General features: G+C 71.4%; 48 protein-coding genes, 1 tRNA gene and 2 pseudogenes (2 of these 51 running past the window's edge). 17 read left to right on the top strand and 34 right to left on the bottom strand.

Annotated elements, in window-relative coordinates; genetic code table 11:
• The 8 genes from ACWIGU_RS29660 to ACWIGU_RS29625 all read left to right on the top strand — a co-directional run.
• Positions 1–1127, top strand: the 3' portion of a protein-coding gene (locus tag ACWIGU_RS29660; protein ID WP_454404762.1) for an ROK family transcriptional regulator. The gene continues 25 nt to the left of window position 1, outside the view; the window shows 1127 of its 1152 coding nt (coding positions 26–1152); the start codon falls outside the window, past its left edge; it ends in the stop codon at positions 1125–1127.
• Positions 1128–1164: 37 nt separating this feature from the next.
• On the top strand, positions 1165–2436 hold the full coding sequence (locus ACWIGU_RS29655; protein WP_454404761.1) for an ABC transporter substrate-binding protein: 1272 nt from the start codon (positions 1165–1167) through the stop codon (positions 2434–2436).
• Positions 2436–3404: a carbohydrate ABC transporter permease gene (locus ACWIGU_RS29650; protein WP_454404760.1), complete on the top strand. Its 969-nt coding sequence runs from the start codon at positions 2436–2438 to the stop codon at positions 3402–3404. The genes ACWIGU_RS29655 and ACWIGU_RS29650 overlap by 1 nt, the downstream gene beginning before the upstream one ends.
• A complete protein-coding gene (locus tag ACWIGU_RS29645; RefSeq protein ID WP_454404759.1) occupies positions 3397–4230 on the top strand; it encodes a carbohydrate ABC transporter permease in 834 nt (277 codons plus the stop codon). The genes ACWIGU_RS29650 and ACWIGU_RS29645 overlap by 8 nt, the downstream gene beginning before the upstream one ends.
• Before the next feature lie 36 nt (positions 4231–4266).
• Positions 4267–5283 carry a Gfo/Idh/MocA family protein gene (locus ACWIGU_RS29640; RefSeq protein ID WP_454404758.1) on the top strand — a complete coding sequence of 339 codons (1017 nt, stop codon included), beginning with the start codon at positions 4267–4269 and terminating at the stop codon, positions 5281–5283.
• The gene (locus ACWIGU_RS29635; protein WP_454404757.1) at positions 5280–6290 is read left to right on the top strand and encodes a Gfo/Idh/MocA family protein; all 1011 of its coding nucleotides are present in this window, start codon (positions 5280–5282) and stop codon (positions 6288–6290) included. The genes ACWIGU_RS29640 and ACWIGU_RS29635 overlap by 4 nt, the downstream gene beginning before the upstream one ends.
• A gap of 29 nt (positions 6291–6319) precedes the next feature.
• On the top strand, positions 6320–6835 hold the full coding sequence (locus ACWIGU_RS29630; RefSeq protein WP_454404756.1) for an NUDIX hydrolase: 516 nt from the start codon (positions 6320–6322) through the stop codon (positions 6833–6835).
• 225 nt (positions 6836–7060) lie between these two features.
• On the top strand, positions 7061–8134 hold the full coding sequence (locus ACWIGU_RS29625) for a mechanosensitive ion channel family protein (protein ID WP_454404755.1): 1074 nt from the start codon (positions 7061–7063) through the stop codon (positions 8132–8134).
• A gap of 77 nt (positions 8135–8211) precedes the next feature.
• Here ACWIGU_RS29625 and ACWIGU_RS29620 read toward each other — a convergent pair whose 3' ends face one another.
• The 5 genes from ACWIGU_RS29620 to ACWIGU_RS29600 form a co-directional block, all read right to left on the bottom strand.
• The gene (locus ACWIGU_RS29620; protein ID WP_454404754.1) at positions 8212–10335 is read right to left on the bottom strand and encodes a PQQ-dependent sugar dehydrogenase; all 2124 of its coding nucleotides are present in this window, start codon (positions 10333–10335) and stop codon (positions 8212–8214) included.
• 53 nt (positions 10336–10388) lie between these two features.
• Entirely contained in the window at positions 10389–11462 is a 1074-nt protein-coding gene (locus ACWIGU_RS29615; protein WP_454404753.1) for a LamG-like jellyroll fold domain-containing protein, read from the bottom strand.
• A gap of 210 nt (positions 11463–11672) precedes the next feature.
• A complete protein-coding gene (locus ACWIGU_RS29610) occupies positions 11673–12935 on the bottom strand; it encodes an NAD(P)/FAD-dependent oxidoreductase (protein WP_454404752.1) in 1263 nt (420 codons plus the stop codon).
• Positions 12932–14374, bottom strand: a complete 1443-nt coding sequence (locus ACWIGU_RS29605; RefSeq protein ID WP_454404751.1) for an FAD-dependent oxidoreductase — start codon at positions 14372–14374, stop codon at positions 12932–12934. The genes ACWIGU_RS29610 and ACWIGU_RS29605 overlap by 4 nt, the downstream gene beginning before the upstream one ends.
• Before the next feature lie 74 nt (positions 14375–14448).
• Entirely contained in the window at positions 14449–15921 is a 1473-nt protein-coding gene (locus ACWIGU_RS29600) for an FGGY family carbohydrate kinase (RefSeq protein WP_454404750.1), read from the bottom strand.
• 129 nt (positions 15922–16050) lie between these two features.
• Here ACWIGU_RS29600 and ACWIGU_RS29595 point away from each other — a divergent pair, with 129 nt between their 5' ends.
• Positions 16051–17589, top strand: a complete 1539-nt coding sequence (locus tag ACWIGU_RS29595) for an amino acid permease (RefSeq protein WP_454404749.1) — start codon at positions 16051–16053, stop codon at positions 17587–17589.
• 50 nt (positions 17590–17639) lie between these two features.
• On the opposite strand, the gene ACWIGU_RS29590 is transcribed toward ACWIGU_RS29595, so the two are convergent.
• Positions 17640–18302, bottom strand: a complete 663-nt coding sequence (locus tag ACWIGU_RS29590; protein WP_454404748.1) for a TetR/AcrR family transcriptional regulator — start codon at positions 18300–18302, stop codon at positions 17640–17642.
• A gap of 164 nt (positions 18303–18466) precedes the next feature.
• Here ACWIGU_RS29590 and ACWIGU_RS29585 point away from each other — a divergent pair, with 164 nt between their 5' ends.
• The 3 genes from ACWIGU_RS29585 (at position 18467) to ACWIGU_RS29575 (ending at position 21545) form a co-directional block, all read left to right on the top strand.
• Positions 18467–19672: an acyl-CoA dehydrogenase family protein gene (locus ACWIGU_RS29585; protein ID WP_454404747.1), complete on the top strand. Its 1206-nt coding sequence runs from the start codon at positions 18467–18469 to the stop codon at positions 19670–19672.
• Entirely contained in the window at positions 19669–20697 is a 1029-nt protein-coding gene (locus ACWIGU_RS29580) for a phosphotransferase family protein (RefSeq protein ID WP_454404746.1), read from the top strand. The genes ACWIGU_RS29585 and ACWIGU_RS29580 overlap by 4 nt, the downstream gene beginning before the upstream one ends.
• Positions 20698–20786: 89 nt before the next feature.
• Complete coding sequence (locus tag ACWIGU_RS29575) at positions 20787–21545, top strand: SDR family NAD(P)-dependent oxidoreductase (RefSeq protein WP_454404865.1); 759 nt, start codon at positions 20787–20789, stop codon at positions 21543–21545.
• A 63-nt stretch (positions 21546–21608) separates the two neighbouring features.
• Here ACWIGU_RS29575 and ACWIGU_RS29570 read toward each other — a convergent pair whose 3' ends face one another.
• The 18 genes from ACWIGU_RS29570 to ACWIGU_RS29485 form a co-directional block, all read right to left on the bottom strand.
• Positions 21609–22649: an MBL fold metallo-hydrolase gene (locus ACWIGU_RS29570; RefSeq protein ID WP_454404745.1), complete on the bottom strand. Its 1041-nt coding sequence runs from the start codon at positions 22647–22649 to the stop codon at positions 21609–21611.
• 73 nt (positions 22650–22722) lie between these two features.
• Positions 22723–24210, bottom strand: a complete 1488-nt coding sequence (locus tag ACWIGU_RS29565; RefSeq protein WP_454404744.1) for a class I adenylate-forming enzyme family protein — start codon at positions 24208–24210, stop codon at positions 22723–22725.
• A gap of 67 nt (positions 24211–24277) precedes the next feature.
• The gene (locus ACWIGU_RS29560; protein ID WP_454404743.1) at positions 24278–24598 is read right to left on the bottom strand and encodes an EthD family reductase; all 321 of its coding nucleotides are present in this window, start codon (positions 24596–24598) and stop codon (positions 24278–24280) included.
• A 45-nt stretch (positions 24599–24643) separates the two neighbouring features.
• Positions 24644–25042 carry a hypothetical protein gene (locus ACWIGU_RS29555; protein ID WP_454404742.1) on the bottom strand — a complete coding sequence of 133 codons (399 nt, stop codon included), beginning with the start codon at positions 25040–25042 and terminating at the stop codon, positions 24644–24646.
• A 24-nt stretch (positions 25043–25066) separates the two neighbouring features.
• On the bottom strand, positions 25067–25426 hold the full coding sequence (locus ACWIGU_RS29550) for a nuclear transport factor 2 family protein (protein WP_454404741.1): 360 nt from the start codon (positions 25424–25426) through the stop codon (positions 25067–25069).
• 55 nt (positions 25427–25481) lie between these two features.
• On the bottom strand, positions 25482–26672 hold the full coding sequence (locus tag ACWIGU_RS29545) for an ABC transporter substrate-binding protein (RefSeq protein ID WP_454404740.1): 1191 nt from the start codon (positions 26670–26672) through the stop codon (positions 25482–25484).
• A gap of 177 nt (positions 26673–26849) precedes the next feature.
• The gene (locus ACWIGU_RS29540) at positions 26850–27470 is read right to left on the bottom strand and encodes a TetR/AcrR family transcriptional regulator (RefSeq protein ID WP_454404739.1); all 621 of its coding nucleotides are present in this window, start codon (positions 27468–27470) and stop codon (positions 26850–26852) included.
• A 78-nt stretch (positions 27471–27548) separates the two neighbouring features.
• Positions 27549–28697: an acetyl-CoA C-acetyltransferase gene (locus ACWIGU_RS29535; protein WP_454404738.1), complete on the bottom strand. Its 1149-nt coding sequence runs from the start codon at positions 28695–28697 to the stop codon at positions 27549–27551.
• 29 nt (positions 28698–28726) lie between these two features.
• Positions 28727–29533 (bottom strand): enoyl-CoA hydratase/isomerase family protein, encoded by an 807-nt coding sequence (locus ACWIGU_RS29530; protein WP_454404737.1) that lies wholly within the window; start codon positions 29531–29533, stop codon positions 28727–28729.
• On the bottom strand, positions 29530–30300 hold the full coding sequence (locus ACWIGU_RS29525) for an SDR family NAD(P)-dependent oxidoreductase (RefSeq protein ID WP_454404736.1): 771 nt from the start codon (positions 30298–30300) through the stop codon (positions 29530–29532). The genes ACWIGU_RS29530 and ACWIGU_RS29525 overlap by 4 nt, the downstream gene beginning before the upstream one ends.
• Positions 30297–31073 (bottom strand): SDR family oxidoreductase, encoded by a 777-nt coding sequence (locus ACWIGU_RS29520; protein ID WP_454404735.1) that lies wholly within the window; start codon positions 31071–31073, stop codon positions 30297–30299. The genes ACWIGU_RS29525 and ACWIGU_RS29520 overlap by 4 nt, the downstream gene beginning before the upstream one ends.
• The gene (locus tag ACWIGU_RS29515; protein WP_454404734.1) at positions 31070–32323 is read right to left on the bottom strand and encodes an acyl-CoA dehydrogenase family protein; all 1254 of its coding nucleotides are present in this window, start codon (positions 32321–32323) and stop codon (positions 31070–31072) included. Before ACWIGU_RS29515 ends, ACWIGU_RS29520 begins: the two co-directional genes overlap by 4 nt.
• 11 nt (positions 32324–32334) lie before the next feature.
• Positions 32335–33294: a phosphotransferase family protein gene (locus ACWIGU_RS29510; protein WP_454404733.1), complete on the bottom strand. Its 960-nt coding sequence runs from the start codon at positions 33292–33294 to the stop codon at positions 32335–32337.
• Positions 33291–34517 carry an acyl-CoA dehydrogenase family protein gene (locus tag ACWIGU_RS29505; RefSeq protein WP_454404732.1) on the bottom strand — a complete coding sequence of 409 codons (1227 nt, stop codon included), beginning with the start codon at positions 34515–34517 and terminating at the stop codon, positions 33291–33293. Before ACWIGU_RS29505 ends, ACWIGU_RS29510 begins: the two co-directional genes overlap by 4 nt.
• 18 nt (positions 34518–34535) lie before the next feature.
• A complete protein-coding gene (locus ACWIGU_RS29500; protein WP_454404731.1) occupies positions 34536–35681 on the bottom strand; it encodes a thiolase family protein in 1146 nt (381 codons plus the stop codon).
• Positions 35678–36058 (bottom strand): Zn-ribbon domain-containing OB-fold protein, encoded by a 381-nt coding sequence (locus ACWIGU_RS29495; protein WP_454404730.1) that lies wholly within the window; start codon positions 36056–36058, stop codon positions 35678–35680. Before ACWIGU_RS29495 ends, ACWIGU_RS29500 begins: the two co-directional genes overlap by 4 nt.
• Before the next feature lie 5 nt (positions 36059–36063).
• The gene (locus tag ACWIGU_RS29490) at positions 36064–36852 is read right to left on the bottom strand and encodes an enoyl-CoA hydratase/isomerase family protein (protein ID WP_329566893.1); all 789 of its coding nucleotides are present in this window, start codon (positions 36850–36852) and stop codon (positions 36064–36066) included.
• Positions 36853–36950: 98 nt separating this feature from the next.
• Complete coding sequence (locus tag ACWIGU_RS29485; protein WP_454404729.1) at positions 36951–38003, bottom strand: alcohol dehydrogenase catalytic domain-containing protein; 1053 nt, start codon at positions 38001–38003, stop codon at positions 36951–36953.
• 179 nt (positions 38004–38182) lie between these two features.
• Here ACWIGU_RS29485 and icmF point away from each other — a divergent pair, with 179 nt between their 5' ends.
• From icmF to ACWIGU_RS29470, 3 genes are all read left to right on the top strand, one after another.
• On the top strand, positions 38183–41410 hold the full coding sequence (gene icmF / locus ACWIGU_RS29480; protein WP_454404728.1) for a fused isobutyryl-CoA mutase/GTPase IcmF: 3228 nt from the start codon (positions 38183–38185) through the stop codon (positions 41408–41410).
• A 56-nt stretch (positions 41411–41466) separates the two neighbouring features.
• Positions 41467–41718, top strand: a complete 252-nt coding sequence (locus ACWIGU_RS29475) for a hypothetical protein (RefSeq protein ID WP_454404727.1) — start codon at positions 41467–41469, stop codon at positions 41716–41718.
• Between the two features lie 63 nt (positions 41719–41781).
• A complete protein-coding gene (locus tag ACWIGU_RS29470) occupies positions 41782–42645 on the top strand; it encodes a 3-hydroxybutyryl-CoA dehydrogenase (protein ID WP_454404726.1) in 864 nt (287 codons plus the stop codon).
• Between the two features lie 194 nt (positions 42646–42839).
• Here ACWIGU_RS29470 and ACWIGU_RS29465 read toward each other — a convergent pair whose 3' ends face one another.
• From ACWIGU_RS29465 to ACWIGU_RS29425, 9 genes and pseudogenes are all read right to left on the bottom strand, one after another.
• Positions 42840–44387, bottom strand: coding sequence for a GMC family oxidoreductase (locus ACWIGU_RS29465; protein ID WP_454404725.1), 1548 nt, complete (start codon positions 44385–44387; stop codon positions 42840–42842).
• 63 nt (positions 44388–44450) lie between these two features.
• Positions 44451–46403: an FAD-dependent oxidoreductase gene (locus ACWIGU_RS29460; RefSeq protein WP_454404724.1), complete on the bottom strand. Its 1953-nt coding sequence runs from the start codon at positions 46401–46403 to the stop codon at positions 44451–44453.
• 17 nt (positions 46404–46420) lie between these two features.
• Positions 46421–47569 carry an acyl-CoA dehydrogenase family protein gene (locus ACWIGU_RS29455; RefSeq protein ID WP_454404723.1) on the bottom strand — a complete coding sequence of 383 codons (1149 nt, stop codon included), beginning with the start codon at positions 47567–47569 and terminating at the stop codon, positions 46421–46423.
• A 36-nt stretch (positions 47570–47605) separates the two neighbouring features.
• Positions 47606–48079, bottom strand: a pseudogene (locus ACWIGU_RS29450) (aldehyde dehydrogenase family protein); the annotation flags it as partial.
• 25 nt (positions 48080–48104) lie between these two features.
• Positions 48105–48377, bottom strand: a pseudogene (locus ACWIGU_RS29445) (aldehyde dehydrogenase family protein); the annotation flags it as partial.
• Between the two features lie 25 nt (positions 48378–48402).
• Positions 48403–49746: an FAD-dependent oxidoreductase gene (locus ACWIGU_RS29440; protein WP_454404722.1), complete on the bottom strand. Its 1344-nt coding sequence runs from the start codon at positions 49744–49746 to the stop codon at positions 48403–48405.
• A gap of 75 nt (positions 49747–49821) precedes the next feature.
• A complete protein-coding gene (locus tag ACWIGU_RS29435) occupies positions 49822–52323 on the bottom strand; it encodes an ATP-binding cassette domain-containing protein (RefSeq protein ID WP_454404721.1) in 2502 nt (833 codons plus the stop codon).
• Positions 52324–52334: 11 nt separating this feature from the next.
• On the bottom strand, positions 52335–53204 hold the full coding sequence (locus tag ACWIGU_RS29430; RefSeq protein ID WP_454404720.1) for a branched-chain amino acid ABC transporter permease: 870 nt from the start codon (positions 53202–53204) through the stop codon (positions 52335–52337).
• A 204-nt stretch (positions 53205–53408) separates the two neighbouring features.
• The gene (locus ACWIGU_RS29425; protein ID WP_454404719.1) at positions 53409–54224 is read right to left on the bottom strand and encodes an SDR family NAD(P)-dependent oxidoreductase; all 816 of its coding nucleotides are present in this window, start codon (positions 54222–54224) and stop codon (positions 53409–53411) included.
• Positions 54225–54331: 107 nt separating this feature from the next.
• Between ACWIGU_RS29425 and ACWIGU_RS29420 the strand changes: the two genes are divergently transcribed.
• Positions 54332–55378: an NAD(P)-dependent alcohol dehydrogenase gene (locus tag ACWIGU_RS29420; protein ID WP_454404864.1), complete on the top strand. Its 1047-nt coding sequence runs from the start codon at positions 54332–54334 to the stop codon at positions 55376–55378.
• A gap of 131 nt (positions 55379–55509) precedes the next feature.
• Here ACWIGU_RS29420 and ACWIGU_RS29415 read toward each other — a convergent pair.
• A tRNA-Pro gene (locus tag ACWIGU_RS29415) sits at positions 55510–55583 on the bottom strand.
• 145 nt (positions 55584–55728) lie between these two features.
• Between ACWIGU_RS29415 and ACWIGU_RS29410 the strand changes: the two genes are divergently transcribed.
• A protein-coding gene (locus ACWIGU_RS29410; protein ID WP_454404718.1) for a DUF309 domain-containing protein crosses the window boundary here: on the top strand, positions 55729–56122 show its 5' portion. The gene runs 113 nt beyond the window's last position; the window shows 394 of its 507 coding nt (coding positions 1–394); it begins with the start codon at positions 55729–55731; its stop codon lies beyond the right edge, outside the window.

The following is a 56122-nucleotide window of genomic DNA, read 5'->3' as shown; positions in this document are numbered from 1 at the left end:
TTGCGGCGTTGCGCGGGCTCAACACGGGCGTTGTCCTGCGGGCGCTGCGCAGGGAGAGTCCGCAGACCGTCAGCCAGCTGACGGGTGCGACCGGCCTGTCGCGGCCGACGGTCGAGGCGCTGGTCGACGAGCTCGTCTCGCAGGGCTGGATCGCCGAGGCCGATGCTTCGCCCGCCGGGCGCACCCCCGGCCGTCCGGCCCGTCGGCTGCGCTTCCGGTCCGAGGCCGGGCACGTGGTCGGCGTCGACATCGGACTGCGCAAGATCGTGCTGGTGCTCGCCCGGCTCGACGGCGAGGTCGTCGCGTGTGAACGCGAGGACATCGCCGAGGAGTTGAGCGGCACGGAGCGCATCGAGCTGCTGCGCGGGCGGCTGCGGCGCTTCCTCGTCGAGCAGAATCTGCGGGCCGATGCCGTCTGGGCCATCGGCATCGGGGTGCCGGGCATGGTCGACGACACGGGCCGGATCCGGTCGGTGATCGTCCCGGAGTGGACCGACCTGGATCTCGCGCGCTGGCTCGCCGACGACTTCCCGTGCCGGATCCTCGTCGAGAACGACGTGAATCTGGCGGTGCTTGCCGAGCACTGGCAGGGCGCGGCGACGCTCGCGGACGACGTGGCCTGTGTGCTCGTCGGGCGGCGCATCTCCTGCGGCCTGATGATCAACGGCAAGCTGCACCGCGGCCGCCGCGGCGGCGCGGGCGAGCTCGGCATCCTGCCCCAACTCGGCCTGGACGCCGCGGAGAAATGGCTGGCGTGGGACGGTGAGCGGCTCCCGGGCGAGTCCGAGACGGACGCCCTCGCGCGGGCCGTGCGGGCCGGGGACATCGGGGCCCGGGCCGTGCTGGACGGCTATCTCGCCGGGGTCGCCCCGGGCATCGCCGCGCTCGTCCTGGCTCTGGACCCCGAGCTCCTCGTCCTGTCCGGCGCGCTCGCCCCGGTCGGTGAGCCGCTCGGGCCCCTGCTCACGGAGCATCTGCGGCCGCTGACGCTGCACGTGCCGCGCATCGCGGTCAGCGCGCTCGGCCGTGAGGGCGTGGCACTCGGTGCCGTACGCCGCGCCCTGGACGCTCTCGACTCCCAACTCCCATACGGGACAGGCCCGTTGCGCCCGTCCCCCGCCCCCTGACTTCACCACCATCCCCCCTCATCCTCCGGAGGCGCGTATGCGCAGGAGAACGCTTCTCGCGGGTGCGCTCGCGGCCACGCCCCTCGTGGCCGCGTGCGACAGCGGCGGCGGGGCTTCCGGTTCCACCTCGTCGGGCGGCGGCCGCCGCACCACCATCTCGTACGGCATCTGGGACCCGGCCCAGCTCGCGGGCATGCAGCAGATCGTGAAGGCGTTCGAGGCCAAGAACCCCGACGTCTCCGTGGACATCCAGGTCACGCCCTGGTCCTCGTACTGGACGACGCTCAGGACGTCGATGCGCGGCGGGACCGCGCCCGACGTGTTCTGGATGAACGCCGTGAACATCCAGCTGTACGCGGCGAACGGCGTCCTGGAGCCACTCGGCCCGTACGCGGCCCGCGACGGCACCCCGCTCGGCCGGCACCCCGAGGCGCTGGTCAAGCTGTACGCGTACGGCGGCAGGCAGTACGGGATTCCGAAGGACTTCGACACGGTCGGGCTCTGGTACAACAAGGCTCTGTTCGACAAGGCCGGCGTCGGCTACCCGGACGCCTCCTGGACCTGGGACGACCTGCGGGACGCGGCACGCGAGCTGACCGACCCGCGGACCCGCGTGTACGGGATCGCCGCCGAGATGGACCGGCAGAAGAACTTCTACCCGTCGGTCTTCGGCGCGGGCGGCTACGTCCTGCGCGAGGGCCGCTCCGGCTTCGGCGACGAGCGCTCCGTCGAGGGGCTGCGCCTGTGGACCGATCTCGTCGACCGCGGCTGGTCGCCGCCGCAGAGCGCGATGGCGGATGTGAAGGGCCGCAATCTGTTCCTGTCCGAGCAGGTCGCCATGAACTACGACCTGTCGGCGATGGCGTCCTTCATGCACGCCACGCCCGCGATCAAGGACCACGGCGGTGTCGCTGTGCTCCCCAAGGGCCGGGAGCGGGCCACCGTCATCCACGGTCTCGCGAACGTGGTGAGCGCCAAGTCCCGTAAGAAGCAGGCCGCTTGGAAGTTCGTGGACTTCCTGGCGCGGCGCGAGGCGGCCGAGATCCAGTCGAAGGGCGGCGTCACCATCTCCTCGTACACGGGGACACAGGACGCCTGGCTCGAGTCGATGCCCGAGTTCGACCTCAAGGTCTTCATCGACATGCTCGACTACGCGGTCCCGTACCCGAGTTCCAGGAACACGGCCGTGTGGGAGGACCTCGAATATCTGCTGCTCGGCGCGCCGTTCAGCGGCAAGGGCGGCATCGAGTCGGCCGCGCGCACGCTCGGCCGGCAGATGGACCGGGCGCTCGACGAGGAGGACAAGTGATGGCCGTTTTCCCGTCGACCGCCGCCGCGGAGGCGGAGGGCCGGATCAGGAAGCCCCGCACGAAGGCGGGCCGTGACGGCACCGCGCGGGACCCCAACTCCCGCACACAGAAGGCCGCGTACGCGTTCGTCGCGCCGATCGCCGTCGGGTTCCTCGTCTTCTACATCTGGCCGGTGATCCAGACCTTCGGCTACAGCTTCACGTCCTTCGGGCCCTTCGGCGGCAACTCCTGGGTGGGCGGCGACAATTACGCGCGTGTCGTCCGCGACGTGACGGTGTGGCGTGCGCTCGGCAACACACTCCTGTACGGGGCGATCGGCCTGGTCACGCTGCCGGTCTCGATCACTGTCGCCGCCCTGCTCAACCGGCGCGGGCTACGGGGAGTCGGCGTCTACCGCGCCCTGTACTTCATCCCCTTCGTCACGCTGCCCGTGGCCGTCGGCCTGGTCTGGAACTGGCTGTACAACGGCAACTTCGGCCTCCTGAACGAGATGCTGTCGTGGTTCGGCGTCCCCCGGCACTTCTGGGCGTCCGACCCGTCGTCCGCGCTGTGGGCCATCGGGCTCGTCCTCGTGTGGCAGAGCGTCGGCTACTACTTGATCATCTTCATCGCGGGCATCAAGGCCATCCCACAGGACTACTACGAGGCCGCCGAGCTCGACGGCGCGGGCCCGGTACGCCGCTTCTTCCGGATCACGCTGCCGCTCCTGAGCCCCAGCATCTTTTTCGCCGCGGTCATCTGCGTGATCAACTCACTGCAGCTCTTCGACCTCATCTACGTGATGATGAGCCCCACGAACCCGGCCCTCGGCTCCACGCAGTCCGTGGTGAGCCTCTTCTACCAGTGGGCCTTCCAGCAGAACAACCAGGGCGCGGCGGCCGCCCTCGCGTTCGTCCTGATGCTGCTCACGGCGGCGCTGACCTACGTCCAGTTCCGGCTCCAGAAGAAGTGGGTGCACTATGCCTGAGCGCTCCCGGGTCCGGCCCGGCTCCCTCGCCACGCACGCACTGCTGTCGCTGGGCGCCCTGGTGATGGTCTTCCCGTTCCTGTGGCAGCTCCTTACGGCGCTGAAGACCCTGCCGGAGGCGGTGCACGTCCCGGTGACGTTCTTCCCCGAGCGCGCCAACTGGGCGTCGTTCAAAGAGGTCTTCACCGCGATGCCGTACGGCGAGATGCTCGGCAACAGCGTCGTGAACACCGTGGCGCGTACGGCGGGACAGCTCGTCTTCTGCTCGCTCGCCGCGTACGCCTTCGCCCGCATGCGGTTCCGCGGCAAGAACGTGCTGTTCGCGCTGTTCCTGTCGGTGCTGCTCGTGCCGTCGTCGCTGCTGATCCTGCCGCAGTACGACATCATCCAGCGGCTCGGCCTGCTCAACACGACGCCGGCGCTGTTCCTGCCCGGCATGTTCAGCGCCTTCGGGACCTTCCTCCTGCGGCAGTTCTTCATGGCGCTGCCGAAGGAGCTGGAGGAGGCGGCCCGCATCGACGGGGCCGGGCCCTTCCGGATCTTCTGGTCGGTCATGCTGCCGCTGATCCGCCCGGCGCTCGCCGCGCTCGCGGTCATCACGGCGATGTGGTCGTGGAACGACCTCCTGTGGCCGCTGGTCGTGAACACCGATCCGGCGAAGATGCCGATCAGCGCGGGCCTGACGTCCCTGGAGGGCCAGTTCGAGACGAACTACCCCGTGATGATGGCGGGTTCGCTCATCGCGAGCCTGCCCATGATCGTCCTCTACCTCTTCCTCCAGCGGCACTTCGTACAGGGCATCGCCCAGAGCGGCACGAAGGGCTGAGTCGCCGGCTGAACCCCGTCTCCAGAAGGGAACGACATGACACGCCTCGATGTGGGTCTGATCGGCGCGGGCGGTATCGCCCGGGCGCATCTGCCCGCGTGGATCGAGCTGGGCGCACGCGTCACCATCCTGTCCACGGACGGGAACGCGGAGAAACTCGCCGCGAAATACGCCGAGTCCGGCGTGACGGCCACGCACAGCCTGGCCGGTCTCCTGGACCGCTCCACGGTCGTCGACATCTGTACACCCACGTTCACGCACCGGGAACTCGCCCTCGACGCGATCGCCGCCGGCAAGCACGTCATCTGCGAGAAGCCCCTCGCACTCACCGTGTCCGAGGCCGCCGAGATGGCGGACGCGGCCGAGGCGGCCGGCGTCCTGCTGTTCCCGGCGCACGTGGTCCGCTACTTCCCCGCGTACGCGGGGATGGCCGGGTCCGTCGCCGAGGGCGCCATCGGGACCCCTGCCGTACTGCGCTTCACCCGCTCGGGCGCCTATCCGGTGTGGGCCCCGTGGTTCTCCGACCCGGCGCTGTCCGGCGGCATCCTGATGGACCAGATGATCCACGACCTCGACTTCGCGCGCCTGCTCGCGGGCGACGTCGTACGCGTCCACGCCCGGCTGCGCGGGCGCCAGGAGCCGGGCGCGAAGCCCGGTGACGTCGCGGCCGGCACGGCGGTGCTGACGCACGCGTCGGGCGCGATCAGCCACGTTCTCGGCGTGTGGGGCCTGCCCGATCTCCAGTTCCGTACGACGTTCCGCGTCGCGGGGCCCGACGGGATCCTGGAGCACGATTCGACGGCGCTGCCCGGGTTCCGCATCCTCGCGCAGGGCACGCGCCCGCCCGGCGAGGGCATTCCCGGCAGCCCGATGACGGAGAGCCCGTACCTGACGGAGCTGCGCGAGTTCGCCGGTGCCGTGGAAGGCGGGCCCGCTCCCCGCGTGACGGCCCGCGACGGCGTCGAGGCGGTGCGGATCGCGGAAGCGGCGGCGGCCTCGGCCCGTACCGGCGAGTCCGTGGAACTCAAGATCTCCGAGGAGGCGGCCCGATGAAGGTCGGAGTGCTGTCGTTCGCGCATGTCCACGCGGGCGGGTTCGCCCGCCTGCTCGAAGAGATGGAAGGCGTCGAGGTCCTCGCGGCCGACCCGGACACGGATCTGGCGGCACCCGGCGAGGTCCGCGGCCGGGAGTTCGCCGACCGGCTCGGGGTGGCCTACGCGGACTCGTACGAGGAGCTGTTCGCCTGGGGCCCCGACAAGGTCGTCGTCTGCTCGGAGAACGTCCGCCACCGTCCCCTCGTCGAGCTGGCGGCGGCGCACGGCGCGGACGTGCTGTGCGAGAAACCCCTCGCGACCACGCAGGAGGACGGCGCGGCGATGGTCGAGGCGTGCCGCGCGGCGGGCGTGCGGCTCGCGGTGGCGCACCCCGTCCGTTTCAGCCCGGCGTACACGGCGGTCCGCGCCGCCGTGCGGTCGGGCACGGCGGGCGGTGTCCTCGCGGTGTCCGGCGCCAACAACGGCTATCTGCCGGCGGCCCGGCGCCGCTGGTTCGCCGACCCTCAACTCGCGGGCGGCGGGGCCCTGATGGACCACACCGTGCACATCGCGGACCTCCTGGACGACCTCTTCGAGGCGTCCCCGGCGACCACGGTGTACGCGCAGGTCAACAACGTGCTCCACGAGGGTGAGGTGGACGCGGACACCTCGGGGCTCGTCACCGTCGAGTACGCGAACGGCGCGGTCGCGACGATCGACTGCAGCTGGAGCCAGCCCCAGCACCACCCGGCCTGGGGCGGATTGCAGATGCAGGTCATCGGCGACCGGGCGACCCTGGAGATGGACGCCTTCGACCAGAAGGTCCACGGCTTCAGCGAGTCGTCCCGAGCGCCCTTCGAACTGCCCTACGGCGTCAACCTGGACGCCCTGATGCTGCACTCGTTCCTGTACGGGAGCGGCGGCGCGACGAGCGTGACGGACGGCGAATCCGGTCTGCGTTCCCTGCGGATCGTCACGGCGGCGTACCGGTCCGCGGCCGAGGGGAGGGCAGTGCCGGTGCGGTGACGTCCGGCCGCGTCTGCCATCGTGGCCGTATGAGCGAACTGGTGGACCGCGTGGACGAACAGGACCGCGTACTCGGCACGGTGGACCGGGGCGCGGCCATCCGCGAGGGGTGGCTGCACCGGGTGGCGACGGTCGTGTGCCGCGACCCGGCGGGGCGGATCCTCGTGCATCGCCGGGCGCCGCACGTCTCGCGGTTCCCCGGGCGGTACAACTGGCTGATCGGCGGGGGTGTCGACGCGGGCGAGTCGTACGAGGCCGCGGCGGCCCGCGAGCTGTCGGAGGAACTCGGGGTCACGGCGCCGGTCCGCTTCGTCTTCAAGTACCTGTGCCGCGGGGAGATCAGCCCGTACTGGCTCGGGGTGCACGAGGTCACCGTCGACGGTCCGGTCGCGCCGCTCCCCTCCGAGATCGTCTGGCACGACTGGCTCACCGAGGCCGGCCTGACGAACGCGATGCGCCAGTACCCGTTCGTGTCGGACTCCGTCGAGGCGCACGCGCGGTACGTCGCGCTGGGCCGCGAGGGCGGGGCGGGGACGGCGCGCTGACGGGTGGCGGCGCGTAAGCCCAGGCGGGGCGTCTGGGCTGTTGGCGCAGGTGAGCGTCATCCCCCGCGCGCGTGCGCCTCGACGCGTGCGGCAGGATGTCCCGGCGCGTCGGTGCAGGCGCGGCAGCACCACTTACGGACAAGCAGGTAGCAAGGTGACGACTCATCACATACCGCCGCTCCCGGCGGCGTACGACGACCTCGGTCACGGCGCGGGAGGCGGCCGGTGAACCGTGCGATGACGCCCGACGATCTGATCGTGGCCGGGATCGCGGTCGCCGCGGGGCTCGCGGCCGGGCTCCTCCTGCGCATGATGCTGCGCTGGCTGGGCGTGCGGGCCGACCGGACGCGCTGGGGCGGCGACGACGTCATCGTGGACGCGCTGCGCTCCCTCGTGCCGTGGGCGGCGGTCGCCGCCGGCGTCGCTGTGGCCGCGTCCGCGCTGCCTCTCACCACACGGACCCGGCACAACGTCACCGTGACGCTGACGGCGCTGCTGATCCTCGTCGCGACGTTCACCGCGGGCCGGGTGATCTCCGGACTCGTCCGGTCGGTGGCGCAGTCGCGATCCGCGGTCGCCGGGTCGGCCACCATCTTCGTGAACATCACGCGGGTCGTGGTGCTCGCGGTGGGCTTCCTCGTGGTCCTGCAGACCCTGGGCATCTCCATCGCACCGCTTCTGACCGCCCTCGGCGTCGGCGGTCTCGCGGTGGCGCTCGCGCTCCAGGACACCCTCGCGAACCTCTTCGCGGGCGTGCACATCCTGGCCTCCAAGACCGTTCAGCCCGGCGACTACATCCGGCTGAGCAGCGGCGAGGAGGGTTACGTCGTCGACATCAACTGGCGGAACACCGTGGTGCGCCAGCTCTCCAACAACCTGGTCATCATCCCGAACGCCAAGCTGGCCTCCACCAACATGACCAACTACAGCCGCCCGGAACAGCAGATGACCCTGCTCGTCCAGGTCGGCGTCGGCTACGACAGCGACCTGGAGCATGTCGAGCGCGTCACGGCCGAGGTCGTGGAGAGCGTCATGGCCGACATCACCGGCGCCGTCCCCGACCATGAACCGGCCATCCGCTTCCACACGTTCGGCGACTCCAGGATCAGTTTCACGGTGATCCTGGGCGTCGGCGAGTTCAGCGACCAGTACCGGATCAAGCACGAGTTCATCAAGCGCCTGCACGCCCGGTACCGGGACGAGGGCATCCGGATACCGGCGCCCACGCGGACGGTGGCACTCCAGCAGGGCGCGGTGGCCATCCCGCACCAGCGCGAGGCCGCACCGCCGATGCCGTAACGACGGCACGGTCAGGGGGAGCCGGTCCGTCCGGACAGCGGACCGGCTCCCCCACACGTGCTTCCGACCCCGAGGGGTCAGTCGCGCGCGACCGTCCCCGTGACCTTCAGGTTCCGGATCCGGCCGTTGTTGTCGAACGAGCCGAAGCCCACGCGGCCCGAGGAGAACACCGGGTCCGTGCCCGTAATGAGCGGCGTGCGGCTGCCGTCCATGTAGACGGCCGTCTCGCCGGTGTCCGCGCAGTGCGTGAGGCGGACCTTGTGCCAGGCGACGTCCTTGATCGCCGGGGGCGCGCCGTAGGTGCCGTTCCACTGGTCGTCGATGCGGAGCCGGTCCGCGTTGTTGACGGTGAACAGGCCGTTGTGCGGGTAGATCCTGTTGTCGCTGGACAGGTGCGCGTACTGGAACTGGGTGTCCGAGTTGTAGTCCCAGACGACGATGACGTCCCGGTTGGTGATGTCGACCGGGGTGTCGATGCGTACCTCGGCCTCGACCGTCACGTTCGAGTAGCGCGGGCCCGCGGTGAGGACGGCGTACTCGAAGGGGCGGCGCGGGCCGGGGCGGGAGACGCCCGGCTCGGTGAGGACGGTCTCGCGCGGGGTGAACTCCCACTTGGCGGGGGTGACCGGCGCCCAGTTGTCCGCGCCGGTGGTGTGCGTGGTGGGGGTGTTGCCCACCTCGCAGTCGGCGAAGGTGCGGGTGCCGGTGACCTTCCAGACCTTGCCGTTCGCCTTGGAGACGATGTACAGGTCACCGGCGAGGTCGGTGCCGAAGCGCAGGTCGACGCGCTGGTCCCCGGCGAGGTCGCGCATGGTGACCTTCTTGCCGGTGGCCTGGTCGTACAGCATCAGCGACTTGAGGGGCGCGAGACCGGCGCCGCGGCGCATGTCGTGCGTGTCGGCGGCCAGGATCCGCCCGTCGACGAGGTCCCCGAAGATGTATGTGCCGCGCAGCTCGGGCGCGTCCTTGCCGCGGTACACGAAGCCTCCGGCGATCGCGCGGCCCACGTCGGAGCGGCAGTTCCAGCCGGCTCCGGGGTCGTGGTCGTACGCCGCGACGGGGTATGTGTACCCGTACTTGGCGTCGTCGACGGGCAGGGGCTGGATGCGGGCGCACGGGTCGGTGGTCTTCTTGTCGAAGAGGAACGGGCCCTCCCGTTCGCTCCAGCCGAAGTTGTCGCCGGCCTTGACCTCGTACACCGACTCGATGGCGTGCTCGCCGATGTGGCCGAGGTACATGCGGTGGCTGCCGCCGGTGTCCCAGCTGAAGCGGTGCGGGTCGCGCATGCCGACGGCGTAGATCTCGCCGAGGGCGCCCGGCGTGGAGACGAACGGGTTGCCGGCCGGGATGCCGTACTTGCCGTTGGCGCTGTCGCGGCCCGCCGGGTCGATGCGCAGGAGCTTGCCGTGCGGGAGCGCCATGTTCTGCGGTTCGTCGTTGCCGACGCCCTGGCCGCCGTCGCCGACGGCGAGGTAGAGCAGCCCGTAGTCCTTGTCGTGGGGCTTGGCGGTCGGATTGAAGTCGATCTGCTGGATGCCGTGCACCTGGCCGGTGAAGCCGATGCGCAGGACCTCGCGGTGGGTGCCGTGGAAGACGGCGGCCGTCGGGTCGTCGGCCGTCCACTCGGTGATGACACCGTGGTACGTGGTGGTGCCCGCCTGCTTGAAGTCGGGTGCCTGCGTGACCTGCGAGGCGAGCTCGGTGTGGATCGTGTAGAAGCGTCCGTTCTTCGCGAACTGCGGGTGGAACGCGGCGTATCCGAAGCCCTGGCCGAGGCCTCGGCCCGAGAAGAAGTTCGGGAAGGTGCCCTTGACGTCCAGGTACGGGTGCGGGGTGCCGCCTGTGTCCTTGCCGGCCGTGCCGGGGTCGGTGAGATAGAGCGTCCCGTTGAGGTCCGGGGTCGCCATCCGGCCCGAACCGTCGGGGAGTTCGTTGATGGTGTTGATCCTGGCGTGCCGCATCAGACGCGGGTCCGTCGGGGCCGGGACGGGCTCCGACTTGGGGAACTGGGCGTACTCGGTGAGGACCAGGCCGGTCCTCGACTGGGCGGGCTTCTCCGGGATCGGGTCGCTGAGACCCGCGGTCGCGGCGGGGGGAGCGGGCTCGTCGGCGTGCGAGGGCGCGGCGAGCCCGCCGAGGGCCAAGGTGGCGGTGACGGCGAACGCCGCCCAGAGTCTGGGGTTCTTGCGACGTGCTGCCATGCGGGTCCCTTCGGATGGCGAGTACGGCTGGGAGGAAGTCGGGGTACGAGGCGTCAGTGGCCCCTCGTCATGCGGCGGTACTCGGCACCCACTTGACCTGCCGTCACTTCACGGTCCAGGAAGAGAAGATCGTCCATGCGGCAGTCGCAGGCGTTGTTCTCCCGCGTGTTCTGCGGGAAGCTGCCGCCGATCTTGATGCCGCGCGGGTCGGTCGGCGAGGCGCGGTGCGGCGCCGGTGTGCTGGTGAGCTCCCAGGGGTCGCCCGGCGTGACATAGAAGCCGTCGAGAGGCTCGCCGTCGCGGTACAGGGCCATCGTGCCGTCACGGAAGTCGAACGTGGCGGCCAGATGGACCCACTCGCCGCGGGGCAGGACCTTCTGCCAGTCGGCGGAGGCGGCGAAGGTCTGGGAGGCGCCGCTGTCGAGGCGGCGGCCGAGCGCGACGAGCTTCAACTCGCCGTTCACCTGGATGAGTTCGAGCAGCGCGCGTACGGCGTGCCCGTCGCTGGTACCGGAGAGAACCCCGGCGAGGCCGATCGCTCCGTAGCGGTCGGTGGGGTTGGCGGTGTTGGAGTTGAGGGTGGGGTTGTCACCCGTCATCTTGAACCAGCCCATGACGGTGGCGGCCTTGGCGCTGTTGAAGGCACCGAGGGAGCCGACCCCGCCCTCGTCCCAAGTACCCGCTTTCCAGTCGTCGTTGCCCGCTGTCGCGGGATTCTGCTGACGCACCTGGAGGGCGGGCGAGCTGCCGGGGTAGGCCTCGTCGGCGACGCGCATCGCGGATCCGCCGTTGATGAGCGTGAGCGGGGTGCCGGAGCGTCCGATGTCCCGCTCCCTCGCGGGATCGGCGGGATCGGGGTGCCCGAAGTCGTAGGCGGCCACTGCGCGGGAGCGCAACGAGTCATGCCCCGCAGGGCCGTTGGCCTGCGCGGGGACCCCGGTGGCGGGGTCGCTCGCCTGCGCGGGCAGCGCTGCGGCGGCGAGGACGGCGGCCGAGGCGAGCGCCACGGCGGCGAATGCGGTACGTCGTGCGCCTCGGGCGGATCGGGTGCGCCGGGCGCGTGGTTCGAGCCCGGCGCGGACGGCGGTCCGGGCGATCGCGGTACGTCTGGTGCGGGGCAGTCTCATACGGCCTCCGAACGGCAACGAACGGGCTGCCGACCGGGATTCCCCGACCGGCAGAAAGCGCTTTCGTCATGTGCGGGCACCATGTAACTCCCTCACCGCAACCCTGACAATGGGCGTGTCCGAGCCATTTTTCCCAGGCGCACTCCTGGGCAGCCGGGGCGGGCCGGTGTACGGCGCGGGGAGGGCACATGCGTCAGCAAGGGGCGCGCGTCACTCCGTGGACGCTCCGAAGATTCCGGTCCCGGGCCCGCCGCCGACCGCGATCCGGACCGGCCCGCCCATGGCGTCGACCTGGGCCGTCCAGTGGCCCGCCACATGCAGGGTCCGATGGGGGAGCGCACCGCGCGCCACGTACTGGCGGTGCAGTCTGCGGCCGTCCTGGGTGACGACGAGGACGGGACGCACCAGTACCTCCGCGGTCCGCAGGACGAAGCGGTCCACCGGCACCTGCGGAGCCACCCGGTTCGGCGCCACCCAGCGCAGAGGCGCCGCGACCTCGATCGCGGGTCCGCCCGGCGCCGGGCCCGCACCCTCCAGGAACTCACGTACGGCGTCGGCCGCGAGAGTGCCCTCGCGGGCCGCCCACAGCGCCGGCTCCACCGCGTGCAGCACGTTCCCCACGGCGAAGACGCCCGTGACGCCGGTGCGGAACGCGCCGTCGACAGCGGGCCCCCGCGTCCCCGCGTCGAGTGCCACTCCCCCGCGCCGCGCCAGCTCGTGGTCCGGCACGAAGTCCCCGGTGAACACCACGGTGTCGCAGCCGACGGTCGTCAGCCGACCGTCACGATGCCGCAGCCGGACCCCCGATACCCGCCCCTTTCCCAGGAGTTCGGCCACGGTCGCGCCGGTGAGTACGGGGACGCCGTGACCGATACGGGCCGCCGCCGCCCGCGCCCGGCCCAGCTGGTGGCGCGGCTCCTCGGTGGTGAGCGCGGCGACGGTGACATCGGCGCGGCGCAGGGCGGACAGGGCCGCGTAACTGACCGGTTCGGCGCCGACGACGACCGCGCGGCTGCCGACCGGCTGTCCGTACAGGTGGACGGCCTGCTGGAGCTCGCCGGTGGTGAGCACTCCGGCGGGCCGTGTGCCGGGTACGAGGCGTGCGCTGCGCGGGCGTTCGCGCGCGCCGGTGGCGAGGACGACGGCGCGTGCGGTGATGCGTTCGAGCCCGTGCGGGCCGGTGGTGTCCAGGGTGAGCGGCCCCGCCCAGCCGGTGGCGGTGACGCCGGTCCGCACGCGTGCGCCGGAGCCGAGCGCGGCCTCGACGGTCCTGGCCGCGTACTGAGGCCCGGTCACGCCCCACCGCCCGAACCCACGGTGCCGGCAGTGCCGCGGCACGCCGCCCGCCGCCTCCTCCCGCTCCAGCACCTCGACCACGCTCACGCCGTCCCCGGCAAGACCGCGGGCGACAGCGAGCCCGGCGGGCCCCGCGCCGACGACGACCACGTCGACGCTCCGCTGCCGCCGCGTCATTCCGGCCCCCACTCGCCCCGCCCCTCATGAAGTGCGCGCACGGCCGCCCCGCAGTAGAACCCCTGGCACCGGCCGCCCCGCGCCCGGGTCCTGCGGCGCAGGCCCTCCAGGGACGCGGGCGGGACCGTGCTGATCAGGGCGTCCCTGATCTCGCCCCGGGTCACGCGCTCACAGTGGCAGACGATGGTGCCGTACGCGGGGTCGGTCGCGATGAGATCGGCGCGCTGGTAGGGGCGGGGGAAGGCCTCGCCCAGGTTGGGCATGCGGACGGGCGTCAGGTCGACCGGATCCTTGAGGCCGAGACCGGGATCCGCCTCGGCGATCAGGCCCGCGACATGCGCCGCGATCGCCATCGACGCGGTGAGCCCGGTCGAGCGGATGCCGCCCACGGTGACATAGCGCCGCTCCTCGTGGCAGCGGATGCGGTAGTCGTCGTGTTCGGTGGCGGCGCGCAGGCCCGCGTAGGCGGCGGTGACCTCCTCCTCGACCAGGGCCGGAAGGATGCGGCGCCCCTTCGCGAGGAGCCCGTCGAGTCCGTCCGCCGTCGTGCCGGTGGCCGTCTTGTCGTCGAGGTCCTCGGCGGTCGGTCCGAGCAGTACGTTGCCGTAGACCGTCGGCGCCACGAGGACGCCCTTGCCGAGCACGGTCGGCACCGGAAGCAGGATGTGCCGGACCAAATCACGGGCGAGCTTGTCGAAGACGATGAGCTGGCCGCGGCGCGGGGTGACGCTGAAGTCTCCGCGCCCAAGGACGAGCCGGTCGAGCACGTCGGCGTGGAGCCCGGCGGCGTTGACGAGGAACCGCGCCCGGAGCTCGCCGCGCGACGTGGACAGAATATGATCAGCTCCGACCGAACTGACCGCCTCCACCCTTGAGTTGAGGTGCAGGTCGACACCGGAGCGCACCGCTTGGGTGGCGTACGCCAGTGTGGTCGTCCAGGGGCAGATGATGCCCTCGCCCGGGACGTCCAGGGCGCCGAGCGCGCCGGGGCCGAGGTGCGGTTCGCGGGCCCGCGTCTCGTCGGCGCCGATGATCCGCGCCGCGTCGTATCCATTGCGCCCGGCCTTCTCCAACAGGCCGGGCAGCGCGGCGAGTTGCTCTTCGTCCCAGGCGACGAGCAGGGCGCCCACGGGCTCGACGGGGATTCCGGACTCGGCCGCGTAGGCGGAGAGGAGCCGCTGACCCTCCCTCACGAGGCGGGACTCCAGGGAGCCGGGCACGGCGTCGAAACCGGTGTGCAGGATCGCCGTGTTGGCCTTGGAGGTGCCGTCGCCGACATCGCCGGACGCCTCCACGAGAGCGATGCGCAGCTGTGGGTGGCGCGCCAGTTCGCGGGCGATGGCGGTACCGACGACGCCGGCGCCGACGACTGCGACGCCGTACGGCCGGGACGACATCTGTCCTCGGGACGACAGCGGCCCCTTGGCGGTGACGGTCATGGCGTCCCCTTGGCGGTGACGGTCATAGCGTCTCCTTGGCGGTGACGGTCATAGCGTCTCCTTGGCGGTGACGGTCATGGGGACACCGTCGGCGCGCGGTCGAGGAGTGTGGCCACCGCCGAGCGGAACCCGTCGAGGCGTTCGGCGGCGTGCGCGGCGTCGATGCGCGGCTCGTACACGGCGGCGGGCCGCCCGCGCGGGACCGCGTCCCGCACGGTGAGCGCCGGATCGAGCCCGAGCCGGGCGACGACGCCCACGCCGAGCGCGGTCGCGTCGGGCAACTCCGCCACTTCCACGGGATGTTGGAGAAGGTCCGCCTGGGTCTGCATCAGCAGGGCCGACCGGGTCAGTCCGCCGTCGACGCGGAGGGTACGCAGCGGCTCGCCGAGGTCGGCGGCGACGGCGTCCGCGAGCGAGACGACCTGCGCGGCGATCCCTTCGCACAGGGCGCGGACGACATGACCCGAGGTCGTGTCCAGACCGAGGCCCGTCAGGGAGCCGCGCAGGTCACCGCGCCACCAGGGCGCCGCGAGACCGGCGAGGGCGGGCACGAAGGTGACGCCGCCCGTGTCGGGCACGGCCGATCCGACCGGGTCGATGTCCTCGGCCCCCGCGATCACCCCGAGGTCGGTGAGCCAGCGGACGGCGGAGGCGGCGGTGTAAACCTGCCCGTCGAGGCAGTAACTGCTCCGCCCCCCAAGCCTCCAGGCGACGCAGCTCACCAGTCCCGAGTCGCCGCGGCGCGGGCGGTCACCGGTCGGGGCGAGCATGAACGCCCCCGTTCCATAAGTGCACTTGGCGGTCCCCCGCTCGGTCACGTCCTGCGCGAGCAGCGCGGCCTGCTGGTCCACGAGGAGCCCGGTGAGGGGAAGTTCGGGGCCGAACGCCTTCGTCGTGCCGACAGGTCCGGCGGCGTCGACGACGTCCGGCAGCCGCTCGCCACCGAGGCCGAAGATGTCCAGGGCGCGCGGTGACCACGCGACGGCGTCCAGGTCGAGGAGCTGTGTGCGCCCCGCGGTGGCGGCGTCGGTGACGAAGGCGCCGGTCAGCCGGTGGACGAGCCACGCGTCGCTGGTGGTGACGACGCCGTCCCGGGTGAGGTGGCGGCGGATCCAGGCCATCTTGGGTGCGGCGAAGTAGGGATCGAGCGGCAGTCCCGTAAGGTCTCTCAACTCATCGGCGCACGGGGTGAGTTCCGCACACAGCGCGTCCGCCCGTCGGTCCTGCCAGACGATCGCGTCCGTGAGCGGTCTGCCGGACGCGGGGTCCCAGGCGAGAACCGTCTCGCCCTGGTTGGCGAGGCCGACCGCGCCCACGGGCTCGCCCGCGGCGGCCAGCGCGCGGCGCCCCGCGTCGACGACGGAGGCGAGCAGCGCGGCCGGATCGACCTCGACGAGGCCGCCCGGGAGGTAGCGCGGACGTACGGGAGCGCTGCCCGAGCCGATCACGCCGCGGCGTGGGCAGATGACGAGGGCCTTCGTCCCCGATGTGCCCTGATCGATGGCGAGAACGGCCCCCTCGCGCGGCCCGCCGGCATTCGTGATCACCGCGGAAGCCTGCTACAGCTCCCGCGAGAGCGTCAAGGGTGCCCTCTTCCTCCTGCCCCTACACTGATCCTCCGTCAGACTCCTTACCAGGGAAGCGACTTCACGCCTCTCTCCCCACAAGAGGAGCTCATGTCCACACCGGAAACAGGCACCACCTCGACGAGCTCCGCCGAGTCAGGGCCGGCCGGGCAGCCGGCGGACGAGGAGGCCAGGCTCAGGGCGCTGGGCTACCAGCCGGTCCTGGCCCGCCGCATGGGCGGATTCGGCAACTTCGCCGTCAGCTTCTCCGTGATCTCCATCCTGTCCGGCTGCATGACGCTCTACGGATTCGGCCTCGGCACGGGCGGCCCGGCCGTGATGATGTGGGGCTGGGCGGGTGTCGGCCTCTTCGTCCTCCTCGTCGCCCTGGCGCTCGCCGAGGTCACCAGCGCGTATTCGACGTCCGGGGCCCTCTACTACATGGCCGACCGGCTCGGCGGCCGCCGCTGGGGCTGGTACACGGGCTGGCTCAACCTCCTGGGCCTGCTCGGCGCGATCTCCGGAATCGACTACGGCGCGGCCCTGTTCAGCGGCGCGCTCCTCAACCTCCGGTTCGGCTTCGACCCGACACCGGGATCGACCTTCCTGATCTTCCTCGCCATCCTCTTCCTGCACGCCGTCCTGAACCTCTTCGACGTCCGCCTGGTCAGCGTGCTCAACTCCATCAGCGTGTGGTGGCACCTGGCGGGCGTGGCCGTGATCGTCGCAGTCCTCGCGATCGTGCCCGACCACCACCGGTCGCCGTCGTTCGTGTTCACCGAGTTCGTCAACGACACCGGCTGGCACAACCCGTTGTACGTGGCCGCGATCGGCCTGCTCCTCGCGCAGTACACGTTCTCCGGCTACGACGCGTCCGCGCATCTCTCGGAGGAGACGTCGAACGCCTCCGTGTCCGCCGCGCGCGGCATCGTACGGGCCGTGTGGGTCTCGTGGATCGCCGGGTTCGTGCTGCTCGCGGGGCTGACGTTCGCGATCCAGGACTACGCGGGCGCGCAGGACAGTGCCACCGGGGTGCCGCCGGCGCAGATCATGATCGACGCCGTCGGTACGTCCGGCGCGACGGCGCTGCTCCTGATCGTGATCGTGGCGCAGCTGTTCTGCGGGAACGCCGAGGTGGCGGCGACCAGCCGCATGGTGTTCGCGTTCAGCCGTGACAACGCGTTGCCGGGTTCGGCGCTGTGGCGCAGGGTGAGCGCCCGCACCCGCACACCCGTTCCCGCGGTATGGCTGTCGGTGGGCCTGGCCGCCGTGATCGCGCTGCCGTCCCTGTACTCGACGACGGCGTACGGAGCGGTCACGGCCATCAACGTCATCGGCATCACGCCCGCGTACGCGATCCCGATCCTCCTGCGCCTGCGCGCGGGCGACCGTTTCACCCCAGGACCGTGGAACCTGGGGCGCTGGAGCAGACCGGTCGGCTGGATTGCCGTGACGTGGGTGGCGTGCGTGACGATCCTGTTCTGCCTGCCGCAGGCGTCACCGGTGACGGTCGACTCGATGAACTACGCGTCGGCGGCCCTGGCCGTGGTGCTGGTCCTGGCGACGGTGTGGTGGTACGCGGCGCGCGGCTCGTACGGCACCCCGTCGGCAGTACACCACCACGAGGATGCCCCCGCCACCGGCTCCTGAGCAGGCGCGGGTCGGGCCCCCGTTTCGCGCAGAAGCTCCGGGCGAGCCCGCTAGTTGCCGCCGTCCGGCGCCTCCTGCTTGCCCACGCCCACGATGCGCAGCGCGATGTCTCCGTACTGGTAGGCGAGTTGGTCGACGGTGAACTCACCTCCTTCGCGGAACCAGCTCGCGACACCGATGCCCATGTCGAGGATCGAGTACGAGGCGATCCTGGCCGACTGCACGCGGAAGGCACCCTCGGCCACACCTCGCTCGATCAGTTCGCGGAAGCGGCGCTCGTAGTCGCTGCGGCCGGCGAGGACGCGGTCCTGGTCGGGCTGTTCGAGGCTGCCGATCTCGCGGTTGCCGACGAAGGCCTCCAGGCGGTGGCGCGCGTGGTAGCGGATGTGCGCCTCGACAGAGCGGCGCAGTTGTTCCCGTACGTCGTCGGCACCCGCGACGGCCGTCGCGTTGTCGGCGATGAGCTGCTCCATCGTGCCGGTCATGATCTCGGCGAGCAGTTCCTGCTTGGACGCCACGTGCTTGTAGAGGCTCGGCCCGCGGATGCCGATGGCGGCGCCGATCTCGGTCATGGTCGTGGACCGGTAGCCCTGCGCGGCGAAGAGCGTCAGCGCGGCCTCGCGGATTCCCGCGCGGCGGCCGGCCGCGAGGGCGCCTTCCGGGTGCTGTGGCCGGTGTGGACGCTCGTAGGCCTCGCGCGGTGATCCACTCACCTGAACTCCCCTGCAGTTGTCGACGATGAAGCTATCGGAGATTAGCTGAGATCGGCTCCCACTCGGCGCCCATCAGACGCGCAACCATGGCCCGACCTCTTGACATTGAATCCAGTTCAGTCATCTTATGGCTAATGGCCAGTAGCCAAGATCAGGGGTGAGAAGTGTCCATCAGCTTCGAGATCGACGAACGGGTCGCCGGCATCGCGCGGCACACCACGGACTTCGTGCGCGACGTGGTGATACCCGAGGAGGAGACGTGCGACGGCGGTGATGTGCACGCGGGTCCCGAGCCGCTGCGGCGGCGGCTCCAGGAGGCGGCGCGGGCGGCGGGGGTGTTCGCTCCGCACGTCGGCGAGGAGTTCGGCGGGCTCGGACTCGATCTGCGTGGGCAGGCCGTCGTGTTCGAGGCGGCCGGGCAGTCGCTGCTCGGTCCGCTCGCGCTGAACTGCGCCGCGCCCGACGAGGGCAACATGCATCTCCTCGAAGTGGTGGCCACCGAGGAGCAGAAGGAGCGGTATCTGCGGCCGCTCGCCTCCGGGGAGGTGCGGTCCTGTTTCGCGATGACCGAGCCGGCGCCCGGGGCCGGGTCCGATCCGCGCGCGCTGGCCACCACCGCTGCGCGGACGGACGGCGGCTGGCGGATCGACGGCCGCAAGTGGTTCATCAGCGGTGCCGACGGCGCCGCGTTCGCCATCTGCATGGCCCGTACCAGCGGTGCTCCGGGCGACGCGGGCGGCGCGACGATGTTCCTCGTAGACGCCGACACCCCGGGTCTGAAGATCGTCCGGAACATCGACACGCTGGACCACGGCCTCTTCGGCGGGCACAGCGAGGTCGTCTTCGACGGCGTCGAGGTGCCGGACAGCGCCGTGCTCGGCGCGGTGGACGAGGGCTTCCGGTACGCGCAGGTGCGGCTCGGTCCCGCCCGCATGACGCACTGCATGCGCTGGCTCGGGGTCGCGCGCCGGGCTCAGGACATCGCCCTGGAGCGGGCGGCGGAGCGCTCGGCCTTCGGTGGACGCCTTGCCGAACTGGGCATGGTGCAGCAGATGCTGGCCGACTCCGAGATCGACATCGAGACGAGCCGGGCAATCCTGTGGCGGGCCTGCTGGGAGCTGGACCAGGGCCGCACGGCCGCCCAGCACACCTCGATTGCCAAGACCTACGTCTCCGAAGCGGTCAACCGCGTCGTCGACCGCGCCGTGCAGGTGTGCGGCGCCCTCGGCATCTCGGGGGATGCCCCGCTGTCGCGCCTGTACCGGGAAGTACGTCCGTTCCGTATCTACGACGGCCCGTCCGAGACCCACCGCTGGGCGATCGCCAAGCGGGCGGTGCGGGCGGCGACGGAGCGGAGGGACGCCCGATGAGCCCGGCACAGGCCGCGGTGGTCGGCGTGGACGTGGCCGCCCTGCAGTCCTACTTCGCACGTCATGTCCCTGAGTGCACAGGCAAGTTGAGCCTGAAGCTGCTGCACGGAGGGCGCTCCAATCTCACGTACGAGGTGACCGACGGGACACACCGCTGGGTGCTGCGCCGGCCGCCGCTCGGGGTTCTGACGCCGACGGCGCACGACATGGACCGCGAGTACCGGGTCGTCGCCGCACTGGGCGGAACCGGGGTGCCGGTAGCCCGCGCGGTGCTGTCGTGCACGGACCCGGAGATCATCGGCGCGCCCTTCTGCGTCGTGGACTTCGTCGACGGCACGGTGCTGCGGGGCGGCACCGAGGCCGTCGCCCTGCCACCCGCCGAGGCCCGCCGCGCGGCGGACGCGCTCGTCGACGCTCTGGTGGAGCTGCACGCGGTGGACGCCGCCGCGGCCGGGCTCGGCGACTTCGGCCGGGCCGAGGGCTATCTGGAACGCCAGGTGCGCCGGTGGCGCGGCCAGTGGGACAAGGTCGCCACGCGGGAACTGCCCGACCTCGACGCCCTGCACGACCGGCTCGCGCGCTCCCTCCCGGCGAGCGGCGCCCCCACGGTCGTACACGGCGACTATCGCCTGGACAACACGATCCTCGCGCCCGGCGACCCCGGACGGATCGCGGCGATCGTCGACTGGGAGATGGCCACGCTCGGCGACCCGCTCGCCGACCTCGGGATGCTCCTCATGTACTGGGATCCGGTCTGCGAACCCGTCCTCGGTACGAGCCATGTCCCCAGCGCCAACCCCGGCTTCCCCACCGGCCGCGAACTGGCAGAGCGGTACGCCGGGTCTTCCGGCCGGGACATCTCCTCCGTCGCCTGGTACCAGGCGCTCGGGTGCTTCAAGCTCGCCGTGATCGCGGAGGGCATCCACGCCCGCTATCTGGCGGGACAGACCGTCGGCACGGGGTTCGAGCGCGTCGGCTCGGCGGTGCCGGCTCTGCTGCGCTCAGGAAGGGAACTGCTGGCATGACCGCGGTCCAGCGCACCACTGACCAGCACACCGATGTCCAGCGCACCACTGACCAGCGCGCAGATGTCCAGCACACCGAGGGAGCACGAGTGTCGAACCGCCTGTCCGGAGAGGTCTGTCTGATCACCGGCGCCACGGGCGGCATCGGCACAGCCGTGGCGCACCGCCTCGCCGCCGAGGGCGCCGCGGTGGCGGTGACCGACATCGACGCGGGCCGCTGCGAGGAACTGGCCAAGGAGTTGACGGCGGGCGGAGCGCGGGCGCTCGGTCTCGCCCTGGACGTCACCGACGAGGAGGCGTGGCGCGGCGCCGTCGCGCGGGTGACCGACGAGCTGGGCGGCCTGTCCGTGCTCGTCAACAACGCGGGGATCGCCGAGATGCGGACTGTGGAGACGGAGACCCAGGAGTCCTGGGAGAAGGTCATCGCGGTCACCCAGACCGGTGTCTGGCTCGGCATGAAGCACGGCGGGCCCGCGATCGAGAGGACCGGCGGCGGCTCCATCGTGAACATCGCGTCGATCTTCGGGACGGTCGGCGGCTTCGGCAGCCAGTTCTCGTACCACGCGGCGAAGGGCGCGGTCCGGTTGATGACGAAGAACGCCGCGCTGCACTGGGCGACGCGCGGAGTCCGCGTGAACTCGATCCACCCGGGGTTCATCGAGACGTCGCGCTCCCGCGGCCTCTGGCGGGGCACACCCCGGCACACGGCCATGGTGGAGGGCACGCCGATGGGCCGGCTCGGCAGTCCCGAGGAGGTCTGCGGGGCGGTGGCGTTCCTCGCCTCGGACGACGCGAGTTTCGTCACCGGTTCCGAGCTCTACGTGGACGGCGGCTGGACGGCCCGCTAGCACCAACAGCTCTGGGGTGCACGGCAGTTGCCGCGCCCCCCAGAGGTTGAAAGAACTGCTGTGTCAGTTCACGCGCGTGTACTGATTCACATCGCCGACGCGCGCCACGGAGATCCGCCCCCGCAGCACCAGGACGTCCAGATGGGCCGCGGTCTCGTTGATCGCGAGCATCTGGTTGAAGTCATTGAGTTCGCCGAACGGCACGTCCCTGCGCGTCCAGCCGAGCTTGCGGGCGACCTCGTGCGCGTCCAGCGTCGCGTCGCCGAGCGCCTTCAGGCTCTGCGCGAGGCGGTTGTCATGGTGGGTGAGCAGTTCGGCAACGCGGGTGTGCGCGCTGTCGACAACGGGTCCGTGCGCGGGCAGCAGCTGTGTGTCGGCGTACCCGGTCATCAGGTGCAGCGAGTCCAGGTAGTCGGCGAGGGGTTTGCCGCCCGGCTCGGTGAGTTCGAAGCCGATGGACGGCGTGATGTGGGGCAGAACATGGTCGCCGGAGAACAGCAGGCCGCGCTGTTCGTCCAGGAAGACCACGTGTCCCTGGGTGTGTCCGGGGGTCGGCACGACCCGCAGCTCCCCCGCGCCGAAGCTGACGGTCTCGGCGCCCAGCCAGCGGTCGGGGGCTTCCCAGACGGCGGGGTCGTAGCCGCCGTGGTCCAACTGCTCGATGCGGTCGGCGAGTTCGACGGCACCCGCATCGCGCAACGTCCGCAGCGAGCCGGCGGGCGAGTCGCTGCGCAGCCGGCCGAGCATCTCAAGGCCCGGCCGCTCCCCCGCCCCCAGATAGACGCGAGAGCCGAGGAGCCGGCGCAGTTCCACGGCGTTCGTGTAGTGGTCGCGGTGGATGTGAGTGACGAGGATGTGGCTGATGTCGGAGAGATCGCGGCCGATGGCGGCTGTGGCCTCCTCAAGTGCCTTGCGGGCCTCCGGAATCGCCCAGCCCCCGTCGATCATGACGATGCCGTCGTCCTCGGCCAGGTTCTCCAGCAGATAGATGTTGACGGCGTGGAGTCCGTCGTTCGGCAGCGGCAGGGGAACGCGGTGCACGCCGGGACGTACCGTCTGGACTCCGGCCGCGGCCCATGGACCCTGGTCGAACCGCGCTGTCATGGTGCTCTCCCTCGCTCTGGCTGGTGTACTGCTGTGGATCAGGCGGGCATCAGGACGAGCGCCCGGCCACTGTTCAGGCGTCGGCGCGAAGGCTCTGCGCCAGGCGCCCGGCTGCCGACCGGTCGAGCTTGCCGACCTTGGTCTGGGGCAACTCCTCGACGGCGTAGACGAATTCGGGCCACTTGGTCTTGGCCAGTCCGAGGCTCTCCAGATGTCCGGTGACCTCCCCGAGGTCCATGCCGGCGCCGTCCTCGGTGACGACGAGCAGCGCGACGCGTTCGCCGAGCACCTCGTCGGGCACCGCCGCGACACAGGCCCGGGAGACACGTGGGTATCCGGCGACGGCCCGTTCGATCTCGGTGATGTCGATGTTGCGGCCGCCGCGGATGATGATGTCCTTCTCGCGGCCCATGATGGTGACGGTGCCGTCCTCGTGGGGCATCAGGAGGTCGCCGGTGGGGAAGTAGCCGTCCTCGGTCAGCGCCGGTGGTTCGACTCTGCCCGCACGGGCGTACCCGAGGAAGAGGGACGGGCCGCGCACCTGCGCCCGGCCGGTCACCTCCGGCCCGGCCTCGGCCCCGTCGGGGGTGAGGGCGCGCAGGTCCGTGCCGGGGAAGGGGCGGCCGTCCCGGCCGAGCCGGATCTCCTCGGGCTCGCCGGGCCGGGGCGAGGTGTGCCCGAGGCACTCGGACATCCCGAAGACCCTCAGGATCTTCGTACCGAGGGACTGCTCGGCCCGTGCCAGCGCGCCGCGGTCCATCGGCCCGCCGCCGACGGTGATGGCGCGCACTCCGGAGAGGATGCCGGAGCCCGCGGCCTCGGCTCCCATCTGCAGCGCCATCGTCGGCACACACATGGTCCAGCGCACATCGTTCTCGGCCATCCGCCGCAGCGCGAGAGCCCGGTCCCACTTGGCGGTGAGAACGAGCGGGCCGCCCAGGACCAGGGAGAGATGAACGCCGAAGCAGTACGCGGCTGTTGATGACAGCGGCACGATCGCGGCCACCGCGTCCCCGGGCCGCAGACCGTTGATCTCGATGGTGCTGGCGGCCGCGTAGGTCAGGGCCTCCTCGGACTGCACGACGCCCTTGGGCCGCCCGGTCGACCCGGAGGTCAGCCCGATCAGAACACCGCCCGACCAGCGTGACGCGTCGGGCCGTCCACCGGAGCGGTGCACGCTCCAGCCGTCGAGCACTGTGTCGCCGGCGCCCGGCATCAGGTCGGCCACCGCCCAGTCGGCCCTCGCCGACGGCTCGGCGACGACGGCGTCCGGCCGGATGTCCTCGAAGGCCGCCGCGAACTCGGCCGGCGTCGTGTGCCGGTTGACCAGCGCGAGGACGCCGCCGCTCAGGCCCACCGCGAGGGCGCCGGCCACGGTGCGCCAAGAGTTGTCGGCCTGGAGCATGACCGTGCCGCCCGCCCCGTCGGCGGACATCGCGTCGCTGAGCCGGTCCGCCTCGGCGAGCAACTCACGTGCCGTGTGCCTGCCTTCGTCATCGACGACGGCCAAGAAGTCGGCCTGCTCGGCCCTCTGTCGGAACTCCCGCACTACCTGTCGCATCCCGCTTCCTCGCTACGCTGTGCCGAACCCGGTGTCGAACGTTGCTGTGCGCAAGGCCGGTGGTGCCTCAGCCGGTGAACAACTCCTTCTCGAACCCCATCACCGCGATGCGCCGGCCCTTCATGTCGCCGACCTGCGCGACGGCGTCCGCCCACTCGGGGCTGGCGAGGGCCTTCTTCACGTCCTCCGGGGAGTCGAATCCGAGGACGGACATCCCGTCCCAGCCCTCGGAGCGCTTCTCCAGCGCCTGGTCGATGTCGGTGTGCCGCCAGGAGCGCAGACCGGGCAGCTTGTACGTCAGCTCCGCGTGGTCGCCCCGCCACCAGTCGATGAACTGCTCGTGCGTCCACTCCGGGGGCTTGGCTGCCAGCAGGACGAGGTTGTACATGAGGCTCCTTCGTACAAGGCCGGTGAAATCGGAAACGGGTGGTACCTACTCGAAACGGATCTGCGAGGACCGGCCGATCAGCAGCCGCTCCAGCCGGCCGTCCGCGTTCACCCGGCCGGCGGCGACGAAGCTCGCCTCGGGAACCTCCCCGCGCCGCACCTCGCCGAGGAACAGCTCGTCCTGGCCGAGGGTGGTCGCGGAGAGGCGGTGGTGGGTGCGCGTACCCCGCTCCCGCTGCTGCAGATAGCCGACCAGGGCGGCGCGGTCGCCCGCGAAGTCCGTGGCGTTGCCGTCGCCGGTGGAGAACAGGATGGACAGGGAGAAGTCGTCGCTGATCAGGTCGAGGATCCGGTCGGGCTCGTCGCTGTCGAGGATCTCGAACCAGGCGGTGAGGAAGGGGGCGGGGGCCGCGGTGGTCCCGGCGGCCGTGGAGGTCTCGGTCATGTGCGCTTCCCTTTGCCTTGCTGTCTATTCCGGCAGGTCGATGAGGTCGTACGAGGTGGTGAAGTACGACTGGTAGCGGGCCATGTGCCCGTCGGGCGTGACCACGGCGGCCGACAGGAAGGAACCCACTGCCTTCCCGGACTCGACCACCATCCCGTACACGGTCTCCAGATCGCCGTCACAGCTGTGCCGAAGAATCTTGTGCACCCGTTCGACGGCGTTGCGGCCCGCGATGTAGGCGGCGAAGTCGTCCTTGGACCGTCCCGTCGCCTCGCGGCCCGGCAAGGCGATGAGAAAGCGGAATTCCGGTACGAGGAGTTCGAGCGCCCGCGCGGGGTCGTCACTGTCCATACGTGCCATGTAGGTGGGCAAGACGCTGGTCATGGTGTCCTTTCACAGGGATGAGAGGTGGGGACGACGCGCTCCGCGCGGGCGGCGGTCAGTCCCGGGTGGGCGGGGTGAAGAAGTCGCCCTGCGACTCCCAGCGGCCGTTCCTGACGACGACCTTCTGCAGGTCACGTGTGCCGAGGTGCCGACCGGCGCCGTAATTCAGGACCGGACCCACGCCCGTGTCGACGTGGCGTGCGGTGCGGTAGGCCCGCGTCAGTGACTCGCTGGTGACGGGCCCGTCGATGGTCTTGGCGATCTCGACGAAGGCCTTGGCCGCTTCCCAGCCCCACAGGGTGATGAAGTCGGCGGGCTGCCCCCGCTCGTACTTCTGCATCGCCGTACGGAACTCCTTGATGGCCGGGTCGTCGTCGTTCGGTGACTTGACCAGCTGGAGCGCCTTGAGGCCTTCGGTCGCCCTGCCCCCCAGCGTCAGCGTGGCCTGTGCCGCGACGGGCGCGTAGCCGTACACGGGGGCGGTGACGCCCTGCAGCCTCGCCTCCTTGAGGTAGGAGGCGGTCTCCGCGGCGGTCAGGATCAGCACGACGGCGTCGGGCTTCGCGGCCTTGACCTTGCTGATCACCGGGCTGTAGTCGGTGGTCTGGTACTTCACCGACAGCCGCTTCACCCGGACCGACGGATCGGTCTTGCGGGCGGCGGGGCCGATCACCTTGGCCACGTTCACGAACGCCGCCGGGTCACTGTGCACGACGAGTACCTTTCTCGCCCCGTCCCGCGTCACCCAGTCCCCGAGCGCGGCCGCCTGGTCCTCGTACAGCGTCTGCAGACCGAACAGCCCGTCGCGGGCTGGCTCGTACCAGGAGGCGTCGCCGCCCAGTGTGTTGAGGACCGGCACCTTCTTCTGCTCGAGCACGAAGGGGAAGGTGGCCTGGGTCTGGGAGGTGCCGTTGGTCGCGACGATCGCCACGACCCCGTCCTGGTCGACGAGCCGGCGGGCGATCTGGACGGTCTGCTGCGGATCGTTGGCGTTGTCCTTGACGACCCAGTCGATGGTGCGCCCGTTGATCCCGCCGCGTGCGTTGACCGACTTGAAGTATGCGTCGGCGCCCGCCCGTTCGGGAATTCCGAACGAGGCCAGGGCGCCCGTGAGCGGGTACCAGGCGCCTATTTTGATGACCTTGTCGTCCCCTGCCGAGGGGCTCTTGGTGCCGCAGGCGTTCGCCGCCAGGGCGAGCATCGCGGCGAGTGCGGCGATGAACGTGCGTGTCGCGCGTCGTCGCATGACCCCTCCTCAACTCAAAAACTCAACCTGAGTTCAGTTCAAGTTGATTTTAATGCTGGGGAAACACGCCTGGCAATGGTCTGTCACCTCTGTCACGGGGCCGGGCACAAAAAGATCCCCTGACGGGAGACCCGTCAGGGGATCGGTCACTGGATGCGCGCGCGGCGGATCGATCCGTCAGGAGGCGATCATCCGCACGCAGGCACCCTCGATCAACTCGCCGATCTCCGACAGCGGCGTCGGCCCGGACGGCCGGTACCACCGCCACACGCTGACGATCAGGCCGAGCACGCTCGCCCCGAGCAACTGGGCGTCCCGCAGCGGGAAGGCGCCCTGGGACATCCCCCGCACCAGCAGGTTGGTCCAGTCCCGCTCGACGACCTGGACGAGCTGGCGGGCGGCGATCCGCTCGGCCTCCTCCCGCTTGGACTTGCGGGCCCCGGACAGGAGATCCATGTGGTTCTGCAGGATGCGCATCTGCAGCACCTCGTGCTCCGAGACGTCGTACGCGGCACGGACGCCGGCGCGCAGCGCCTCCACGGGGTCGTCCGCGCCCTCGGTCGCCTCGACGAACCGGTCGTGGGAGCGCTGCAGCTCGAGCCGCATGATGGTGAGCAGGCAGTGCGTCTTCGACTCGAAGTAGTGGTAGAGCGCGGTCTGGCCGATGCCGACCCGCTCCGCCACGGTCGACCACTTCGTGGCCTCGAAGCCCGTCTCGCCGAAACAGGCCACGGCCGCCGCGAGGATGGCCGCGCGCTTGGACCGCGGTCCCGCCTCCGGTTCAAGGATCCTGGTCATGACTCTCTCTCCTGGCCGTCACTCAGCGTGTCCGTACCGAGAGTAAACCCAAGTTGAACTCAGTTGCCAACCGCATGCCTAGATGCGTTCGAGGACAGTCGCGTTGGCCATGCCGCCGCCCTCGCACATCGTCTGCAGACCATAGCGGCCGCCGGTCCTGCGCAGCTGGTGGACGAGTGTGGTCATGAGCCGGGCGCCGGTGGCACCGAGCGGATGGCCGAGGGCGATCGCACCGCCGAAGGCGTTGATCCGCTCGTGGGCGGCGCCGAGTTCCTTCTGCCAGGCGAGGACCACGGAGGCGAAGGCCTCGTTGATCTCGACCAGGTCGATCCGGTCCATCGCAAGGCCCGCCTTGTCCAGGACCTTCTCGGTGGCGGGGATCGGGCCGGTCAGCATGTGGATCGGGTCGGAGCCGACCACGGCCATGCTGTGCACCCGTGCGAGCGGCGTCAGATCGTGGCGCCGTACGGCCTCCTCGGAGGCGATCAGCAGGGCGGCGGCGCCGTCGGAGATCTGGCTGGAGACGGCCGCGGTGAGCCGGCCGTCCTCGGTCAGGGTCTTCAGGCCCGCCATCTTTTCCAGCGTGGTGTCGGCGCGCGGGCCCTCGTCCACGGTGAGCCCGAAGGCCGGGGTGATCTCGTCGTCGAAGTCCCCGGCCGCCTGCGAGGCCAGTGCCCGCTGATGGCTGTGGAGCGCGAACTGCTCCATGTCGTCGCGGGAGATCCCCCACTTCTCGGCTATCAGCTCGGCCCCGCGGAACTGCGACACCTCCTGCTCGCCGAAGTGCTCACGCCAGCCGTTGCCCGCGTACGGGCTGCCCATCCCGGCCTGTTCACCGACGAACATCGGACTGGCGATGGGCACGAGGCTCATGACTTCCACCCCGCCCGCGACCACCAGGTCGGCGGCACCGGAGCCGACCGCCTGGGCGGCGAAGTGAACGGCCTGCTGGGAGGAACCGCACTGGCGGTCGATGGTGGTGCCGGGGACGTGCTGCGGCAGCCCCGCCGACAGCCAAGCGGTGCGTGCGACGTTTCCGGTCTGGGCCCCGATCTGGCCGACGCAGCCGAAGTACACGTCGTCGACCGTGCCCGGGTCGACGCCGGTCCGCTCCAGGAGAGCGCGCAGCACATGGGCGCCGAGGTCGGCGGGGTGAACGCCGCTGAGCGCGCCCTTGCGGCGGCCGACGGGGGTACGGACGGCTCCGACGATGAAGGCTTGCGACATGGTGGGCTCCATGGGGTTGGGGGACGGGATCAGGTTCCGGAGGTCAGGGACGGGGCGCGGGCGAAGTCCGGCACACGCTTGCCGAGGAAGGCGGCGACTCCCTCACGGCCCTCGTCCGAGGCGGCCGCGGCGGCGAGCGCACCGGCCTCGCGGTCCAGATGAGGGGCGAGGTCCGAGGTCAGCCCGGCGGCGACGAGCCGGCGGGTGGCGCCGAACGCGGCGGTGGGTCCGCGGCGCAGGGCCTCGGCGGTGCGCGCCGCCTCCTCGGTCAGCAGATCGGCGGCGACGGTGCGGCTGACGAGCCCGATCTCCTCGGCTTCGGCCGCCGGTATCCGGCGGTTCGTCAGCAGCAGGTCGAGCGCCTGCTTGGGCCCGACGAGGCGCGGCAGGAACCAGCTGACCCCGGCGTCCGGCGAGTACCCGATGCCGGTGTATGCGGCGGAGAACGAGGCGTTGTCCGCGGCGAGCGTCACATCCGCGGCGACGGCAAGCCCGATGCCCGCGCCCGCGACGGCGCCCTGTACGGCGGCCACCATGGGGGCGTCGAGCCGGGCGAAGATCCGCAGCGCCTCGTGCAGCGCGTCCGTCACCGCGATGAGGTGCTCCTCCAGCGCCGCGCCGTCGAACCGCGCGAACTCCCGGAGATCGCCGCCGACGCAGAAGGACCTGCCCTCGCCCGTGAGCAACACGGCCCGTACGTCGGCCCGTTCACAAGCGGTGGCCGCGTCGAGCAGTCCCCGGGCCGTCGCCAGGCCGATGGCGTTGCCCGCGTCGCCGCGCCGCAGGGTGACGCGGGCCAGCCCGTCGTCCCGGATGTCGATGCCGACGCTGCTCATCGTGCCGTCCATCCGCCGTCGACGGTCAGGACCTGCCCGGTGCAGTACGTGGAGGCGTCCGAGGCGAGGAAGAGCAGCGCCCCGTCGAGTTCGTGCGCCTCCCCGCCGCGCCGCAGCATCGTCCCCCGCTCGACCCACCGCCGCGAGCGCTCGTCGCCGAACAGCTCGGCGGTCATCTCGGTACGGAACCAGCCGGGCGCAAGGGCGTTGACACGTGTCCCGGACCGGCCCCACTGGCCGGCCAGCTCGCGGGTCAGGCCGATCAGTCCGGCCTTGGACGCGGAGTAGCTCGCGCCGCCGAGCGGGGCGCCGGAGACCAGTCCGAGGACGGACGAGACGTTGATGATGCTCTTGCCCGCTGCACCGGGTGCCTCGGCTGTGAGCCGGGCCAGATGGAAGGGCGCCGTGAGGTTCACCCCCAGAACATCCGCGAAGGCCGCCGCCGACTCGTCCTCGGCGCGCGTCTCCCCCGACGTGGCCGCGTTGTTGACCAGGATGTCGAGATGCCCGGTGGCGTTCAGCGCCGTCTCGGCCAGCCGCGTACGGTCGGCCTCCAAGGACACGTCGCAGGCGACGGGATGGATACGTGTGTCGCTGTCCGCGAGTTCCTTGAGCCGGTCGATGCGGCGCGCGGCGGCGAACACGGTGGCGCCGGCCTGCGCGAGGACGGCGGCGAACCGCGCGCCGAGCCCGGCGGAGGCTCCGGTGACGATCGCCGTCCGGCCTGCGAGCGAGAAGAGTTCCACGGCGGACGACGGGACGCTCACTCGTCCACCCCGATCGGAAGAGCGGTTGCGCCACCGTCCAGAACAAGTGTCTGCCCGGTCATCCAGGACGACGCGTCGGACGCCAGGAACAGCGCCGCGTTCGCCACGTCCTCGACCGTGCCGAGGCGGCGCATGGGCAGCTTGGCGGTGAGGATCGGCTCGCGCACCTCCCATACGGCGCGCGCCAGTTCGGTCTTGATCAGCCCGGGGGCGATGGCGTTCACCCGTGCCCGCGGCCCGAGTTCGTAGGCGAGCTGGCGCGTCATGTGGAGCATGGCGGCCTTGGTGGCGTTGTAGTAGCCGATGTGGGGGTCGACGACGAGTCCGCCGACGGAGGCGATGTTGATCACCGCGCCCCCGTGCTCGGCGATCCAGGCGCGCCACGCGGCCCGCGTCCAGGCGATCATGCCGTACTGGTTGACGCGTACGGTCTTCTCCGCGCGCGGCAGGTCCAGGTCGAGCAGGTCTCCGTTGTACGGGTTGGTCGCGGCGTTGTTGACGAGGATGTCGAGGCGGCCGAAGCGGGTCATGGTCGCGTCGACGCAGGCCTCGGCCTGGTCGGGCTCGCCCGCGTTGGCGACGACGGTGTGGACATCGCCGTCGCCCTTGACGCGGAGCAGCTCCTCGCGGGCCTCGGCGAGTCCGGCGGCCTTGCGGGCGGCGATCACGACGTGTGCGCCGGCCGTACGGTAGGCGGTGGCGATGCCGAGGCCGATGCCGCGCGATCCGCCGGTGATGACGGCGACCTTGCCGTCGAGGATGTCGGTGCTCACGCCGCTCCTGCCTTCGTGTCGGTGCTCTGCTCGGTCTTCTGGTCGGTCTTCTGGTACTTGGCGAGTTCCTGCCGTGCGACGGTCCGCAGATGTACTTCGTCGGGGCCGTCGGCGATGCGCAGTGCCCGGGTGATGGCGTACAGCCGGGCGAGCACGGTGTCGTCGCTGACGCCGGCGGCGCCGTGGGCCTGGACGGCGCGGTCGACGACCCTGTGGGCGACCTCAAGCGCCGCCACCTTGATCGCGGCGACTTCCATGCGGGCTGCGGCATTGCCGACGGTGTCCATCAGCCAGGCCGACTTGAGCACGAGGAGCCGCACCTGCTCGATCTCGATGCGGCTGCGGGCGATCCACTCCCGCACGACGCCCCGCTCGGCGAGCGGCCCGCCGAAGGCGACGCGTTCGCTGGTCCGCTCGCACATCAGCTGGAGCGCCCGCTCGGCGAACCCGACGGCCCGCATCGCGTAGTGCATACGACCCGGCCCGAGCCGGCCCTGCGCGAGCGCGAAGCCTTCGCCCTCCCCGCCGAGGATGTGGTCCACCGGCACACGGACGTCCTCGAAGAGCACCTCGCCGTGTCCGCACCGGTCCGTGTACCCGAACATCGGCAGGTCGCGTACGACGGTGACGCCTGGGGTGTGACGCGGGACGAGCACCATGCTCTGCTGCCGGTAGGTGGGCGCGTCGGGGTCGGTCTTGCCCATCAGGATGATGAGCTCGCAGTCGGGGTCGAGGATCCCGGACGTGTACCACTTGCGGCCGTTGACGACGTAGTGGTCGCCGTCACGGGTGATGCGCGTCCGGATGTTGCGCGCGTCGGAGCTGGCCACCTCGGGCTCGGTCATGGCGAAGCAGGAGCGGATCTCCGCCTCCAGCAACGGCTTGAGCCAGCGCTCCTGCTGCTCGGGCGTGCCGTAGAGGGCGAGGAGTTCCATGTTGCCGGTGTCGGGCGCCGAGCAGTTGAACACCTCGGGGCCCATGATGGAGCGGCCGGCCAGCTCCATGAGGGGCGCGTATTCGAGGTTGGTGAGTCCGGCGCCCCAGTCGCCGTGGGCCATGAAGAGGTTCCACAGGCCTTCGGCGCGGGCCTTCTCCTTCAGCTCGGTCATCACCGGCGGCAGCGCGTGCGGGTCGCCGGCTTCGGCGAGCTGCCGGTCGTGGACGGCTTCGGCCGGGAGGACGTGTTCGTCCATGAACGACCGCATGCGGTCCTGGAGTTCACTCGCGCGGGGCGAGAATCCGAAATCCACGAGGGCTCCTGTCAGCCGAGAAGGGCGCGCGCGGTGCTGATCATCGCGGCGATGGTGGGCGGCAACCGCTCCTGGTCCGGGTCGTGGTGCTTGCCCTCGCGGTGCCGGCGCAGGTTGTGGCCCATGATCGCGGCCATCTTCATGCGGCCGAGCGCCCGGAACCAGTCCATGGCGGGCAGCGCGGTGGCGCCGTCGAGATAGGCGGCGAGCAGCTCGTCCTCGGTGGGCAGTCCGGGCACGGCCCGGCCGATGCCGGGAAAGTTGCGGTGGTCGGCGAAGAGCAGGAACCAGCCCAGATCGATCCGGGGATCGCCGACGCTCCAGATCTCCCAGTCGACGACGGCGACCGCCCTCTCGTCGACGCAGAGCACATTGCCGAGCCGGAAGTCGCCGTGCAGCAGCGCGGGCGGCAGATCGGCCGGTACGTCCTCGGCGAGTCGGTTCAACAACTCCTCTGCACCCGGCCTGAGCTCTGCGGGCACGGCGTGCATGGTGCGGCTCCACCGGTCGAGCTCCCCGGCCGCCCCGAGCGGCTGCGGAGCGTCCAGGCCGGGGGCGTGGATGTCGGTGGCGTGCAGCCGCCGCAGTACGTGGGCGATCTCCAGCATGCGGGCCCGCGCGGTGGCCGCGGGCACCTCGGGATCGTCGAGTACGGGTTCCAGCGCCTCCCCGGCGGCGAACTCCATGGCGAACCAGGCGGGTTGGGCCTCGTCCATGGCGGCGACGCCCGGCACGGGTACCGGGGATCCGGCGAGCGCGGCGAGGACCCGGGCCTGGCGCAGCACGTCGTTGCGCCCGACGGGCTTCTGCCCCGGAGGCACCGCCTTGACGACGTACCTCTCCTCCCCCGCCGTGACGGAGTAGGTCAGCCCGGAGTGACCGCCGGGCAGGACCTTCAACTCCCCTGTGTCCGAGCCGAGATGGACGGACACCCGCTGGGCCAGTTCCTTCTCCTGGACGGCCGTACTCATCGGACGGGCTCCTTGGGCAGGCCGAGCACGCGCTCGGCGAGGATGTTGTGCTGGATCTCGTCGGTGCCGCCCGCGATGCTGTAGCCGGGCGCGCCGAGGAGGTGTTCGGTCCAGGCGTACGTGCCCCACTCGCCGGTGTCGGCGACGAGCGCCGGGCCGAGGAGTTCGGAGACGAGGTCGCCGGTGCGGCGCATGGTCTCGGTGGCGTACAGCTTGCCGACGGAGGCCTCCGCGCCGGGTTCGCGTCCGGCGACGAGAGCGCCTGTGACGCGCAGTCCGATGAGGCGCTGGACGAGGGCCCGTACATAGAGGTCGGCGGCCCGGTCCTGTTCGGCGCCGGTGAGCGGGCGGGGCAGGTGCCCGGCCAGGTCCACGGCGCGGTCGGCGTTGTCGAGGCCGAGGTTGCCGGAGTCGAGACGTTCGGCGGCGAGCACGCTGAGGGTGACCCGCCAGCCCTCGCCGACCGGTCCGAGCCGGTCGGTGTCGGGGACGCTGACGCCGTCGAGGTAGACCTCGTTGAAGCTGGCGCCACCGGTCATCTGCCGGATGGGCCGAACAGTGACGCCGGGCGCGTCCATGCGGACCAGGAAGACGGTAATGCCCGCGTGTTTGGGCACGTCGGGGTCGGTGCGGCAGACGGCGACGCCCCATGTGGCGACGGTGGCGCCCGAGGTCCACACCTTGTGCCCGGTCAGCAGCCAGTTGTCGCCGTCGCGCACCGCCTTCGTGCGCACTCCGGCCAGGTCGGAGCCCGCCTCGGTCTCGGAGAACAGCTGGCAGGCCAGTTCGTCGGTGCGCAGCATGGGCCGCAGCCAGCGCGCCTTCTGCTCCTCGGTGCCCCAGATGCCGATCGCGGGGGCGACGAGCTGGCGGGTGACCGGGAAGATCTCGGTGCGGTGCGGCACGTCGAAGGCGGCTTCCTCGGCGCGGTAGAGCTGTTCGTAGTACGCGGGCAGGTTCCGTCCGCCGTACCGGTCCGGCCAGTTGAGGGCGCCCCAGCCCTGGTCGTGGCGGGTACGTTCCCATTCCTGGGTGCGGCGGGTGTGCGCCCGCTCCTGCTCCTCGGTCCAGTTCTCGAACACGGCGACGGAGTCGGAGCCGCTGCCCCACCCCCCTGCGGCGGCGCGCGGCTTGGCGACGCCTGCGAGCCAGCGCCGGGCCTCGGCGCGGAATTCTTCGGGATCCGGAATACGTTCAGGGATGTCTTCCGGGGTGGCGTTCATCGGGTCATGCACCTCCGTTCAGCGGGTCAGGACCGTGCAGGCGCTGACGCCCGGCGCTCCGTACACATGGGTGAAGCCGGTCCGGGGCGCGCCGGGAACCTGGCGGTCGCCGGCGCGGCCGCGCAGCTGCTGGACGATCTCGTAGACCTGGCGAAGCCCGGAGGCGCCGATGGGTTCGCCGTTGGCGATGCAGCCGCCGTCGGTGTTGACCGGCAGCGCCCCGCCGATCTCGGTGGCCCCGGCGGCGATCAGCCGCTCCTGCTCGCCGTCCTCGCACAGTCCGCACTCGGCCATGTGCATGACCTCGGCACCGCTCTCGGTGTCCTGCAGCTGGCAGACGTCGATGTCGCCGGGGCCGATCCCCGCCTCCTCGAACGCGGCGGCGGAGGCGGCGCGGCTGACGCTGGTCAGCTCACCACCGGCGACCCACGGGCTGAACACCTCGAACGAGCCGAACTGCCGCGTGCGCAGAGCCGCCGACCGCAGTGTGACGGAGGTGCCTTCCAGGGAACGCGCCACCTCGGGCGAGCACAGCACGAGGGCCGCGGCGCCGGCCCCGGGGGAGCAGAACATGAACCGGGTCAGCGGGTCGCTGACCATGCCGGAGTCCAGGATCTCGGCGGCGGACACGGGCTTGCGGCGCCACGCGTCCGGCGTCAACTCGCCATTCCTGTAGGCCTTTTCGGCGACCATGGCCAGCGTCTGCCGGGTGATCCCGTGGTCGTGCATATAGCGCCGGATCTTCATGCCGAAGAACTGGGTGGTGACCATCAACCCGTCGCTGCCGTACTCCTCGCCCAGGCCCCAGTCCTCGGGCTTGGGGTCGAAGGCGCCGCGCGGGTGCTTGTCGAAGCCGACGGCGAGGACCACGTCGGCCATGCCCGAGCGGATCGCGTTCACGGCGGAGATCAGCGCACTGCCCCCGGTGGCGCAGCCGTTCTTGACGTTCACGAACGGTACGCCGGTCAGGCCGAGTTGGGCCACGAGAGTGTCGGCGAGCCCGGCGCTGTCGCTGCCGCCGAACGCGGCACCCACCCGCGACCAGTCGACTCCGGCGTCCTTCAGCGCGGCGTTCACCGCGTCGACGGCGAGCTGCCGGCCGCTCGCCTCCGAGCGGCCGAACGCGGTCCGTGCGGCGCCGCAGATCAGCACGTCCGCGGTCATGAGCTCTCCTCCGCTGTCGTGGTGGGCCGGGCCCGTGGCACGCCGTCGCCGGCGCCGACCGTGACCGGCATGCCGATCCTGATCGTGTCGAGGTCGTCGGCCTCGATCACGGCGGCGACGCGGATACCGTCGTCCAGCTCGACGTAGCCGACCGCGAACGGCTCGAAGCCGCCGGGCGGGGGCTGGTAGGGCGGGGACTTGGGCGCGTACCGCTGCACGGTCCAGGTCCACAGCGTGCCCGTACTGTTGAGAACGGCCGGCTCGGCCGGTCCCCCGCAGCGCGGGCACGCCGCGTCCGCGGGGTAGACCGCGACCGAGCAGCCGCGGCAGCGTGCGCCTTGGAGCCCTGCGGCCGGACTCCGCGGATGCGTGGTCATCCGGCTCAGCGCCCCTGCCACTTGGGCTCGCGCTTCTCCAGGAACGCCGAGACACCTTCGTTGGCGTCCTCGGAGTTGAGGGCGACGCCGACGGCGAGGTGCTCCATCACCATCAGCGACTGGGTGTCGGCGTCGAGACTGCGGTCGATGGTCATCTTGGTGAGCCACATGGTGAAGGGGCTCTTGTCGGTGAGGTGGGAGATGAACTCCTCGACCGTCTCGTCGAGCTTCTCGGTCGGCGCGTGGTCGTTGATCAGGCCGAACTCGGTGGCCTCGATACCGGAGAGGAGCTTTCCGGTGAGCATGAGCTCCTTGGTCTTGCGGATGCCGATCATGCGCGGCACGCGGTAGATCGGGCCCGCTCCGCCGAACAGCGCGCGGCGGATGTGGAAGTCGCCGATCTTGGCGTCGTCGGCGGCGATCGCGAAGTCGCAGGAGATCATGATCTCGAAGCCGCCCGCGGTGACGTGGCCCTCCAGGACGGCCACCGACGGGGTCTTCATCGAGTAGAGCCGGTCGCACACCTTCGCGGACTTGACCGCGACGTCGATGGCGTTCGACTTGCCGACGAAGTCGGCCTTGAGGCTGTCGAGGTCGAAGCCCGAGCAGAAGGTGCCGCCGCGTCCGCGGAAGACCAGCACGCGCAGCTCGGGGTCCTCGTCGACCTCGGTGATGATCTCGTCGAGCCGGTCCAGGATCGGCACCGTGACGCAGTTCTTCTTCCAGGGGCGGTTGAGCCAGACGCGGGCAACGTGGCCGTCACGCTCGAACTGGATCTCGTCTTCCACTGCCATCTCAGGTTCCTCCGCTTCAAACTGAACTGAATTCATTACGAGTTTGCGGAGCCGGTGATCCACTGTCAAGGCCAACTCCGAGATTGGTTCAGGACGGATCAGGCGTCGCGGGCCGGCAGGTCGACCAGAACCTTGAGCCGCCGCGCGTCGCGCACGTCGTGCAGCCCGGCGACGGTCTCGGCGAGCGGGATGTGATCGAGCCAGCCGTCGGTCGGGTAGCGCCCGGCCGCCATGTGCGCGATGACCCGCTCGAAGACCCCGTCGGGGTACGCCTCGCAGCCCAGCAGCGCGAGTTCGGCCAGGCGCACGACGGAGGCGTCGACGGTGACGGGCCCCGAGTACAGGGCGACGAGGACCACGGGCGCGCGGGCGGCGACGGAGCGGATCGCGACGTCAAGCACCTCGGGCCGGCCCGCACACTCGATCGCCGCGTCCACGCCCCGGCCCCCGGTGCGCCGCAGCACCTCGGCGACCACGTCGCCCGCGGCCGGATCGAGGACCTGGGCGCCGTGCCGCGCCGCGGCCGCGCGGCGGGCCGGCGAGGGCTCGACGACGATCACCTCGCGCGCACCCTGCGCCTTGAGCGCGAAGAGCACACCCATGCCGACGGCGCCGGCTCCCATGACCAGCGCGGTGTCGCCCGCGCCCACTCCGGCCCGCTCGACCGCGTTCAGGCCGACCGCCATGGGTTCCACCAACGCGCCCTGTTCCAGAGGCACTTCATCGGGCAGCCGGTGCGCGGCCTCGGCCCGCACGGCCACGTACTCGGCGAGTCCGCCGCCGGGCGAGGTGACGCCGATCGCGGCGAGGGACGCGCACAGATGGGAGAGGCCCGACGTGCAGCGGGCGCACACTCCGCAGGTGCGGATCGGCCGGACGCAGACCCGGTCGCCGGCCGCGACGCGCTCGACTCCCGGACCGCACGCGACCACGGTCCCGGCGAACTCGTGCCCCAGCGTCTGGGGCAGGGTGGCGCCGGTCAGCGGGTTGGGTTCGTGCGTGGCGCGCGGCATCTCGAAGTACTCGTGCACATCGGTGCCGCAGATGCCCGCGTGCGCCACGCGGATCTTCACCACGCCGGGTCCCGGCTCGGGTTCGGGCATCTCCTCGATCCGCAGGTCCTTGGTTCCGTACAGCCTGGCGGCGAGCATCGTTCCTCCCGGGAATCACGCTGGAATCGCATCGTTGCGACCACCCGAGACTGCCACCGAACTGAACTGACTTCAATGATTCCCTTGAGACCTGCACCTACTTCGGTTCAGCATGGAGAGGTCTCTGTGAGCATCCGTCCCCACGCCGTCGCGGCCGGGGGCAGTCAGGAGTGCAGCACATGCCGCGCGCTCAGCATCCCGTCCGTTTTGTCACCGCTTCCAGCCTCTTCGACGGGCATGACGCCTCGATCAACATCATGCGGCGCATCCTTCAGACCCAGGGCGCGGAGGTGATCCACCTCGGGCACAACCGCTCCGTGAGCGAGGTGGTCGATGCCGCCTTGGAGGAAGACGTCCAGGGTGTCGCGGTCAGCTCCTACCAGGGCGGCCACATCGAGTACTTCGAATACCTGGTGGAGTTGTTGCGGGAGCGGGGCGCCGGGCATGTGCGGGTGTTCGGCGGCGGTGGAGGCGTGATCGTGCCGCAGGAGATCGAGCGGCTCTCGGCGGCCGGGGTGCGGATCTTCTCGCCCCAGGACGGGCAGCGCCTCGGCCTGGCCGGAATGATCGCCACGATGATCGAGGAGTGCGACCACGCGCCATGGGTGGACGAGCCCGCCGACATCGAGCGGGTCCTCGCGCGTGAGCGCCCGGCACTGGCCCGGCTGCTGTCGGCCGCCGCGGCCGGGACGGTACCGGCCGCGGAGCTGCGCCGTCTGGAGAAGGCGGCGGGGGCGCGCCAGGTGCCGGTGCTCGGCATCACCGGCACCGGCGGCTCGGGCAAGTCCTCGCTGACCGACGAGCTGGTACGCCGGATCCGGACCGACCAGGAGGACACGCTGCGGGTGGCGGTGCTGGCCGTGGACCCGACACGGCGGCGGGGCGGCGGCGCCCTGCTGGGCGACCGCATCCGCATGAACTCGCTCGACGGCGACCGGATCTTCTTCCGCTCGCTCGCCACCCGAGGCACCAGCGAGCTGCCCGAGGGGCTCGGCGAGTCCATCACCGCCTGCCAGGCGGCCGGCTACGACCTGGTCGTCGTCGAGACGCCCGGCATCGGGCAGGGTGACGCCGCGATCGTGCCGTTCGCGGATGTGTCGCTGTACGTCATGACGCCCGAGTTCGGGGCGGCGTCGCAGCTGGAGAAGATCGACATGCTCGACTTCGCGGACGTCGTCGCCGTCAACAAGTTCGAGCGGCGGGGCGCGGCGGACGCCCTGCGGGACGTGGGCCGCCAGCTCGTGCGCAACCGACAGGCGTTCGGCACGCGGCACGAGGAGATGCCGGTGTTCGGCACCAGCGCCGCGACGTTCCACGACGACGGCGTGACCGCGCTCTACCAGCATCTGCGCGGGCTGCTCGGCGAGCGCGGTCTCGCGCTGCGGCCGGGGGCGCTGCCCGAGGTTTCGGTACGTCACTCCAGTGGCGCCGCACAGATCGTTCCGACGTCGCGGGCACGCTATCTGGCCGACATCGCCGAGACGGTGCGTATCTACCATGCGCGCACCGACGCCCAGGCCCGGACCGCCCGCCGGGTGCAGCAACTGGACGCGGTACGGCGCGAGTTGATGGGCGTGGATGAATCCACCGCCGCGGTGGAGCGGCTGCTGCACGAGGCGCGCGAGACGCTCGACGACGACGCGCGGCAGGCGTTGGAGCAGTGGCCGAAGACCGTAGAGGCCTATTCCGGCGGCGAGTTGACGTTCACCGTGCGCGGGCGCGAGATCCGCACCCCGCTGGTCCGCGAGTCCCTGTCGGGCAGCCGCGTTCCCCGCGTGGCGCTGCCGCGGACGACGGATCACGGAGACCTGATCCGCTTTCTGCGCGCGGAGAATCTGCCGGGCTCCTTCCCGTTCACGGCCGGGGTGTTCCCCTTCAAGCGGGACGGCGAGGACCCGGCGCGGATGTTCGCGGGTGAGGGCGACCCGTTCCGTACCAACCGCCGCTTCAAGCTGCTGTCCCAGGGCGGCGCGGCGACCCGGCTCTCCACGGCCTTCGACTCGGTCACGCTGTACGGCCGCGACCCCGACCCGCGCCCCGACATCTACGGCAAGGTCGGCACCTCCGGTGTCTCGGTGGCGACGCTGGAGGACATGAAGGCGCTGTACGCCGGCTTCGACCTGACCGCGCCCACCACCTCCGTATCGATGACGATCAACGGTCCCGCGCCGACGATCCTCGCGTTCTTCCTCAATGCCGCGATCGACCAGCAGCTCGACGCGCACACCGCCGAACACGGCCACGCGCCCGACGACGAGCAGGCGCGGGAGATCCGGGCCGAGGTGCTGCGCAGTGTGCGCGGCACCGTGCAGGCCGACATCCTCAAGGAGGACCAGGGGCAGAACACGTGCCTGTTCTCCACGGAGTTCAGCCTGCGCATGATGGGCGACATCCAGGAGTGGTTCATCGAGCAGGACGTACGGAACTTCTACTCGGTCTCCATATCCGGCTACCACATCGCCGAGGCGGGCGCGAACCCCATCAGCCAGCTCGCGTTCACGCTGGCCAACGGGTTCACGTACGTGGAGTCGTATCTGGCGCGCGGCATGAACGTCGACGACTTCGCGCCGAACCTGTCGTTCTTCTTCTCCAACGGCATGGACCCCGAGTACTCCGTGCTCGGCCGGGTGGCGCGCCGCGTCTGGGCGGTGGCCATGCGCGACCGGTACGGGGCGAACGAGCGCAGCCAGAAGCTGAAGTACCACGTGCAGACGTCGGGCCGCTCGCTGCACGCCCAGGAGATGGACTTCAACGACATCCGCACCACACTGCAGGCACTCATCGCGCTCTACGACAACTGCAACAGCCTGCACACCAACGCTTACGACGAGGCGGTGACCACGCCCACGGAGGAGTCGGTGCGCCGCGCCCTCGCCATCCAACTGATCATCAACCGTGAGTGGGGTCTCGCGATGAACGAGAACCCGCTGCAGGGCTCGTACGTCATCGACGAGCTGACCGACCTCCTCGAGGAAGCGGTGCTGATCGAGTTCGAGCGGATCAGTGAGCGCGGCGGCGTGCTCGGCGCGATGGAGACGGGCTATCAACGCGGCCGTATCCAGGACGAGTCGATGCTGTACGAGGAGCGCAAACACGACGGTTCACTGCCGCTCATCGGCGTCAACACCTTCCGTCCGCCGCACGCCGGCGAGGAGGGGCAGCCGGCGCCGGTCGTCGAACTGGCCCGCGCCACCGAGCAGGAGAAGCAGTCCCAGCTCGACCGGGTACACGGCTTCCGGGCCCGCCACGAGGACACCGCCGGCGAGGCGCTCGCCTCGCTCCGGCACGCGGCCACGAGCGGCGGGAACGTCTTCGCCGTGCTGATGGACGCCGCGCGGGTCTGCTCCCTGCAGCAGATCACCGAGGCGTTCTTCGAGGTCGGCGGCGCCTATCGGCGCAACGTCTGACGCACGTGTGCCGACGCCGAGCGAACTGAGACAGCTGAAGCCGAGGAGACATCTCGATGTGGCCCACCCATCCCCCCGCGCCCGAACGCGCCGCCCACTACCGCGCCGTCGGCGCCTGGCGGGACCGCCCGGTCGGCAAGGCGATCGGCAAGCATCTGACCGGCCGTGAAGTGGCCGCGCAGAAGATCCCCGAGAGCCTCTTCCTCGTCGACGCCCTGCCGTACACGACCAGCGGCAAGGTCAGGAAATTCGCCCTGCGGGAGTGGCTGCGGGACCGCGCCGGAGCCTCGTGGCGGTCGCGGGCATGACCGTCCGCGCCGTAGACGAACGGTGACACCCGCCTCCCTCCCTCTCTTCAGATAAGGACCCTCATGTCTGTCATCAACCGTCTCGGCGTCGTCGGCTGCGGCCTCATGGGCTCCGGCATCGCCGAGGTCGCCGCACTGCGCGGCCTCGACGTCACCGTCGCCGAGTCGAGCCCCGAGCTCGCCACCGCGGGCCGCGCCCGTGTCGTCGCGTCCCTGGACCGCGGGCTGCGCCGCGGCAAGCTCACGGAGGCCGAGCGCGAACAGGCCCTGGCCCGACTGTCGTTCACCCACGACCTGGGCGAACTGGCCGACCGGCAGTTCGTCATCGAGGCCGTCGCCGAGAACAGGGAGGTGAAGACCGAGGTGTTCCGGCAACTCGACAAGGTGCTCATCGCCCCGGACGCCGTTCTCGCCACCAACACCTCCTCGATCCCCGTCGTCGACCTCGCCGTGACCACCGGCCGCGCCTCCCACGTCGTGGGTCTGCACTTCTTCAACCCCGTGCCCGTACAGAGGCTCGTCGAGGTCGTGCCCGCGCTCACCACCACCGCCGAAACCCTGGCGCGCGCCCGCGAGTTCGCCGTCGAAGGGCTCGGCAAGGAGACCGTCCAGGCGCCAGACCGTTCCGGTTTCGTGGTCAACGCGCTGCTGGTGCCGTATCTGCTCGCCGCTGTCCGCATGGTGGAGTCGGGCACGGCCCGCGCCGACGACATCGACCAGGGTATGGAACTGGGCTGCGCCCACCCGATGGGCCCACTGCGCCTGCTCGACCTGATCGGTCTGGACACGGCTCAGGCCGTCGCCGAGTCGCTGTACGAGGAGTTCAAGGAGCCGCTGTACGCCGCTCCCCCGCTGCTGCAGCGGATGGTGGCGGCGGGGCACCTGGGGCGCAAGAGCGGGCGCGGGTTCTACGTGTACGAGGGCTGAGGCCACGTGTGAGGGCCGGCCGCTGGAGTCCAGCGGCCGGCCCCGGGGTGTTCCCAACTGGCGGCCGTGTCCGGACGGCGGCTTCTACCTGGCTGGCCCTGCGCATCTGCTCCCCCCGGCGACGCCGTCACCCGCGGGGACCGGCCGCCGACGCCTGTGCAGAGTGCGCCGACCGCCACAACCGTGCGCGCCGGCTACGACAGCTGCGTCCCGCGCAGATCGTCGGCGCAGCGCTCCGCCAGCATCATCGTCGTCGTGTTGGTCGGCAGGGCCGGGATGTCCGGCATGATCGAGGCATCGATGACGTACAGGGCGTCCACGCCATGCACCTTCCCGTACTGGTCGACGACGGCGGTGGGCGTGTCCTCAGCGCCCATCGCGCAGGTGCCGACGGCGTGGCAGCACGTGTTCTTGCCCTCCTCCATGGCGCGGAGCAGTTCGGCGTCGGAGGTCAGCTCAGGGCCCGGCCAGGTCTCGGCCTTGATGTACTTGGCCAGCGGCGCCGACTCCATGATCTCCCGTATGTGGCGGATGCCGGACACCATGCGCCGCCGGTCGTCGGGGTGGTCGAACAGACCGAGCCGGATGCGCGGAGCGACGTCCGGGTCGCGGGAGACGATCTCCAGTCTGCCGAGCGAGTACGGGCGGTACAGCACGAACGGCACGAGCAGTTCGCCGGGCTCCATCGTGAGGAGCACCGCGTGCAGGTCGACCTCGCCGGCGCCGTCGGGTCCGCCCGCGCCGAGGGTGAGGACGGCCTGCAGCGGCGGGGTGAGCTCGCCGACGGCGGCCTCGTCGACGGCGTAGGTGAGGTAGACCATCGGGTGGTCGCGCAGGTTGCGGCCGACGCCTTCGAGTTCCTTGACCACCGGGATGGACAGTCCGTCGAGTATGCGGCGGGGGCCGATGCCGGAGCGCATCAGGATCGACGGGCTGCCGATGGATCCGGCGGCGAGCACGATGAGGTCGGCCTCCATGCGGGTGCCGTCGGTCAGGATCACCGCGCGGGCCGTGGTGCCGTCGTCCGCGAACTCGACGCGATCCACGGCCCGTTCACCGAGGACGGTGAGGTTCGCGCGGTCGCGGGCCGGGCCGAGGTAGGCGATGGCCGTGCTCTGGCGGACGCCGTCCCTGCGGTTCAGCGGCAGCGGTCCCGCGCCAAGACGGTCGGCGCCGTTCATGTCCTGGTGGATCGGGTGGCCGGCCTCGGCGCAGGCGTCGAGGAACGCGGACATGACCGGCCGCAGGCCGTCGCCTTCCGTGAACCGCTGAATGTGCACGGGCCCGCCGGTGCCGTGCAGCTCGCCGCCGACCGGGTCGTCCTCCAGCTTCTTCAGGTACGGCAGAACCTGGTCCCAGGACCAGCGGTCGTTGCCCAGACCGGTCCAGCGGGCGAAGTCCTCGGGGTGGGGGCGCAGGGCGTTGGCACCGTTCACGGACGAGGAGCCGCCGATGACCTTGCCGCGCAGGACGGGTACGACGCCCTGGTCCACGACCCCGAACGTCGGGCCGGCGTCGGCCTCGGCGACCTCGTCGCTCGACGCGTAGCCCCAGTCGTGGGTGGGCACTCCGATCCGGTTGGCGTCGAGCAACTCGGGGGCGTGCCTCGCGGTCTCCTCCGGCGTCGGGTAGTCGGGGCCCGCCTCGACCAGGGTGACGGTGTTCGTCGGGTCCTCGCTCAGCCGGGCGGCCAGGACACCACCGGCGGAGCCGCCACCACAGACGATGATGCGACGTGTCATTGCTGCCTCACTCCTTGGGAATGGGATTGCAGTGCAGTGGGGGAGCAGGGGGCTGTACGCCGGTCACGGCGCGCGGTCCCCGACCGCCTCGGCCGCCGCGCGCCCCTCGGCGACGGCGTGGGCCACCAGGCGGGGGACGACGCAGTCGCCGATCGCGCGGGCGGTCCGGCCGTCGACGCCTGTGAAGTCCGGGCGGCGTGGGCGCCGTTCGCCGACAGTCACCAGGGCGTCGGCTGCGAGGTCGGTCTCGCGTCCGTCGAGGACGCCCCGCAGCCGCAATCCGCCGTCCGTCGTGGCGGTCACGGTGGTCAGCGCGATGACGCGGAGCGGCGCACCGCCCAGTCGGTTCGTCAACTGCGTGCGGTTCTCCGCGGAGATGCCGGTCGCGAAGCCGTTGCCCGGCGTGACGAGGGTGACCTCGCCGGCACCGGCCGCAAAGGCGCTCTCTACGGCACTGATGCCCAGCCACCAGCCGAACCCGTCGTCGAGGACGACCACCCGGGGCGCGCTCGGCACCAAGTCGGCGCAGCGATCGAGGAAGTCCGTGCTCCGGAAGGTGGGCAGCGAGCCCGGCAAGGGCACCGACGCCTCCTGCGCGCCGGTGGCGAGCACGACCTGGGCGTACTCCGACAGTTCGGCCGACGCCGGTACGGTCCCGAGACGCACCTCAACGCCCAGGTCGGCGAGTTGATTGCGCTGGTAGTCGATGAGCTTCAGCCACCCGGAGCGGTGCGCGGCGCGGCCGGCGAGCCGGGTCTGCCCGCCGACGTGCGGGGCGCCGTCGAAGACGACGACCTCGTGGCCGGTGCGGGCCAGTGCCGCCGCGCACTCCATCCCAGCGGGACCTGCACCGATGATGGCGACGGGGCCGTCGCTACCACCGGTCCCGGGGCGGCCGAGCAGCAGCGGCACGGCCGGACGGGCGGCCGCGCCGGGCGGTCCGAGCTCCGGGTTGACCGAGCACGAGCCGGTGGGTTCGAAGGTGCGGCAGCCCTCATTGCAGCCCGTGCAGGGGCGGATGGAGCGTTCGTCCCCGGCGACGGCTTTGCGCGCGAAGTCGGGGTCGGCGATGAACGGCCGCGCCAAGCCGACCAGATCGGCACCCGAGTCCAGCGCCCGCTCGATGTCGGCGGCGGACCGGAAGCCCTGGCTGACCAGCAGCGGCAGCCCGGTCGCGGCGCGCAGCCGGGCCACGGACGCGAGGAGCGGCGGGCGGGTGGTGGCCATGCCGGGGACGTAGGTGTTGCGGACGCCGGTAGTGACATTGACGTACGTGAACGGCGCGGCGGCGTGCAGACGCGGCAGCAGTTCGACGAGATCGTCGAGGCCGAGCCCGGAGTTCTCGCCGGGTTCCGCCGACACCCGTACTCCGATGGAGTGCCGGCCGATCTCGGTGCGGATGGCATCGATGACCTGGGCGAGCAGGGCGATCCGGTCGCCGTACTCGTCGTCGCGGGTGTTGGTGGCGCGGGAGAGGAACTGGGCGAGCAAGTAGCCGTGTCCGGCGTGCAGTTCGACGCCGTCGAAGCCGGCCTGCACACTGTTGGCCGCCGAGATGCGGAAGGCGTCGACGACGCGGCGTACCTCCTCCGCGCTCAGCGGGTGGGGCGCGGTCGCCTCGCGGGGCGAACGGACGGCGGCCGCGGAGACCGGCGGGTAGTACGTTCCCGCGCCGAGGGTCTCGCGGCCGAGGTGCACGAGTTGGGCGATCGCTACGGCGCCGCCTTGGGTGATGGCCTCGGCGCGGCGGCGCACGGCGTCCTTGATCTCGGGGCGCCACGCCTCGGTCAGATAGCGCTGCGGCAGGGTCGACTCCGGGGCGACGGCGGTGCCGCCGGTGATGACCATGCCGGCGCCGCCCTGCGCCAGGCGGCGCCAGTAGGCGTGGTCGGCTTCGGTGGGGGCGCCGTGGGCGACGGCCGCGGTGGCGTGCGCGGTGGCGACGAGACGGTTGCGGAGGGTGTGCCCGCCGAGCGTGAAGGGTGCGGCGAGGGCAGGGGTGCTCGGTGCGTTCATGTGTGTCTCCCCTCGGCTCAAGCGGTGACGGTGGCGGCGGCGGTGTTCGCCGCGAGACCGATGAGTTCGGCGAGCCGGGCACGGTGACTCGCGGGGGTGCCGAAGAGCACCGCTCCGCTGCGCGCGCGGCGGACGTACAGGTGCGCAGGGTGCTCCCAGGTGAAGCCGATCCCGCCGTGCAGCTGGACGTACTCGGCTGTGGCCAGGCGGAATGTCTCGGAGCAGACCGTGGCGGCGGCAGCGGCGGCCACCGGCAGCTGGGGCGAGCCGAGGGCGACGCAGGCGGTCGCGTACGCGGATGCCGATCGGGCCGCCTCCAGCGCGACCAGCACGTCGGCAAGACGGTGCTTGACGGCTTGGAACGAGCCGATGGGACGCCCGAACTGCTCGCGCTGCGCGACGAATTCGACGGTGGCGTCCAGGGCGTGGCTGCTGCCGCCGACCTGCTCGGCGGCGAGCGCTGCCCGCGCCGTGTCGAGGACGGCCGTCGTCTCGTCGGACTCCCCCACGGGCGTGGCGGGCCCGCCCCGGAACTCCACCCGCGCCTGACGCCGGGTCTCGTCCAGGACGCGGTGCGGAGTCCGAAGGCAGGTGTCCGGGTCCGGTTCGACGGCGAACAGCCTTGGTCCGTCCGGGGTCTGGGCCCGCACGAGAATGAGGTCGGCGCCCGCTCCGTCGAGCACAAAGTCCGCCGCGCCGCGCAGTACCGTGCCCTCGTTCCCTCGCTCGGCACGGATGCTGGACTCGGGGTCATGAAGGCCTGCCACGGTCGCGGTCAGAGTGCCGTTCGCGATCCGCGGCAGATACCGCTCGCACGCCTGCCGGTCGCCGCTGCCGAGCAGCGCGGGGGCGGCGAGGCCCACAGTGGGCAGCAGCGGCGCGGAGCACAAGACGCGGCCCGACTCTTCCAGTGCGACGGCGAGTTCGGCGAAGGTGTAGCCGGATCCGCCGTACTCCTCGGGGATCGCGAGGCCCTGGACGCCGATCTCGTCGGCGAGCCGCGCCCAGAGCCGCTCATCGTGTCCGCGCGGGCCCGCCATGTGCGCGCGGACGGCGTCGGGTCCGCTGAATTCGGCGAAGAAGTCCCTCAGGACGGAGCGGAGTTCACGTTGTCCCTCGGTCTCGGAGAGCAGCCGGGGGTCGATGTCGGGGTGCCGGTCGTGCATGAGTTCTCCAACTTGCTGTCGCATTCGGGCAGGGGCTCAGTGGGTGGTGCCGGGGCCGGTGCCGTGCGGAACGCCCTCCGTCACCTCGGCGGGCAGGCCCGCGGCCGGGTCGGTCGAGATCGTCTTCGTGACCAGGAACTCCTCGACGGCGCCCGGCCCGTGTTCCCTGCCGAGGCCCGACTTCTTGAAGCCGCCGAAGGGCGAGCCCAGGTCGGCGGCGAAGGTGTTGACCGAGAACGTGCCGGTGCGCACGCGCCGGGCGATGTCGAAACCGTGGACCGGGTCGGCCGTGAACACGGAACCGGCGACGCCGAGTTCGCTGTCGTTGGCGATGCGCACGGCGTCGTCCTCGCCCCGGTGCGGGATGAGCGCGGCGACGGGCCCGAAGATCTCCTCCCGGGCCACCGTCATGCCGTTGTGCGCGTCGGTGACGAGGGTCGGCTCGAAGTACCAGCCGCGCGTCAGTCCCGCGGGCCTGCGGCCGCCGTACGCGATGGTCGCGCCTTCCTTGCGGGCCGTGTCCGAGTTCGGCGCCGCGTCGCTCGATGCCGTCGGCGAGCCGGGTCAGATGGCCGGCGCGCTCGACCGGGCTCAGCCGTGGCCACTCCCCTTCGTCGAACGCCTGCCGGGCCGCGGCCACCGCCGCGTCGATGTCGTTCCTGGAGGCTGCCGGGACCCGTCCGATGCGCTGCTCGGACCTCGGGGAGATCACGTCGAAGTGGCCGGTGCCGTCGGCGGCCCGCCACGATCCGTTGATGAAGAAGGCCTTGTGGTCGATGGCGCTGCCGTGGGTGCCGGTGGTGTTCATCGTGCCCTTCCGCATGCGGGGGTTCTCAGTGGTGGGCCGCCGCGGCAGCGGTCCGCGCCGCCGTCAGGCCGAAGACGAGGGCCGAGGCGATGCCGCCCGCGTACGCGCGATCCCACAAGCCGCCGGTGTCCGATCCGGCGGCGAGCAGCCCCGGCAGCGGCCGTCCGTTCTCCTCGCCCAGGACGCGGGCCTGGTCATCGATACGCAGGCCGTGGAAGGGGAAGGTGATGGCGGGCACGGCCTCGATGACGTAGTACGGCGCCTGGTCCAGCGGGAGACGATCGAGTGCCCGGCCGGGTGCCGGACCCGGTTCCGCGGTGACCTGTTCGTTGAAGCGCCGTACGGCGTCCCGGACGACCGCGGCGTCGTAACCCCACTCCTCGGGCAGGTAGGCGAGTTCGTCGAGGTCCCCGGCGAGTCCGACTCGGCCGCCGCGCTTGCTGGCGAGGGCGAACTTGTCGACGGCGACCGCCCCTTCGACGTACGAGCCGACGATCCAGTCTCGGAACACCCGGGCGTCGGCGATGAGGAGTCCGCGGCTCTCGGGTTGGTCGAGGAGGGCCATGGTGGTGAGGTGGTCGCCGAGCGTCTCGTCGACGAACCGCTCGCCGCGCAGGTTGAGCAGGACAGCGTGCTCGCTGTAGTACAGCGACATGTCGACGAAGTCGGCCGGGTCGGCGAACGGGATGCCGCTGGGGATGAGGTGTCCGTAGAACCCCGCGTTCTCGCTGCCGGTGGCCGCGCCGATCGCAGTCGCGAGGCGGTACCCGGTGCCTGTGCTATGGGGGTTGGAACGCAGCTGCATCCGGTCCGCATGGGCGTGCACATGGGCGGTGCGAAGTTCGGGGTCGCCTTGGAAGCCGCCGGTGGCGAGGAGGGTGGCCGTGGCGCGGATGCGGCGGCGTCCGCCGTCGGCCGCGCGCACCTCGGCGCCGGTCACGATGCCGTCCTCGAGGAGGAGTTGCTCCGTCTCGGTGTTGAGGAGCACCTCGCCCGCGCCCTCGGCAATCAGCCGGCGGCAGGTGTCGACGTAGTGATTGGTGTCGAACCGGTGGCCGCGGCCGAAGCTGAGGACGGGCTGGGCGTCCTTGGCCTCGACGCCGATGGACCGGATCCAGTCGATGCCGTCGGCGAACCGGTCCACGAGGGCCCGCTTGAGCGCCCGGTCAGCGCGCGGGTTGTGCGCGTCCATCGTCGCGTGGTCGGGGGCGGTCCAGGCGTAGCCCGCGTAGCGCGCGGAGCCTCCCACGTCCGGGGCGCTCTCCACGACGGCGACGGACAGACCGTCCCTGACGGCCCGGGCGGCGGCTGTCAGTCCGGCCATGCCCGCGCCGATGACGAGCAGGTCGACACCTTCCGCTGCGATCACGGGCAGGTCGGCACCTTGAGGTTGCACGGTCGTTCTCCTCACCACATCACCGGAATCTGTTGAGCTCGTTCGGTCTCAGCCCTGTACGGCGGCCACGGGCGCGTCTTCCTCGCCGTCGAAGTAGGCCCGTTCGGCGCGGGCGAGGAACTCGGGGTCGGCAGGCTCGCCCTGGGCGGCGACGCGGCCGTCGTGCAGGACGACGACCTCGTGACAGGCGGACGCGGCGCGGGTCAGCGACTGTTCGAGGAGGACGACCGTCATGCCGTCCCGCGCGAGCCGGCCGAGGCGGGCGTACACCTCGGTGACCATCGCCGGGGAGAGGCCGAGGGCCGGTTCGTCGACGATCAGCAGATCGGGCCGCGCCATCAGGGCGCGGGCGATGGCGAGGATCTGCTGTTCGCCGCCGGACAGGCCGGCGGCCGGCATCCCCATGCGTTCGCGCAGCCGCGGCGGCAGCCATTCGCCGGTCTGCGTGAGGCGGGCGCGCAGGTCCGCGCCCTTGATCCCCGCGGCGTACGCGGCGACCTCCAGGTTCTCCCGCAGGGAGAGCGTCTTGAACAGGGCCCGGCCCTCGGGCACGAGCGCGCTGCGCAGGTCACCGTCGGCCGTGCGCCGACCGTGGGTGGGGGCGAGGGTGCCGTGCAGGATCTGGCCCAGGGTGGACTTGCCCGCACCGTTGGCGCCGACAACGCCGAGCACGCTGCCCTCGGGGACGGTGAGGTCGATGCCGCGCAGCGCGGCGACGCCGCCGTAGGAGTGGTCGACTCCCTTGAGCTGTACGGCGGTTGTCGCGAGGTCGTCGCGGGGCGGGAGTTCGACGCGGTCGCCGCCCTCGCCGAGGTAGGACGTACGGACCCGGGGGTCGTCCAGGATCGTGCCGGGCAGACCCTCGCCGACGGGCCGTCCGAAGTCGAAGGCGACGACGCGGTGGGCGACGGCGAACAGGTCGTCGAGGACGTGGTCGATGATGACGACGGCGGTGCCGCGCTGCTGCTGGCGCACGATCTCCCGCGCGAGCAGGGTGCGTTCACCGGCGTCGAGCCCGCCGAACGGCTCGTCCAGGATCAGCAGTCGGGGTTCCTCGGCGAGCGCCCGGGCCAGGTCGAGGCGCTTGTGCAGGCCGAAGGGCAGCTCGGCGGGGCGACGGTCCGCGAAGGGTGCCAGGCCGACGCTCTCGAGGAGTTCGGCGGCCCTGGCCCGGTGGTGGGCGGTGACGCGGCGGTGGGTACACAGGATGTTCTCGGCGACGGTCAGCTCCGGGAACGTCTCGGCGTGCTGGAAGGTGCGGCCGATGCCGAGCCCGCGCCGTGTCGTGGCCCGGCTCTTGAGCAGGGGCTTGCCCGTGTACTGTGCGCTTCCCGTCACCCGGCCGCCGCCGACGAGACCGGACAGGACGTTCAACAGCGTTGTCTTCCCTGCCCCGTTGGGGCCGATGATCGCGACGGTCTCACCGGCCCGTACGGTCATCGACGCGCCTTCGAGTGCCTTCACGCCGCCGAAGGAGACACCCACGTCGTCGACGCGCAGCAGTTCGGGGGCGGTCGGCGCGGGTGCCGGCACGGGCGGCGGCACCTGTTCGGCCGCCTCGACGAGGGTGGGCGGCTTCGCCGTGGTGCGTCCGAAGAGCCGGCGCAGGGCGCGCCCGAGGAACGGCACGACGCCGCCCGGCAGGAACACCAGGGCCGCGATGAGCACGACTCCCTGGAGGATCGGCTGCGCGACGCCGACGGTCTCGGCGGCGGTGGGCGCCCAGGTCAGGTACGCGCCGCCGACCACCGCACCGACCAGCGTCCCCGCGCCCCCGAGCACGCACGCGGCGATCAGCGAGATCGCCAGGGCCAGCGAGAACGGGTCGGGGCTGACGAAACCGACGACCAGGGCGAGGAGCACTCCGGCGAGCGCGGCGAACACGGCGCTCACGGCGAAGGCGAGGGCCGACTGGGCCTCGGGCGCGATGCCTACCGAACGGGCCGCCAGCGGATGGGACTTGGCCGCGACCAGCCGCATGCGCAGGGCGCTCGGCCGGGCCAGCGCGCCCACGGCGAGGGCGACTCCGGCCACGCCCACGGCGATGTACTGGGCCTGCGTGCCGGCGCTGGAGAGCGTGCCGAGCCCCAGGGCGCTGTGCAGCTCCTCCATCGGAATGCCCTGGTCACCGCCGGTGACGTCGGTCCACTGGCCCATCACCTCCAGGGACACCATGGTGAACGCGAGGGTCAGCAGGGCCAGATACAGCATGGAGAACCGCGCGCCGGCTCCGCCGAGGAACGCCCCGAAGGCCGCGGCGCACCCGGCGGCCCCGAGCACGACGACCTCCAACGACCAGCCGTGCGTACTGCCGTACGAGGCGAAGTAGGCACCCAGGGCGAAGAAGGCGGGATGCGCGATGGACCAGATGCCGGCCCACCCCGCGAGCAGGTTCACGGAGAGCACGAGCACGGTGTAGACGGCGGCGAGCCCGACGGAGTAGGCCTGGTAGGGCGGGACGACGCCGCTGTGCAGGACGAGGATGAGGAGGACCGCGCCGAGCGGCCCGAACCCTGCCCTCAGAAGGTTGGAACGGCTGAAGACGGACATGGAGCGCTCCCTCAGACCCTCTGGAACGCGCGCATGCCGAACAGCCCCTGCGGGCGGATCAGCAGCACGACGATGGTGAACGTGAACACGAACGTGTCCCGGTATCCGGCCGATACGTAGCTCGCGGCCAGGTTGTCGAGCACGCCGACCGTCAGCCCTCCGATGACGGCGCCGTACATGCTCGTCAGCCCGCCGAGGAACATCCCGGCGAAGGCGCGGAAGAGCGGGGCGCTGAGCACGGTGGGCAGCAGCCCCGCGCGGGGTGCGTACAGGATGGCGGCCAGCGCGCCCAGGCCGAGGCCGAGCGCCCAGGCGACCCGGGCGATGCGCTGCGAGCCGAGGCCGAGGATCTGCGCGGTGTCTGCGGACTCGGCGACGGCGCGCATCGCGGAACCGATGGTGGTGCGCCCGAAGAGGTACGCCACCAGCGCCATCGCGACGGCCGCCACACCGATGGTCAGCAGGCTCTGCGTCGGTACGGCCGCGTCGCCGAACGAGACCGACCCGTCCACCAGGCTCGGGAAGAGCCGTGGCTGGTCGTCCCAGATCGTGCTGATGACGCTTTCCACGATGAGGGACACGCCCATGGTCATCACCAGGGCCGAGAGCAACTCCCCATGGGCGAGGGGCCTGATGACCGTCTCCCGGGCGGCGAGACCGACCGTCGCGGTGACGACGACCGCGGCCCCTGCGGCCAGGACGAGCGGCAGGCCCTCGTCGTACAGGGTCAGCGCCGCGTACAGCCCGATCGTCGCCAGGCTGGCGAGGGCGAAATTCACCACGTCCGTGGCCCGATAAATGATCACGAGCCCGAGCCCCATCAGGCCGTACACCGCGCCACTGGCGAGACCGCTCACCAGGACGAGCAAGAACTGATCCACGTCGACCGTCTCCTCGTGCCGCACGCCCGGGTCCGGCGCCTCAGCATCACCGATGAAATTACGAACTGAACTCAATTCATGGACCGTAAGCACTCGGCTCCGGCCCGGGCAATACCCGTGCACGAGTTGATTTGCCGCGAAGCCGATCAGGCCGCGCATCGAGCGGTGATACAGACCCCGGACCGGGCCGCGGATCAGGCTGAATCAGGCCGTGAAGCGGCCCCCGTTGGCGAGGAGCACCGCTCCGACCAGGTTCGCGGCGGCGTCGCTCGCCAGGAACAGGGCGATGTCGGCGATCTCCCCGGGCGTCGCGTAGGGGCGTACCCGCAGATCGGCGAAGCCGCTGCGCAGTGCCGCGGGCGTCCGCGCGGCCATGCCGGTCTCCGTCGGGCCCGGCGCGACCACGTTGACCCGGATCCCGGAGGCGATGACCTCCTTGGCCACGGCCTGACTGAGCGCGTGCACGCCGGCCTTGGACGCGGAGTAGTGGGGGTAGCCGACCGGGGTGTCGAAGGCCGACGAGGAGCCGATGACGACGATCGCGCCGGCTCCGGCCGGGCGCATCACCCGCACCGCCGCGCGCAGCACATGGAACGTGCCGTCGAGATTGACCCGCATGACGCGCCCCCAGGAGGCGTCGTCCAGCCGGTCGGTGATCTCGGGCGGACGCCCCTCGACCAGCGCGTCCGCGATGAGCTGCTTGGCTTTCGGGTCGTCGACGCCGGCGGCGTGCACGACCACGTCGAGCCGGCCGTGCTCACGCACCACGTCGGCGACGGCACCTTCGACCGCCGCCGCGTCGGCCACGTCGAGCTCGACCGCGGCTGCCCGTCCGGCGGGCAGTTCGGCGGCCACGGCCTTGGCCGCCTCGCCGTTCAGATCGGCGAGCACCACGCACGCCGCACCCTCTGCCGCCAACTCCCGTGCGATGGCGGCCCCCATGCCCGATCCGGCCCCCGTCACCAAGGCGACCTTGCCCGTGAACCTCTCCTGTTGCGCCTGCCGCGTACCCTCACTCATGTTCCAGCCCTTCGCCAGGTCGACCACGACCGTTATTGAACTGACTTCATATCTGTTATCGTCACGGCCGCCGAACTGACAAGACCCCGGACGGTGAAACGGTGAAGATGAAGGCGCTGCGACTGAAGGACTGGGGACAGGAACCGGAGCTCACCGGCCTCGACCGGCCGGTGCCAGGGCCGGGAGAAGTCCTGGTGCGCGTGGAGGCCGCCGGGCTGTGCCACTCCGACCTCCATGTCCTCGACGCGGCCCCGGGGACACTCCCCTACCGGCCGCCGTTCACGCTCGGCCACGAGATCGCCGGGCAGGTCGCCGCCCTCGGCCCCGGTGCGGACGGCGGACCGGCGCCGGGCGAGCGTGTCGTGGTCTACGGCCCGTGGGGATGCGGGAGTTGTGCCCGCTGCGCCGCCGGACAGGACAACCACTGCGACCGGCGCGGCGCCCTCGGTTGGCACGGGGCGGGGCTCGGCCGCGACGGAGGCATGGCCGAGTACGTGCTCGTCCCCGCCGCCCGCCATCTGGTGCCGATCGGCGACCTCCCGGCCGATCAGGCGGCGCCGCTCTCCGACGCCGGTCTGACCTCGTACCACGCCGTCGCCGGAGTGCGGCAGGCACTCGGCGAGGGCAGCACGGCGGTGGTCGTCGGCGTCGGCGGCCTCGGACACCTCGCCGTCCAGATCCTGCGTGCGACCACTCCGAGCCGCGTACTCGCCGTCGACCTGCGCCCCGAGGCCCTCGCCCTCGCGGACCGCTCCGGCGCGCATCAGAGCATCCCGATGGACGCCGACACCGCCGCCGCCCTGCGGAAGGCGACCGGCGGGGTCGGCGTGGACGCCGTGCTCGACTTCGCCGGGGCACAGCCCACGCTCGATCTCGCCACCGAAGTCCTGCGCCCTGGCGGCGAGTTGGCGATCGTGGGCAGCGGCGGCGGTCAACTCACAGTCCGCAAGCCCGGGTTCCTGCCTCCGGGCGTCCGCCTCTCGCTCCCTTTCTGGGGCACCCGCCAGGAACTGGCCGAGGTCATCGCCCTTGCCCGTTCCGGCGCCCTGCGCGTGGAGACGGAGCAGCTCCCGCTCTCCTCGGCACCGGACGGCATCGACCGGCTTCGCCGGGGGCTGATCCGGGGGCGGGCGGTGCTCGTGATGCCCGCCTAGGACGACCGTGGGGTTGTCCACCAAGGCGGCGAAGAGCCGGGGCCACGTGTGCTCTCAGCCGGCCAAAACAGACAACGGCTGGTTCGAGAACCTCGAACCAGCCGTTGACCTGCAATGCAAAATGCTGACCGTCGGGACGACAGGATTTGAACCTGCGACCCCTTGACCCCCAGTCAAGTGCGCTACCAAGCTGCGCCACGTCCCGGTCGCGCCGCCCGGCGATTTTCCGCTTGGCGGCGCAGAAAGAACAATACCCCAAGCTCAGGGGTGGTCTGTAGCCGGTGCGAGGGGCCCCGGGTGCCGGCGGGACCGCTCGGGACGGCCTGGCGCCGGCGCGGGACAATCGAGGCATGAGCGACGTGAGCAGTGGCCGGAACCGCGACCGTGACGAGGAGGGGCGGGCCCGGAACGCGCGCCCCCGCGATGGCCTCGGCCGTCCGCTGCCGTACGGCGCGGAGGGGGTGGCGCGGCAGCCGGAAGGGGTGGTGCGCACTCCCGGCGAGACGGTCGCGGAGGCGCAGGCGCTGCTCGACGCGGGCCGGCCGTTCCACGCGCACGAGGTGTTCGAGGACGCGTGGAAGTCGGGCCCCGAGGAGGAGCGCGGTCTGTGGCGCGCCCTGGCGCAGCTGGCGGTGGGCCTGACGCACGCGGCCCGGGGGAACACGGCGGGCGGCGCCCGCCTCCTGCGCCGCGGCGCCACGGGCCTCACCACCTGGCGCGAGGCGACGGCCCGGCCCGCCCCGC

It is taken from the genome of Streptomyces sp. NPDC055400, assembly GCF_053644375.1.
This window is presented reverse-complemented; position numbering and strand designations above follow the sequence as displayed.

What these genes read in the sequence shown, in the direction of transcription:
- ACWIGU_RS29565 (WP_454404744.1), bottom strand. Translation starts at nt 24,210, where the DNA reads ATGCGACAGGTAGTGCGGGAGTTCCGACAGAGGGCCGAGCAGGCCGAC.
- ACWIGU_RS29560 (WP_454404743.1), bottom strand. Translation starts at nt 24,598, where the DNA reads ATGTACAACCTCGTCCTGCTGGCAGCCAAGCCCCCGGAGTGGACGCAC.
- ACWIGU_RS29650 (WP_454404760.1), top strand. Translation starts at nt 2,436, where the DNA reads ATGGCCGTTTTCCCGTCGACCGCCGCCGCGGAGGCGGAGGGCCGGATC.
- ACWIGU_RS29630 (WP_454404756.1), top strand. Translation starts at nt 6,320, where the DNA reads ATGAGCGAACTGGTGGACCGCGTGGACGAACAGGACCGCGTACTCGGC.
- ACWIGU_RS29635 (WP_454404757.1), top strand. Translation starts at nt 5,280, where the DNA reads ATGAAGGTCGGAGTGCTGTCGTTCGCGCATGTCCACGCGGGCGGGTTC.
- ACWIGU_RS29490 (WP_329566893.1), bottom strand. Translation starts at nt 36,852, where the DNA reads ATGGCAGTGGAAGACGAGATCCAGTTCGAGCGTGACGGCCACGTTGCC.
- ACWIGU_RS29550 (WP_454404741.1), bottom strand. Translation starts at nt 25,426, where the DNA reads ATGACCAGCGTCTTGCCCACCTACATGGCACGTATGGACAGTGACGAC.
- ACWIGU_RS29555 (WP_454404742.1), bottom strand. Translation starts at nt 25,042, where the DNA reads ATGACCGAGACCTCCACGGCCGCCGGGACCACCGCGGCCCCCGCCCCC.
- ACWIGU_RS29495 (WP_454404730.1), bottom strand. Translation starts at nt 36,058, where the DNA reads ATGACCACGCATCCGCGGAGTCCGGCCGCAGGGCTCCAAGGCGCACGC.
- ACWIGU_RS29655 (WP_454404761.1), top strand. Translation starts at nt 1,165, where the DNA reads ATGCGCAGGAGAACGCTTCTCGCGGGTGCGCTCGCGGCCACGCCCCTC.
- ACWIGU_RS29465 (WP_454404725.1), bottom strand. Translation starts at nt 44,387, where the DNA reads ATGACACGTCGCATCATCGTCTGTGGTGGCGGCTCCGCCGGTGGTGTC.
- ACWIGU_RS29640 (WP_454404758.1), top strand. Translation starts at nt 4,267, where the DNA reads ATGACACGCCTCGATGTGGGTCTGATCGGCGCGGGCGGTATCGCCCGG.
- ACWIGU_RS29505 (WP_454404732.1), bottom strand. Translation starts at nt 34,517, where the DNA reads ATGAACGCCACCCCGGAAGACATCCCTGAACGTATTCCGGATCCCGAA.
- ACWIGU_RS29595 (WP_454404749.1), top strand. Translation starts at nt 16,051, where the DNA reads ATGTCCACACCGGAAACAGGCACCACCTCGACGAGCTCCGCCGAGTCA.
- ACWIGU_RS29425 (WP_454404719.1), bottom strand. Translation starts at nt 54,224, where the DNA reads ATGAGTGAGGGTACGCGGCAGGCGCAACAGGAGAGGTTCACGGGCAAG.
- ACWIGU_RS29510 (WP_454404733.1), bottom strand. Translation starts at nt 33,294, where the DNA reads ATGAGTACGGCCGTCCAGGAGAAGGAACTGGCCCAGCGGGTGTCCGTC.
- ACWIGU_RS29420 (WP_454404864.1), top strand. Translation starts at nt 54,332, where the DNA reads ATGAAGGCGCTGCGACTGAAGGACTGGGGACAGGAACCGGAGCTCACC.
- ACWIGU_RS29500 (WP_454404731.1), bottom strand. Translation starts at nt 35,681, where the DNA reads ATGACCGCGGACGTGCTGATCTGCGGCGCCGCACGGACCGCGTTCGGC.
- ACWIGU_RS29605 (WP_454404751.1), bottom strand. Translation starts at nt 14,374, where the DNA reads ATGACCGTCACCGCCAAGGGGCCGCTGTCGTCCCGAGGACAGATGTCG.
- ACWIGU_RS29620 (WP_454404754.1), bottom strand. Translation starts at nt 10,335, where the DNA reads ATGGCAGCACGTCGCAAGAACCCCAGACTCTGGGCGGCGTTCGCCGTC.
- ACWIGU_RS29545 (WP_454404740.1), bottom strand. Translation starts at nt 26,672, where the DNA reads ATGCGACGACGCGCGACACGCACGTTCATCGCCGCACTCGCCGCGATG.
- ACWIGU_RS29460 (WP_454404724.1), bottom strand. Translation starts at nt 46,403, where the DNA reads ATGAACGCACCGAGCACCCCTGCCCTCGCCGCACCCTTCACGCTCGGC.
- ACWIGU_RS29615 (WP_454404753.1), bottom strand. Translation starts at nt 11,462, where the DNA reads ATGAGACTGCCCCGCACCAGACGTACCGCGATCGCCCGGACCGCCGTC.
- ACWIGU_RS29470 (WP_454404726.1), top strand. Translation starts at nt 41,782, where the DNA reads ATGTCTGTCATCAACCGTCTCGGCGTCGTCGGCTGCGGCCTCATGGGC.
- ACWIGU_RS29580 (WP_454404746.1), top strand. Translation starts at nt 19,669, where the DNA reads ATGAGCCCGGCACAGGCCGCGGTGGTCGGCGTGGACGTGGCCGCCCTG.
- ACWIGU_RS29570 (WP_454404745.1), bottom strand. Translation starts at nt 22,649, where the DNA reads ATGACAGCGCGGTTCGACCAGGGTCCATGGGCCGCGGCCGGAGTCCAG.
- ACWIGU_RS29455 (WP_454404723.1), bottom strand. Translation starts at nt 47,569, where the DNA reads ATGCACGACCGGCACCCCGACATCGACCCCCGGCTGCTCTCCGAGACC.
- icmF (WP_454404728.1), top strand. Translation starts at nt 38,183, where the DNA reads ATGCCGCGCGCTCAGCATCCCGTCCGTTTTGTCACCGCTTCCAGCCTC.
- ACWIGU_RS29535 (WP_454404738.1), bottom strand. Translation starts at nt 28,697, where the DNA reads ATGTCGCAAGCCTTCATCGTCGGAGCCGTCCGTACCCCCGTCGGCCGC.
- ACWIGU_RS29645 (WP_454404759.1), top strand. Translation starts at nt 3,397, where the DNA reads ATGCCTGAGCGCTCCCGGGTCCGGCCCGGCTCCCTCGCCACGCACGCA.
- ACWIGU_RS29610 (WP_454404752.1), bottom strand. Translation starts at nt 12,935, where the DNA reads ATGACGCGGCGGCAGCGGAGCGTCGACGTGGTCGTCGTCGGCGCGGGG.
- ACWIGU_RS29485 (WP_454404729.1), bottom strand. Translation starts at nt 38,003, where the DNA reads ATGCTCGCCGCCAGGCTGTACGGAACCAAGGACCTGCGGATCGAGGAG.
- ACWIGU_RS29475 (WP_454404727.1), top strand. Translation starts at nt 41,467, where the DNA reads ATGTGGCCCACCCATCCCCCCGCGCCCGAACGCGCCGCCCACTACCGC.
- ACWIGU_RS29435 (WP_454404721.1), bottom strand. Translation starts at nt 52,323, where the DNA reads ATGTCCGTCTTCAGCCGTTCCAACCTTCTGAGGGCAGGGTTCGGGCCG.
- ACWIGU_RS29530 (WP_454404737.1), bottom strand. Translation starts at nt 29,533, where the DNA reads ATGAGCAGCGTCGGCATCGACATCCGGGACGACGGGCTGGCCCGCGTC.
- ACWIGU_RS29540 (WP_454404739.1), bottom strand. Translation starts at nt 27,470, where the DNA reads ATGACCAGGATCCTTGAACCGGAGGCGGGACCGCGGTCCAAGCGCGCG.